This window comes from Rhizobium sp. 1399 (assembly GCF_031455475.1).
Taxonomy (GTDB): domain Bacteria; phylum Pseudomonadota; class Alphaproteobacteria; order Rhizobiales; family Rhizobiaceae; genus Rhizobium.
In genome coordinates, this window is sequence record NZ_JAVDSU010000002.1 from 1,037,158 (window position 1) to 1,094,828 (window position 57,671).

At 60.4% G+C, this 57,671-nt stretch carries 44 protein-coding genes (2 of these 44 only partly in view); 30 read left to right on the plus strand and 14 right to left on the minus strand.

Annotation, left to right across the window (positions count from 1 at the left end; translation table 11 throughout):
- Window positions 1-122, plus strand: partial view of an IclR family transcriptional regulator gene (locus tag J2X71_RS10850; RefSeq protein ID WP_310382070.1) — the end only. It extends 691 nt beyond the left edge of the window; only the last 122 of its 813 coding nucleotides appear in the window; its start codon lies off the left edge, out of view; its stop codon occupies window positions 120-122.
- 60 nt (window positions 123-182) lie between these two features.
- Here the strand turns inward: J2X71_RS10850 and J2X71_RS10855 are convergent, their stop codons facing one another.
- A complete protein-coding gene (locus J2X71_RS10855; protein ID WP_310382071.1) occupies window positions 183-2,372 on the minus strand; it encodes a beta-galactosidase in 2,190 nt (729 codons plus the stop codon).
- 311 nt (window positions 2,373-2,683) lie between these two features.
- Here J2X71_RS10855 and J2X71_RS10860 point away from each other — a divergent pair, with 311 nt between their 5' ends.
- The 7 genes from J2X71_RS10860 to J2X71_RS10890 all read left to right on the plus strand — a co-directional run bounded on the left by J2X71_RS10860 (window position 2,684) and on the right by J2X71_RS10890 (window position 12,307).
- Window positions 2,684-3,778, plus strand: a complete 1,095-nt coding sequence (locus J2X71_RS10860; RefSeq protein WP_310382072.1) for a LacI family DNA-binding transcriptional regulator — start codon at window positions 2,684-2,686, stop codon at window positions 3,776-3,778.
- Between the two features lie 221 nt (window positions 3,779-3,999).
- On the plus strand, window positions 4,000-5,619 hold the full coding sequence (locus J2X71_RS10865; RefSeq protein ID WP_310382073.1) for an ABC transporter substrate-binding protein: 1,620 nt from the start codon (window positions 4,000-4,002) through the stop codon (window positions 5,617-5,619).
- A 205-nt stretch (window positions 5,620-5,824) separates the two neighbouring features.
- Window positions 5,825-8,386, plus strand: a complete 2,562-nt coding sequence (locus J2X71_RS10870; RefSeq protein WP_310382074.1) for a hypothetical protein — start codon at window positions 5,825-5,827, stop codon at window positions 8,384-8,386.
- A 93-nt stretch (window positions 8,387-8,479) separates the two neighbouring features.
- Complete coding sequence (locus J2X71_RS10875) at window positions 8,480-9,415, plus strand: ABC transporter permease (protein WP_113320409.1); 936 nt, start codon at window positions 8,480-8,482, stop codon at window positions 9,413-9,415.
- Window positions 9,415-10,296 carry an ABC transporter permease gene (locus J2X71_RS10880; protein WP_113320408.1) on the plus strand — a complete coding sequence of 294 codons (882 nt, stop codon included), beginning with the start codon at window positions 9,415-9,417 and terminating at the stop codon, window positions 10,294-10,296. The genes J2X71_RS10875 and J2X71_RS10880 overlap by 1 nt, the downstream gene beginning before the upstream one ends.
- On the plus strand, window positions 10,293-11,300 hold the full coding sequence (locus tag J2X71_RS10885; protein ID WP_310382075.1) for an ABC transporter ATP-binding protein: 1,008 nt from the start codon (window positions 10,293-10,295) through the stop codon (window positions 11,298-11,300). Before J2X71_RS10880 ends, J2X71_RS10885 begins: the two co-directional genes overlap by 4 nt.
- The gene (locus tag J2X71_RS10890) at window positions 11,297-12,307 is read left to right on the plus strand and encodes a dipeptide ABC transporter ATP-binding protein (protein WP_310382076.1); all 1,011 of its coding nucleotides are present in this window, start codon (window positions 11,297-11,299) and stop codon (window positions 12,305-12,307) included. Before J2X71_RS10885 ends, J2X71_RS10890 begins: the two co-directional genes overlap by 4 nt.
- On the opposite strand, the gene J2X71_RS10895 is transcribed toward J2X71_RS10890, so the two are convergent.
- Window positions 12,304-15,585 (minus strand): GH36-type glycosyl hydrolase domain-containing protein, encoded by a 3,282-nt coding sequence (locus J2X71_RS10895; protein WP_310382077.1) that lies wholly within the window; start codon window positions 15,583-15,585, stop codon window positions 12,304-12,306. The genes J2X71_RS10890 and J2X71_RS10895 overlap by 4 nt on opposite strands.
- A 1,441-nt stretch (window positions 15,586-17,026) precedes the next feature.
- Between J2X71_RS10895 and J2X71_RS10900 the strand changes: the two genes are divergently transcribed.
- Together J2X71_RS10900 and J2X71_RS10905 are read left to right on the plus strand one after the other, a co-directional pair.
- Window positions 17,027-18,037, plus strand: coding sequence for a 2-dehydropantoate 2-reductase (locus tag J2X71_RS10900; protein ID WP_310382078.1), 1,011 nt, complete (start codon window positions 17,027-17,029; stop codon window positions 18,035-18,037).
- A 122-nt stretch (window positions 18,038-18,159) separates the two neighbouring features.
- Window positions 18,160-18,501 carry a hypothetical protein gene (locus J2X71_RS10905; protein ID WP_310382079.1) on the plus strand — a complete coding sequence of 114 codons (342 nt, stop codon included), beginning with the start codon at window positions 18,160-18,162 and terminating at the stop codon, window positions 18,499-18,501.
- A 219-nt stretch (window positions 18,502-18,720) separates the two neighbouring features.
- Here the strand turns inward: J2X71_RS10905 and cysG are convergent, their stop codons facing one another.
- From cysG to J2X71_RS10950, 9 genes are all read right to left on the minus strand, one after another.
- Window positions 18,721-20,196, minus strand: a complete 1,476-nt coding sequence (gene cysG / locus J2X71_RS10910) for a siroheme synthase CysG (protein ID WP_310382080.1) — start codon at window positions 20,194-20,196, stop codon at window positions 18,721-18,723.
- On the minus strand, window positions 20,168-22,822 hold the full coding sequence (locus tag J2X71_RS10915) for a nitrate reductase (protein ID WP_310382189.1): 2,655 nt from the start codon (window positions 22,820-22,822) through the stop codon (window positions 20,168-20,170). Before J2X71_RS10915 ends, cysG begins: the two co-directional genes overlap by 29 nt.
- Window positions 22,822-23,151: a nitrite reductase small subunit NirD gene (gene nirD / locus J2X71_RS10920; RefSeq protein ID WP_007816845.1), complete on the minus strand. Its 330-nt coding sequence runs from the start codon at window positions 23,149-23,151 to the stop codon at window positions 22,822-22,824. Before nirD ends, J2X71_RS10915 begins: the two co-directional genes overlap by 1 nt.
- A gap of 11 nt (window positions 23,152-23,162) precedes the next feature.
- Window positions 23,163-25,613 (minus strand): nitrite reductase large subunit NirB, encoded by a 2,451-nt coding sequence (gene nirB, locus J2X71_RS10925; protein ID WP_310382081.1) that lies wholly within the window; start codon window positions 25,611-25,613, stop codon window positions 23,163-23,165.
- A 3-nt stretch (window positions 25,614-25,616) separates the two neighbouring features.
- A complete protein-coding gene (locus J2X71_RS10930) occupies window positions 25,617-26,414 on the minus strand; it encodes an ABC transporter ATP-binding protein (RefSeq protein WP_007816841.1) in 798 nt (265 codons plus the stop codon).
- Window positions 26,415-26,434: 20 nt separating this feature from the next.
- Window positions 26,435-27,316, minus strand: a complete 882-nt coding sequence (gene ntrB, locus J2X71_RS10935; RefSeq protein WP_310382082.1) for a nitrate ABC transporter permease — start codon at window positions 27,314-27,316, stop codon at window positions 26,435-26,437.
- A 59-nt stretch (window positions 27,317-27,375) separates the two neighbouring features.
- Window positions 27,376-28,674, minus strand: coding sequence for a CmpA/NrtA family ABC transporter substrate-binding protein (locus tag J2X71_RS10940; protein ID WP_310382083.1), 1,299 nt, complete (start codon window positions 28,672-28,674; stop codon window positions 27,376-27,378).
- A gap of 360 nt (window positions 28,675-29,034) precedes the next feature.
- Window positions 29,035-30,312, minus strand: a complete 1,278-nt coding sequence (locus J2X71_RS10945; RefSeq protein ID WP_405049697.1) for a CmpA/NrtA family ABC transporter substrate-binding protein — start codon at window positions 30,310-30,312, stop codon at window positions 29,035-29,037.
- A 43-nt stretch (window positions 30,313-30,355) separates the two neighbouring features.
- A complete protein-coding gene (locus J2X71_RS10950) occupies window positions 30,356-30,943 on the minus strand; it encodes an ANTAR domain-containing response regulator (RefSeq protein WP_310382085.1) in 588 nt (195 codons plus the stop codon).
- A 250-nt stretch (window positions 30,944-31,193) separates the two neighbouring features.
- On the opposite strand from J2X71_RS10950, the gene J2X71_RS10955 reads away from it, so the two are divergent.
- Window positions 31,194-33,497 (plus strand): FdhF/YdeP family oxidoreductase, encoded by a 2,304-nt coding sequence (locus J2X71_RS10955; protein ID WP_310382086.1) that lies wholly within the window; start codon window positions 31,194-31,196, stop codon window positions 33,495-33,497.
- On the opposite strand, the gene J2X71_RS10960 is transcribed toward J2X71_RS10955, so the two are convergent.
- Window positions 33,469-34,503 (minus strand): LacI family DNA-binding transcriptional regulator, encoded by a 1,035-nt coding sequence (locus tag J2X71_RS10960; RefSeq protein ID WP_310382087.1) that lies wholly within the window; start codon window positions 34,501-34,503, stop codon window positions 33,469-33,471. The genes J2X71_RS10955 and J2X71_RS10960 overlap by 29 nt on opposite strands.
- A gap of 235 nt (window positions 34,504-34,738) precedes the next feature.
- On the opposite strand from J2X71_RS10960, the gene J2X71_RS10965 reads away from it, so the two are divergent.
- The 12 genes from J2X71_RS10965 to dhaL (J2X71_RS11020) all read left to right on the plus strand — a co-directional run bounded on the left by J2X71_RS10965 (window position 34,739) and on the right by dhaL (J2X71_RS11020) (window position 49,075).
- A complete protein-coding gene (locus tag J2X71_RS10965; protein WP_310382088.1) occupies window positions 34,739-35,878 on the plus strand; it encodes a sugar ABC transporter substrate-binding protein in 1,140 nt (379 codons plus the stop codon).
- A 78-nt stretch (window positions 35,879-35,956) separates the two neighbouring features.
- Window positions 35,957-37,495, plus strand: coding sequence for a sugar ABC transporter ATP-binding protein (locus tag J2X71_RS10970; RefSeq protein WP_310382089.1), 1,539 nt, complete (start codon window positions 35,957-35,959; stop codon window positions 37,493-37,495).
- Complete coding sequence (locus tag J2X71_RS10975) at window positions 37,492-38,487, plus strand: ABC transporter permease (RefSeq protein ID WP_310382090.1); 996 nt, start codon at window positions 37,492-37,494, stop codon at window positions 38,485-38,487. Before J2X71_RS10970 ends, J2X71_RS10975 begins: the two co-directional genes overlap by 4 nt.
- Window positions 38,484-39,467, plus strand: coding sequence for an ABC transporter permease (locus tag J2X71_RS10980; RefSeq protein WP_113296602.1), 984 nt, complete (start codon window positions 38,484-38,486; stop codon window positions 39,465-39,467). The genes J2X71_RS10975 and J2X71_RS10980 overlap by 4 nt, the downstream gene beginning before the upstream one ends.
- A gap of 533 nt (window positions 39,468-40,000) precedes the next feature.
- Window positions 40,001-41,479, plus strand: coding sequence for a sugar ABC transporter ATP-binding protein (locus J2X71_RS10985; protein ID WP_310382091.1), 1,479 nt, complete (start codon window positions 40,001-40,003; stop codon window positions 41,477-41,479).
- On the plus strand, window positions 41,448-42,524 hold the full coding sequence (locus tag J2X71_RS10990) for an ABC transporter permease (RefSeq protein ID WP_405049698.1): 1,077 nt from the start codon (window positions 41,448-41,450) through the stop codon (window positions 42,522-42,524). Before J2X71_RS10985 ends, J2X71_RS10990 begins: the two co-directional genes overlap by 32 nt.
- A 94-nt stretch (window positions 42,525-42,618) precedes the next feature.
- Window positions 42,619-43,605, plus strand: coding sequence for a substrate-binding domain-containing protein (locus J2X71_RS10995; protein WP_113320389.1), 987 nt, complete (start codon window positions 42,619-42,621; stop codon window positions 43,603-43,605).
- 59 nt (window positions 43,606-43,664) lie between these two features.
- Window positions 43,665-44,435 carry an SDR family oxidoreductase gene (locus J2X71_RS11000; protein ID WP_007816802.1) on the plus strand — a complete coding sequence of 257 codons (771 nt, stop codon included), beginning with the start codon at window positions 43,665-43,667 and terminating at the stop codon, window positions 44,433-44,435.
- A gap of 22 nt (window positions 44,436-44,457) precedes the next feature.
- Window positions 44,458-45,453 carry a dihydroxyacetone kinase subunit DhaK gene (locus J2X71_RS11005; protein WP_310382092.1) on the plus strand — a complete coding sequence of 332 codons (996 nt, stop codon included), beginning with the start codon at window positions 44,458-44,460 and terminating at the stop codon, window positions 45,451-45,453.
- 14 nt (window positions 45,454-45,467) lie between these two features.
- The gene (gene dhaL / locus J2X71_RS11010; RefSeq protein WP_310382093.1) at window positions 45,468-46,115 is read left to right on the plus strand and encodes a dihydroxyacetone kinase subunit DhaL; all 648 of its coding nucleotides are present in this window, start codon (window positions 45,468-45,470) and stop codon (window positions 46,113-46,115) included.
- 152 nt (window positions 46,116-46,267) lie between these two features.
- Window positions 46,268-48,358, plus strand: coding sequence for a bifunctional sugar-binding transcriptional regulator/dihydroxyacetone kinase subunit DhaK (locus J2X71_RS11015; protein ID WP_310382094.1), 2,091 nt, complete (start codon window positions 46,268-46,270; stop codon window positions 48,356-48,358).
- Window positions 48,359-48,418: 60 nt separating this feature from the next.
- Window positions 48,419-49,075 (plus strand): dihydroxyacetone kinase subunit DhaL, encoded by a 657-nt coding sequence (dhaL, locus tag J2X71_RS11020; RefSeq protein ID WP_113320385.1) that lies wholly within the window; start codon window positions 48,419-48,421, stop codon window positions 49,073-49,075.
- Window positions 49,076-49,107: 32 nt separating this feature from the next.
- On the opposite strand, the gene J2X71_RS11025 is transcribed toward dhaL (J2X71_RS11020), so the two are convergent.
- Both J2X71_RS11025 and J2X71_RS11030 read right to left on the minus strand, forming a co-directional pair.
- A complete protein-coding gene (locus J2X71_RS11025) occupies window positions 49,108-49,866 on the minus strand; it encodes an alpha/beta hydrolase (protein ID WP_310382095.1) in 759 nt (252 codons plus the stop codon).
- Window positions 49,867-49,909: 43 nt separating this feature from the next.
- Entirely contained in the window at window positions 49,910-51,685 is a 1,776-nt protein-coding gene (locus J2X71_RS11030; protein WP_310382190.1) for a cytochrome c biogenesis protein DipZ, read from the minus strand.
- A gap of 230 nt (window positions 51,686-51,915) precedes the next feature.
- Between J2X71_RS11030 and J2X71_RS11035 the strand changes: the two genes are divergently transcribed.
- From J2X71_RS11035 to J2X71_RS11065, 7 genes are all read left to right on the plus strand, one after another.
- On the plus strand, window positions 51,916-52,287 hold the full coding sequence (locus J2X71_RS11035) for a DUF488 family protein (RefSeq protein ID WP_310382096.1): 372 nt from the start codon (window positions 51,916-51,918) through the stop codon (window positions 52,285-52,287).
- A gap of 137 nt (window positions 52,288-52,424) precedes the next feature.
- Window positions 52,425-53,465 (plus strand): alpha/beta hydrolase, encoded by a 1,041-nt coding sequence (locus tag J2X71_RS11040; RefSeq protein WP_310382097.1) that lies wholly within the window; start codon window positions 52,425-52,427, stop codon window positions 53,463-53,465.
- A gap of 132 nt (window positions 53,466-53,597) precedes the next feature.
- A complete protein-coding gene (locus J2X71_RS11045; protein ID WP_007826946.1) occupies window positions 53,598-54,338 on the plus strand; it encodes a response regulator in 741 nt (246 codons plus the stop codon).
- On the plus strand, window positions 54,335-55,660 hold the full coding sequence (locus tag J2X71_RS11050; protein ID WP_310382098.1) for an ATP-binding protein: 1,326 nt from the start codon (window positions 54,335-54,337) through the stop codon (window positions 55,658-55,660). The genes J2X71_RS11045 and J2X71_RS11050 overlap by 4 nt, the downstream gene beginning before the upstream one ends.
- A gap of 159 nt (window positions 55,661-55,819) precedes the next feature.
- A complete protein-coding gene (locus tag J2X71_RS11055; protein WP_310382099.1) occupies window positions 55,820-56,236 on the plus strand; it encodes an organic hydroperoxide resistance protein in 417 nt (138 codons plus the stop codon).
- A 343-nt stretch (window positions 56,237-56,579) separates the two neighbouring features.
- Entirely contained in the window at window positions 56,580-57,179 is a 600-nt protein-coding gene (locus J2X71_RS11060; RefSeq protein WP_310382100.1) for a TetR family transcriptional regulator C-terminal domain-containing protein, read from the plus strand.
- Window positions 57,169-57,671: the 5' portion of a haloalkane dehalogenase gene (locus tag J2X71_RS11065; RefSeq protein ID WP_310382101.1), read on the plus strand. Its footprint extends 391 nt past the window's final position; the window shows 503 of its 894 coding nt (coding positions 1-503); the start codon lies at window positions 57,169-57,171; the stop codon falls past the right edge of the window. Before J2X71_RS11060 ends, J2X71_RS11065 begins: the two co-directional genes overlap by 11 nt.

Consider the following 57,671-nt stretch of genomic DNA (forward strand, 5'->3'; position numbering starts at 1 on the left):
TCGCATCGCGGATAACGCCGCAGCGGATTCCGGTGCTCGGGCGCCTGCTCGCTGAGACTTCTGCGCAGTTGACGGCGGCTCTCAGCGGGGAGATGCCGCCTGTCAACGCCATTGCGAGCTGACGCGAAACACCCTGCTCGAATGGACCGCCGGCTCTTTCGAACCGGCGGTTTTTTATCCGATCAGGACCAGTCGACGATGATCACCTCGTGGTCGAGGATTGCGCCGGCATCGATGGCGATTTCGCTGCCCTCGTCGATGATCTTCACTGTCTTTCCCGCAACTCTGAGGCTCGCGTCGCAAGCAGTCTTGCCGGCCGGCTTGCGCAGACGCAACGTCACCGGACCGATCGGTAGGAGTTCGTTCTGGCGGCCCGGCACGCGGGAGATCAGAACGCGGTTGTTGAGGTGAACAATCTGCCGTTTATCCTGCTGATAGAGCGCAGCGGTGATGAGGCCATGCGTGCCTTCCAGCCTGAGCAGCGAGTGATCGCCAAGCATCCAGCGCGCGGCATTGGTAATCAGGCGTGCGTGCTCGAACTGGTCGTCACGGGCATAACAACGGTCGAGATCGGCGGCGAACCAGACGAATTTCCCCTTGCCGTTCTCGCGGACAGTGATGGCCGGCACATCCGAATAGGGCTGCCGCATCCAGGAGGTTTCCGGCGGATAAATCGGAAAATCTGGAATGAAGGTCGCCAGCACCTTGACGTCGTCATCGACGCTAACGACCGGCAGGTAGCCGCCGAAGGGTAGGGTGTCGGTCCCCTCCAGACCGGCCAGCACTGGATGGCGGCTTCCGTCAGCTTTCGGCGCCGTCTTGTCGGAGGGGCCGTGCACACCGGCGCGCAGCTCCGGCAAGAGGCGCAAATAGGTGTGGCGCGCGCTGGTTTCGATGTCGGGATTAGCGGCCTCGAAGTCGCCATGCGTTCCGTTCCTGCGATGGACACCGAAGAGCTTGCCAAGAGCGAAGTCCGTCCGGCGGTCGCCATGCCGGCTGTAGAGGCTCGCTTCTGAAGAAGCGATCACCGAACCGCCGTGGGCCGCGAAGGCCTCGATGGCGGCTACCTGCTCGTCCGACATGGCGGCGAGGTTCGGAAGGATGAGCACGCTGAAGCGTCCCGCCGCCTTCTCGATATCGTCGGCATTGACGGGCAGATAGGTGATGCCGGCGCGGTCGAGCGCCCGCACTGTGCCCCGATAGGGGTTCATCGTGCGGTCGTTTGCCTTGTCGCGGCCGTGATAGTCGTGGTTGTTTTGCGACCAGACGACGCCGACATCGGCCTGCGGCTGCCGGTTGATCAGAATATCCTGGTTCGCCTCATGCCATTTGAAGATCGGCTCAGCCGTCTTGTATTGACGACGGTCCTCATGCAGTGAGCCGATATGGTGCCACCAGGGCTGGATGCCGCCGGCAAAGCCGGAGGAGGACCAGAGGCGCACTTCGGCGGGCGGCATGCTGGCGAGGCGGAAAGCCGGCGAGCCAAGCTGGTATTGCGGCGTGCTCTCAGGAATGAGCTTGTCCCAGCCGCCCACCTCATGCAGACGTTTGCCGGTTTCGGTATTGTCTTCGAAACCGTCGATCAGGTTGCGGCGCTGGTGGTCGAGCATGACGATCGGGCTGCGGGCAAGGATTTCCTTGAGATCGATGAAGCGGTTGCCGTTGTTCAGGATGTCGCCGCTGATCATGCCCATCCAGCAGCAGTCCTTGCCGCCGACCCGGGTCGTGACCTTGTTGTTGAATTCCCAGAGATCGGTGCGGCGTTTATAGTTCCACTGGATCCAGCGGCGATAGTTCTCGTCGGCCCAGTCATGGCGGCGGGGCAGGTCTACGCCCGACCATGCGAAGAACTGCTCGGTGCAGTGCCGGCAATAGCAGATGTTCTTGCGCGGCATGCCGGCCCAGCTGTTGTCGGCAAAACCGTCTGGCATGGTACGCTCGATGATCTCGTGCATGATGTCAGGCAGATATTCGCTGTAATAGGGCGAGTTGATGCAGGTCACATATTTGTCCGCCTGCTGGTAGGGCTTGCCGTCGATATCGAGGCAGATCCAGTCCGGATGAGCGCGGTAGGAATCCTCTGCGACACGGTTTGAATCCATGCGCGCGATGACCTTTAATCCTTCTTCGCGCGCAGCCTTGACGATCTCGCCATAGAGGTCGCGGTCGCCGAGCGTTACGGCCTTGTGATGCAGTGGGAACTTCGTCGGATAATAGCTGACGATGCCACCGGCATTGATGATGACGCCTTGGACGCGGGTCTTCCGCCAGTGCTCTCGCCACCACGTGTCGTCGTAACGCGCTGGGTCGATCTCGACCAGATTGGTTTGTCCCCATCGCAACGCTGTGCGGTACCAAGGCTCCGATCCCATGACTATTTCCACCCTCGTTCAGTTGGTTTGCATCGCCAAACTAAATGAAAGCGTCGCTTAGTCGCCGACTTTTCCCGGAAATTCCACGATGCGGAAAACTCCGGCAAAGTGTGCGATGGCCGCTGCGGAAGATGTTCGGTTGTATTATCGTGGCTGTGCCGCTCAAACGTCGCCACAATGCGCTGAGCTATTACGCCCGCGTTGACTCCGATCTTGCTTTTTGGAATTGAAATATTCGTTTTGCGTAATGCCTGAGAAACCCTCCAAGGGAGGGGCAGCGCTGTTCCGAAATGCCGCGAGGGGAGAAAAGATTGCGAAGCCGACGGACCGATGGTCGTCCCACGATTGCCGATGTTGCGCGTCTCGCCGGGGTCGGGGCGATTACGGTGTCGCGGGCGCTGCGTGATCCGAGCCAGGTTTCCGCCACCCTGCGCGCCAATATCGACAAGGCGGTGAGGGAACTGAACTATGTTCCCAATCTCAGCGCCCGGGCGCTCGCCTCCGTCAGGGCCGATGTCATCGGTGTGCTCGTTCCTTCGCTGACCCAGAATATTTTCTCCGACGTTCTGCGCGGCGTCTATGACGGTGTCGAAGGCACTGAGCTGCAGATCCAGATGGGCAATACCCGCTACCAGCCGGAAGAGGAGGAGCGACTGATCGCACAGATGCTGCGCCAGAAGCCGGCGGGCATGATCGTCTCCGGCACCGAACAGAGCGATCGCGCGCGCGAAATGCTGGAAGATGCTCGTTGCCCAGTCATCCAGATCATGGACCTGACGGACAAACCGATCGATACGATCATCGGCTTTTCGCACTATGAGGCCGGCCGGGCGATAACCCGTCACCTGATCGAGGCCGGCTACCGGCATATCGGCTTTCTGAGCGGCTGGCTGAATGGCCGTTCCTTCGGCCGTTATTCCGGTCTGAAGGACACGCTGACGGAAGCCGGCATCTATAATCCGAGCTATATTTCGCCGATCGACAGGAGCGACCATATTCCCGAAGGTGTGGGCTGGGAAACGCCACGCTTTGCAACGCCCTCGACGGGCCGCAAGCTGATGGCCGATCTTCTGGACGCCAATCCGGATATGGACGCTGTCTTCTGTAACAATGACGTCATGGCGCTTGGTGCGCTGTTCGAATGCATGGAGCGCGGCATCCGCGTGCCCGAGGATTTCGGCATCGCCGGCTTCAACGATTTCGACATTATGGAAGCGGCCTATCCTTCGATCACTAGTGTGCGCAGCCCCCGCTGGGAATCCGGTTACAATGCCGTTATGGCGCTCCGTCGGCGCTTGAGCGGAGACGACAGCGGAGACCGGATTGTCGACTTGGGCTTCAAAATCAAGAAACGCGTCAGCACCGACCGCAGCGGGGAACTGCGGCGCCGGCTGGCGGGCGACTGACGCCAAGACCGCCGATCTTTCGCTTGCGGCATATGTCGCAATTTGAATAAGAGCTTTTCCAAAACGCCCATAAATCCGCGGTCGAACAAACTTGACGCCTGTATCTGGTAGCGCTACCGTCCCCTTGCGTTGCTCGTCGACCCAGAAGACGCTTCATAACAAAAACACCGGGAATTAAGCGTCAACCGGGATGCAGCGTCTCGATAAGGGAGGATCTGAGCATGGCGATTACTCGACGTAAATTCATGGAAAATTCTGCGGCTGCCGTTGTCGGCGCCGGTATTGTGGCAAGCTTCGGCCCGGCCGCGTTTGCGCAAGCCACCGATACATTGAAAATTGCTTTTGCTGCCCGCGGCCTCAGGACCATCGACCCTGCGAAGTCGATCCAGGGTGTCGACAATTGGGCGATTATCCACGTCTATGACAAGCTCGTCGACCTGCCGCTCTGGAAGTTCCCGGCAACGATAGACGAGCTCGTACCGCGCCTTGCAACGAGCTGGAGCTCGACGCCGGATTCGAAGTCCTGGACGCTGAAGCTCCGTCAGGGTGTCAAGTTCCACAAGGGCTATGGCGAGATGACGTCCGCGGACGTCAAGTTCACCTTCGACCGCATTCGCGATGCCGTCCGCGTCGGTGGCGTGCGTCCGAAATTCACCAATATCAGCGAGGTCGTGGCCGACGATCCCTACACGGTCACCTTCAAGCTGGCGCAGCCGGATCCGCTCTTCCTGCTCGGCGTTCTCAGCGACTACGACGCCTCCGTCATGAGCAAGAAGGCAGTCGAGGCGAAGGGCGAGGAGCCGATCGGCCGCGATCCGATCGGAACCGGCCCCTATGTGCTGGAAACTGTCTATCCGGATCCGTCGCAGGGCGTCATGCTGGTTGCCAATACAGAACACTGGGACGTCCAGCCGGCGACACCCAAGCTGCAATGCCTCTATATCGCCGATACGACGGCGCGTACGTTGGCGCTGCTGTCAGGCGACGTGCATCTGATTGAGGGCGTTCGTGCCCCCGGCTGGGCGGCTTCCATGTCGCAGCGCGATCCGAACCTGATCTTCGACGTCGTCAGCCCCGGCAGCTTCTTCACCATGCAGGTCAACGTGACGAAGAAGCCGTTCGACGATGTGCGTGTGCGTCAGGCGCTCTTCTATGCGATCGACCGCGACGAGATCACCACAGCGATCGCGCCGATCAGCAAGCGCACTTACGGGCTCAATCCACCCTCCTATCCCGGTGGCTTCACCGCGGAAAACATCCCGGCCGATGTTGCCTACAAGTATGATCCTGAAAAAGCCAAGTCGCTGCTTGCCGAAGCCGGGTTCCCTGATGGCTTCAGCTTCAAGAACGATACGTCGCAGCGCGAGGATTTTTCGGCCATCATGCTGATGATCCAGGCGCAACTGCGCAAGATTGGCATCAATATGGACCTGAACATCAAGGATCATACAGCCTTCCATGCCGACCAGAACATTGGCACCAACACGCTGTCGCAGCAGTCGTCTGCGCTGCCGCCGGTGCCGACGCAGGTGATCGTCACCTATCTGTCGAAGGGCGCTGAAGTTCGCTCGGATGGCAATGGCGGGGCGAATATGAGCCATTATGGCGCTGCCGTTCCAGGCATCGACGACCTCCTGGGCAAGGCGCTTGCCGAGCCGGATCTCAACAAGCGCTTGGAGATCGTCAAGGAAATCGAGATCAAGGCCCTCAAGGATGCGGTCATTCTGCCCGTTTCCAACAACGGTTTCATGATCGTCCGTTCTGAAAAGGTCGATCTCGGCTACGATGTGGTTTCCGGCTATGTGAATTGGCCGCTGACCAAGGCCAAGATCAAGGCCTAACTTCCTTAGAACGGCGGACAAAAACCGAATCGCGTCCGCCGCTCCAGGTCTTTGTTAAAGCATCGGATTGTTCGAAAACCGCCTCATATTTTCGGTCCGATGCTCCAGTCGCGAACACGTTCCGACATCATGATCGTTCCCAGCGTTGAGCGGGGAGCGTTGCGCCCTGCGCGCTGATATTGGTCTTATTCCTGCGAGGTCAGACATGGCGCAAACCGACACCGTATCCTTCAGCCTGCCATCCACACCGCTTTCGGACAGTGTCGCATGGGCAATCGACGAATTGCGCAGCCGCCTGAAGCGGCGGGGTGCGAAGTCCTCCGATAAGGCGTCGGGGCAGGGTATCTCGATCGTGGTGGCCGAGGTTGGATCGCCACAGGCGCCGGCGGCGATGGCGCGGAGCGAGGAAGCGTTTGCTCTCATCCGCGACGACAACACGATTACCGTGTGGGCGCATGACGAAAGGGGGATGGTCTATGCTTTGACCGAGCTCGCCGATCGCGTGCGCTATAGCGATGGCGAAGACCTGTTTGCAGGCAGGTTTCCTCTTGCCGAAAAACCGTCAGCTCGCATCCGCAGCATGGCGCGGCTTTTCTGCAGCGAGGAGGAAGACAAGGTCTGGTTCCACGACAAGCAGCAATGGCGCGATTATCTGACCATGCTGGCATCGAACCGGTTCAACCGTTTCGCGCTGACGCTTGGCATGGGCTACAACTATCCCTACCACAATCCGTGGATCACCGACGTCTATTTCTATTTCCCTTATCCGTTCCTGCTGAAGCTGCCAGGTTATGACGTCGAAGTGACCGAGCTCTCCGACGAGGAGCGCGAAACCAATCTGGACATGCTGAAATTCATTGGTCGTGAGGCCGCCAAGCGCGGGCTGGAATTCCAGCTGGCGCTCTGGACGCAGCGCTACGATTTCGACGACGTGCCACGTGCCAACTACACGGTCACGGGTGTCACTGATGATAATCTCGCACCTTACTGTCGCGATGCGATCACCGAATTGCTGCGGCAAGTCCCTGAGATAACCGGCCTGACATTCCGCGTCCATGTCGAGGGCGGCATTGCGGAAGGCGAGTACGGGTTCTGGAAAGAGGCTTTCGCGGGTGTTGCTGCCGCCGGCCGTCCTGTCGAGATCGACATGCATGGCAAGGGTCTCGATCACACCATGTTGCAGATCGCCCGCGAGTCCGGCATGCCCTTTGCCGCCTCGCCGAAATATCTCGCCGAACATATGGGGCCGCCCTATCACCAGTCCGCTATCCGCAACAAGGAGTACCCGCCAGAGGTGGCGCGCAGCGAGCGCGAGCAGCTCAGCGAAGGTTCCCGCAAGTTCTTGCGCTACAGCTACGGTGACCTCCTGACCAAGGACAAGGACTACAAGGTCATCTACCGCATCTGGGCGGGGACGCAGCGGGTGCTGCTCTGGGGCGATCCGGAATTTGCCGCCGGTTATGGCCGCAGCTCCATGTTTGCCGGCTCCGACGGCGTTGAATGGTGCGAGCCGCAGAGCTTCAAGGGCCGTATGGGTACCGGCATTCCCGGTGGTCGCTTCAACTACCAGAAGCACGGCCTGCCGACGCGCTACGACTGGCAGAAATATGAGTATCAATACCGCGTCTGGGGGCGACTGCTCTTTTATCCGGAAGCACCGCGCGAAAGCTGGATGCGCTATCTCGAACATGAATGCGGCGATGCCGCCGCCGACTGCGAGAAGGGGCTCTCCTGGGCAAGCCGCGTGCTGCCGCTGATCACCCTGGCACACGGCCCTTCAGCTTCCAACAATCACTATTGGCCGGAAGTCTACACCAACCTTGCACTCGTCGAAGGCTCGGGCCGTCGCGCCTATGGCTTCGACATGGAAGGGCCGGTCCGTTTCGGAAATGCACCAACCTTCGATTCATCGCTCTTTGCCAATGCGCGCGAATATGCCGAACTGCTTCTCGCCGGCAAGCCCTCGCATCGCTACACACCACTTGATGTGGCCGACTGGCTGGAGGAGATGGCGGAAGGCTGTGAGGCGGCGCTGACAAGGGCGAAGGTGACCGGAAGCTTCGGCTCCGCCGCCGTCCAGCGCATCATGATCGACATACAGATCTCGGCCGGCATTGCCCGCTTCTTCGCGGAGCGCTTCCGGGCTGCATGCTGGGCGGAGCTTTTCATCGCCACCAAGGTCACGACGCTGATCGAGCCCGTTATTGATCACGCGAAGCGTTCCGTCATGGCTTGGCAGGCGGCGGCCGATGTCTCCCGCGATATCTATCACGACGACTTGACCTACGGCCCGCAATCCTGGCTGCGCGGCTCGTGGCAATCGCGCCTGCCCGAGATGGCAGCCGAAGTTCTCGATCTGGAGTCGCTGCGCGGCGCCGGCAAGTTTGAATCGATGCAGCCGGACGAGCAGGTGCTTGCAGCGCTCAAGGCGCTCAAGGCCCGCCAGCCGGTGATCTCCAGCACTGCGGGTATCGCAGCACCTGCAACATTCAAAGCTGGCGAGGCGCTTACGGTGCATGTCGATGAGACGGTAGACGAGGAACCGGTGCTGCACTATCGTCATGTCAATCAGGCCGAGCGCTGGAATTCGGCGAAGATGACACGGAATGGCGATGGCTTCGCCGCGACCATTTCCGGCGACTACACCGATTCCAAGTTTCACCTGCAGTTTTTCGTCAGCTCGAGGAGGGGCGGGCGAAACGTGCTGTCACCAGGTCTTGAGGACAACCTGTCCAACGAGCCTTACTACACGGCGCTGCAGGACTGAACCGTGCATACCATCATGGGCGTCTGCCGACGGGAACGCCGGCCGCGTCGAAGGAGGAGACCGCTCTGGCGGTGACAGGGAGGAGACGGATCTGTGACCCGGTATCTCTTGCTCAGGTTGGCGGACGCTATTCCGACCATCCTGCTGGTTTTGACACTTGTCTTCATTGCCATGCGCATTCTGCCGGGCGATCCGGCAATTGCGGCGCTGGGCGACAATGCCACGGCCGAACAGCTCCAGCTCTTTCGCGAGCGGATGGGGCTGAACGCTCCTCTATGGCAGCAATATATCAACTTCGTTATCGGCACGCTCAGCCTTGATTTCGGTCGTTCCGCCATGACCGACCAGCCGGTCCTCGGACTGATCGTCTATAATCTTCCCTACACGATCGAGCTGACGATCGTTGCGATGATCATGGGCGTTGTCGTCGGTGTACCCTTTGGCGTCTGGGCAGCCACGCATCGCAACGGCCTGCCGGATTCGGCCATGCGCGGCTTTTCGCTGTTCGGCTATGCCATTCCCGATTTTTACCTCGGCGCGCTGCTGCTCATTACCTTCGCGCTCAATCTCGGCTGGTTCCCGATCAATGGTGGCGGCACCGGTTTCATTGACCGCATGCACCATGTCTTCCTACCCGCGCTTACATTGGCACTGGTCAAGGCGGCCTTCATTGGACGCCTCACCCGCACCTCGCTGCTGGAGGTGATGGGCCGCGATTATGTGCGCACCGCTCGCGCCAAGGGCGCGCGCGAAACGCGCGTCATTTATCGCCACGGGTTGCGCAATGCACTTCTGCCGCTGACGACCGGGCTCGGCCTCAGCATGCTGGCGACGCTGTCAGGTTCCGTGGCGATCGAACTCGTCTTCAACCGCCCCGGCATCGGCAAGCTGCTGATCAGCGCCATCTCCGAGCGTGACTATGGTGTCATTCAAGGGGGCGTCGTGGTCTTTGCGATGTTCGTGGTGCTGATCAATCTGGCGATGGATCTCGTCTACATCGTCGTCGATCCAAGAATCCGGGTGAAGTGATGGCCGCAACCGAACAGGCACCCCAGGTCATTGCTGACGATCACCGGCTGGCGGATGCGTTCCGCCACATCCTCTATGGGCGAATATCCACCAGTTTTGCGCTGCTGGTGGTCGCGATCTTCATCTTCGTCGCCGCCTTTGCGCCATGGCTTGCACCCTATGATCCGCTCGCCCAGAGCATTCTGACGATCAACCAGAACCCGTCAGCCGGCCATTGGCTCGGCACCGATCAGTTTGGCCGCGATGTGCTGTCGCGGATGATCTATGGCTCGCGCAACTCGCTGATTTTCGGCTTCATATCGCCGGTTCTGGCTGCGATTTTCGGCACCCTGCTCGGCGTCACCGCCGGCTATTTCGGCGGCATCACCGACCGCCTCATCTCGCGCGTCATCGACCTGTTGCTCGCCTTTCCGGAATTGTTGCTGGCGATCATCATCGCCGCCGTGCTCGGTGGCGGCTTCTGGAATATTATCGCCGTCATAACGGTCGCCTTCATCCCCGGCTTTGCCCGTGTGGCCCGCGCCTCGACGCTGGCGGTCAAGCAGGAGCCCTATGTTGAAGCGGCGGTCGCGGTTGGTGTGCGCACGCCGACGATTATTTTACGCCACATCATTCCGAACATTGCAGCCCCCATCGTCGTGTTGATGACGCTTTGGGTCGCTTCCGCCATCCGCCTGGAGGCTTCGCTCAGCTTCCTCGGCATCGGTACGCAACCGCCCAATCCAAGCTGGGGCAATATCATCCGTGACGGTCTCAACAACCTCTTCGGTTCACCCTGGCCGATCATCGGCGCCGGTATTGCGATTACGTTCGTGGTTCTCTCCTTCAACCTGATCGGCGACGCCGTGCGCGACGTGCTCGATCCGGAGACGAGCCAATGAAGCAGCCCTTGCTGAGTGTCGAGCATCTGCGGGTGGAATTCGGAACACCGGCAAACCCGATCGTTGTCGTCGATGATGTCAGCTTCGAAATCGAAGCTGGCGGAGCGGTCGGTATCGTCGGCGAATCCGGTTCCGGCAAGTCCGTCACCTCGCTTGCAATCATGCGGCTGGTGCCGGAACTCTGTCGGATTTCCGGCGGCAAGATCAGTTTCGAGGGCAATGATTTGCTGAAACTGCCGGCAAGCGCCATGCCCGAGATCCGCGGCCGGGACATCGCGATGATCTTTCAGGAGCCGATGAGCTCGCTGAACCCGGTCATGACGATCGGCGACCAGATCGGCGAGGCGATCAAGCTGCATGAGAAGATGAACCGCGGAGAGCGCCGCGCCCGCATCATCGAACTCCTGAAGCTTGTCGGCATCCCCAATCCGGAGGGGCGGCTCGATGCCTATCCGCACCAGTTTTCTGGAGGCATGCGTCAGCGCGTGATGATCGCGATGGCAGTTGCCTGCAATCCGAAACTTTTGATCGCGGATGAGCCGACGACGGCACTTGATGTGACCATCCAGGCCCAGGTGCTCGACCTGATGGCGAAGGTGCGCAAGACGCTGAACACGGCCGTGCTGCTGATCTCGCACGATCTCGGCGTCATCGCCGAGGTCTGCGATCGTGTCATCGTCATGTATGCCGGCCACGTGGTCGAGGATGCCGATGTCCGCTCGATCTTCAGCGATCCAAGCCATCCCTATACGCGCGGCCTGCTGCAATCGATCCCAAGGCTCGATGATGAGCGCTCGCGCCTATATCAGATCCCGGGTTCCGTACCGACCGCGGGCTCGGTGAAGGAGGGCTGTCCCTTCTACGCCCGCTGTCCTTTGCATATCGACAAGTGCCGCAGCGAAATGCCGCCGATGTTTGCCTTTGGTCCGAAGCACAAGGCGGCCTGCTGGGTTACAGCCGAAAACAAAGTATCCCTCCCATCGATCGAGGAGCATATGCGATGAACGCAATCCTGCGGGCCGAAGGGTTGAGCAAGGTGTTTTCCGATGGCGGCATGCTGTCCTTCAAGCAGGAGAGTAGCGGCGTGCGCGCCGTCGATGATCTGAGCTTCGAGATCCTGCGTGGCGAAACGCTGGCGCTCGTGGGAGAATCCGGCTGCGGCAAGTCCACACTCGGACGCCTGCTGTTGCGGCTGATCGAGCCGACTGATGGCCGTGTTTTCTTCGAGGGCACCGAGCTGACGGCGTTGTCGCACGAGAAGATGCGCAGCATGCGGCGCAATGTGCAGATGATCTTTCAGGATCCCTATGGATCGCTGAGCCCGCGGCGCTCCATCGCCGAAATCATCGGCGAGCCGCTGGATGCCTTCGGCCTCATCCGCTCGAAGCGCGAACGGCGCGAGAGGGTCGCCGATCTCCTGACGCAGGTCGGCCTGCCGACGAGCTCCATGGACCGTTATCCCCGGCAGTTTTCCGGGGGCCAGCGGCAGCGCATCGGTATTGCCCGGGCGATCTCCCTCAATCCCGGCTTTATCGTCGCCGATGAGCCGGTCTCCGCACTCGACGTTTCCGTGCAGGCGCAGATCATCAACCTGATGCAAGACCTTCAGGAGAAGAAGGGCTTTTCCTTCCTCTTCATCGCCCATGACCTCGCCGTCGTCCGCCATATCGCTGACCGTGTGGCAGTGATGTATCTCGGCAGAATCGTGGAGATAGGTGACAAGCGGATGGTCTATTCGGCCCCGCAGCATCCCTATACGCAGGCGCTGTTGTCAGCGGCACCCGAGCCCGATCCGGACCGGAAAAGCCGCCGCATCGTGCTTGAAGGCGACGTGCCGAGCCCGTCGCGCATCCCTCACGGCTGCAGCTTTCACACTCGCTGTCCGATCGCGCAGGACATCTGTAAAGTCGAACGGCCCGCTTTGAGAGAGGTAGCGAGCGGTCAGATGGCCGCCTGCCATTTCGCCGCTCCCAATCCGATCCCGCCTCGGGTACGCGAAGTTGCCGCTTAACCCTTTCGCTTTGGCCCCTTTAGCCGGCGCCAGGGTGCATGATCCGTCTTGATCGTGATCGAGGCGGAAGACGGCAGCAGCGGTTCGCGCTTGCGTCGTCCGAAGCGGCGTTTGAAGCCAAGGATGTTCTCGATGAAGCTGCGGGCATAGAGGCCGGGCCCGCTGGAATAGATGCGCCAGCCGCCGTCGACGTCGATCTCGCCCTCCTTGACCTGGTCCCAGTCGCTCATCGCCTGATAGCGGTCAGGGAAGGCGGCATCGCTGCTGCTGAAATAGGTGTTGCGCTGGCGCAGTGACGCGTGTGGCAAGGCGTCGGTCACGGCGATCGGATTGACGAGACCGATCGTCTTCCAGAGCGCCTTTGCATCCTCAGCAATTGCCAGGGTCTCGCAATAGCGCAGATGCGCATGCACATACATGAGGCCAATCTCGCGGCCGAAGAAGGATGAGGATTCCGCGCGCCGGAACAGCGTTTCCGGGCCGCCGGCATAGGTCGCGGGCTTCTCCATCAGGCGTACGCCATCAGGGAAGAGCAGGTGCTTTTCGATCAGCTTCATGTGCGCCCGCCGCTGTTCCGGCGTGAAGAGCTTGCCGAGCATCGCCTGCGTCATCGAAATCAACGAATAGTGCAGCCCGGTACGCTGGTCGTCGGGATGCAGCAGCAGCTCGACGCCGTCATGGGTGGGATCGAAGATGCCGTAACCGGCGACCACACCATTGCGGATCAGGTGTTTGTTGAAGTCGCGCCGCATGGCGGTGGCGATCTTGCGCAGTTCCGTGGCGTCAGCAGCCTGGCCGATGCGACGCAGGATAGCGGAATAACGCACGATCTGTTCATAGAGCAGCGAAACGGTCCAGCTGCTCACCATCCAGTCGCGCAGATGCGGATCGGCCGGCTGCAGGGAATCGTTCCAGTCGCCTTCGCCGTAGCGGATTAGATGCGTGCCGGGAATGAAGCGCTCGCGCACGGTAGCGAGAAGCTTGTCGACATGGACGGTGATCGTATCGGCCGGTGCACTGCCCATGGTCTTGTCGTCGCGCCAGACCACCTTTTCATCGAGGACGGCGAGATCGCCAGTTGCCTCGATATAGTCGCAGAGCGCCTTCAGCGGCCAGACGACGATATCACCGTGGCTGTCGCCGGAGCGGATGTTGGCATAGGGTTCCAGCATGAACCATTGCGGCCAATCGCCCTTTTCCAGGTACTGCTCGCTGAAGACAGTCTTGACCACTTCCTTGGCTTCGCGGTCATGCTCGTAGGCGAGCAGGAATTCCACCGGCCCCTGGCAGGCATCGCGCGTGCCCCAGGCAGCGCCCGTATATTGCTCCAGCCCGTGCGGGACGCTGAGATGCACGATTGCATCATGTGCGAGCCAGGGCAGGATCGCGGCATGCGCCACCGCATCGGCTTTGGGCTTGTCGAGTGTCAGGCCGCGAATGGCGTGCTGCCAGAAACGCGAAGCTGGATCGAGCATCGCCTCCTGCGTGATACCACCTGCGTAGCGATCGGCCAGACGCTCGGCCTCTGCCATGTCCGTCATCGAGCCGACGACGGCGAAAGCGAGCGATTGTGTCTCGTGGGAGCGCAGGGCAATGTAGGCGCCGTTGCGGGCCACGCCGTCTTCATAAAGAAACTCGTCGCCGCCAACCGCCTCGACTGCGCCAGGCGTGGAGCTCACCAGCCAGTAGCTGGCATCGGGAAAACGCTCGCCCCAGAGCCAATGCGGGTCTGGGCGGAAGCGGATGCGTTTGGCTTCTGCGTCGAATTCGGCATAACCGCTTGTGTCATATTCCCGCTCGCCGAGAACGAGATGGCCGAAGACCAGGAAGCGGCAGGGCTTACCCTCGACAGAGACGGCACATTGCATGGCGGGATCTTCGCCTGACGCTGTCGCCGTGACGGTGATGGTGCGATCGCCAAGGCGATAGATCCAGCGGCAATCGCTGAGGCCCATGTCGAAGGCTGAAGGCACGCCGAGAAGCTGCCAGCCCTGACCGATATCAGCCAGGATGCGCAGCCCGCTGGCCCGAGTCAGATTGTAGGGATCGCGGGAGACCGAAAACAGTTTGTGGAAGGACGTATTGCCGATCGTCAGCTGCGCGGCAAATATGCCCTGCATCCAGCAGGTCGATGCCAATGTGACATCGTCGAGCAGCATATTCTGGCCACTGCGAACGATTGCTCCATGGCGCCGCGCGATCTGCGTTTCCTTCTCCCGCAGAACCACGTGGCGATTGAGGGCGCCCTCGGGCACGAAGAAGGACAGCAGCTTCCCGTCTACGCGTTCTTCGAGCATACGATCGGGATAGAGGCGGGCGAGCGCCTTGTTGTCGAGCGTTTCGACCGTCAGCAGCCCGGCACCCTGCAGGATGCTGCGCGGCGGCACCTGCTCTGCCGGACCAGCAGCCGTCTTTTCGACGGCTTTCAGATGATCGAGGCGGGACAGATCGCTATTGTCGGATGCCGCCTGATGATCGTTGAGGAACAGGCCAAAGAAACTCGAGGTCACGCCTTCGGCCGAAATGGAGAGCGGTTTCGACTGAAGGGCCGGGCAGGCCATTTCATGCTGCCGGCGTTGGCTCGGCAGGTTGCTGCCGAAGGGACCAACCAGAAGGTCATCCTTGCCGGCGGCCGATTTGACCAACTGGATCGCATCGGTAGCGTAGGCGGCAACACCTTCCAGGCAACCCTGCGCGAGCCACGGATTGCGTCCGCCGCCCTGCTTGAGGTTCTGCCGGTTCATCACGACGGCCCCGAAGACGGGATGCTCGGCGATATGATGGTCAACATATTGCGAGGCATAGGCTTCGCTGTTCATCAGGAAACCGTGATCGCCGAGGCCGATATCCTGAACCAGCACGAGATCGGCCGGCAGTTTTTCCGTACCGGAATGCTTCAGCGTGACATGCCAGAACCATGTCGTTTCGGAGGGGGCAAGCACGAGGCTCACCTGATAGTGGATGTCTTCGACTTCGCCACTCCAGGAGAAGCCTGCCTCACTGTGGCCAAAGCGACCCTGCGCCCGAGGTCCGACGATCTCTGCAACGGCAGGCTTCTTGCCGCCGACCCGCAGATAGAGGCGCCCGACGCTGCCGGACAGCGGCGATCCCTGGATCTGGTTGATCTGCACCGATCCGAGGCTGTCGACATAATCGATGGAGAAGAGCGTGCCGTTCGGCAGCGCCGATATGGAGAGGCCGGAACCATTGGCGATCGTCAAAAGGCCGAGGTCGTCGCGGCGGGGCATCTGCAGTTTGCGATTCAGTCTCGAGGGCATATGAGATCTCGTGTCGCCTAAAAGGGAATCGGAGAATGATGCAAAATGTTTGAGCGAAATACTACCTAATGTCACTGGTTAGATCGTGGCGCACAGATGACGAATGCACCTGAGCGAGGCGGTGAAGGGCCATCAGGGATGCTGCCGTCGACGCCCAGGAAAATCATCGCGCCTGTCAGCAGGTTGCCGTACAGCAAATGCTGAGGACGACTCCACCGAGAGCCATCGTCGCGAAAACGGGGGAGTTTGGGGGAAATTAGCTACCAGCGACACCCGCGGTTCGAACCTCTATTCGCGTTCTGACGGTGACTGCGCTCAATCCGTGCACCGAACCAAGACTGTAAAGATACACGGGAACTGGCCTGGCGACCTTTACTGGCACCGAAGACGCAGCGCGGGGGCTTTCATCCGTCTCGCTTGAGGCAACGCTAAGCTCGAGCGAGGCCCATACCGCGAGGCAACAGGCGAAAGCGATAAAACACACGATGCCTGTCTCCAGAATGAAACATCTTGGCGTGCCTGCTCTTTTATCCGGGTCTTGGGGCATGATTGGTGCAGTTCCATTGAATTGCGGTAACGATTTGGTCGTCAGCATCCGGACAGCGGCCAGGTCGGCCGCTTTTCTAAGAAGCCCTGCGGAATTTCCACGGTTTCCGCCTCCAAGGCCGACGCGGCGAAAGAGCCGGGTCTTGACTGGTTGCATATGAGGCAAACCAATCGCATTGCTGCTTCTGACAGAGGCATTTCCTTAGGCCGTTACGCAGTTGTTAGGATACCCCTGATCAATGACCGCATGCATCTATACCGAGGTGTAGCGATGCGGGGACAAAGAGGTAGGTCGACCGGCGCTGTATTCAAAAACGCGCTGGAGCTGTCCTCGCACTATCCGGTGCAGATGTGTGTCGATGGGCAGGCGCCAACGTCGAAAGCTGGTAACCTGCTGGTTGCCAATTTTCCGCTCGGTTTGGCAGATGGGCAGCCGAATGAGTGGACGAAACGACCCGTTATCTCCTCGTTGGGAGGATCCGAAGGAGCTGATAGGGCTAGCTCGCGGTTTTGGCTATACACCAATTGTAGGCGCTGGCTAGACCTCCGTATAGATGCGTAGACGACAGCGAAGTCATAACTTCTTCGTATCGGAATTGATCGGAACAAAGCATCTGGATCGAGGCCGACACGCAACGTTGTCGGAACCGTTGTCACCTCTCCCGACTGCTACTAACGCGGATCAGATAGCTGTCCAATCCGTAGGTAGGAGTCTGCATGTTCAACTCTTAGCCACGGAGCCGGCAGTAACATCCTTTCGGCACTGTTCGCGGCCTAACATCTCACCATCAGCGTCCAGGAAGTCGCCAAATTCCGGCTAACCCGCGAAAAACCATGCCTAAAGGTTGACGCTGTCATTCTCGCGGCGTCACCGAAGTTCAGCAGGAGACACTATATGTCGCAACTTCTCGAAGAGAACGATCAGGTTCCATCGATTTGTGTAGCAGGCGCGGGCGCTATCGGCATCGCGATTGCCGCAAGATTTTCGATCGCCGGTTTCCGCGTCAGGTTGATCGCTCGAGGCGGAAGCCTGGCCTCGATAAGGGAGAACGGGATACGGCTGCTGGACAAGGAAGGGGATCACCGCTCACAAGTGGAGGTTGGCCGGGCGGCAGACTTTGGCCCGCAACATATCTTATTCCTGTGCGCAAAATCTTACGACCTGCCGGAATTGGCCGCGTCCTTGCAGCCGCTCATTACCAGTGAAACGACGATCATCCCGGTCGTCAATGGTATCCCGTGGTGGTACTTCGACGGCGAAGGTGGGCTGTGGGACGGTCCAGTTGTTCGGTCTGTCGACCCAAAGGGCAACCTGAAGAAATTGATGCCATCGCGGCAAATCATAGGCACGACCACTGTCATAACGGCCGAGCGTTTGGGTTGGGGGACCGCGCAAACCTTCAATCCGTTGCAGATGACGATCGGGGAGCTTGATGACCGACTGTCTACACGTGTCGGCGAATTGGCAGCGATTCTAAATACCGCAGGAATCGACGTCCGTGTCGCCACGCGCATTCGCGATGCCGTTTGGACGAAGGTCGTACGCAACCTTATCTCCAATCCGGTGACCGCAATAACGGGTGCGACGCTTCGTGAGAATTTCGGCAATCACTATCTCTCTGACGTCAGCCGACAGATGCTTCGGGAGGTCATTCCTGTCATCGAGGCCTATGGTGGCAAACTTGAGGTCGATCCCGATGCGATCATTGAATCCGGTCGAATTCTCGGAGATGTAAAGACTTCGATGCTCCAGGATTTCGAGAAAGGAAATCGGCTTGAGCTTGCCTCGATTTGCGATGCCGTCATCGAAATGGCGGAGCGGCAAGGAATAACAATGCCGGTTACGGAAGCCGTTACAGGTATCGCTCATTTCAGAAGCCAGGGCGAGCCGGCTAATGCAGCCTAGGGGACATTGCACGTAGTCCGCACATAGCTCCCGAATGTTCCGAGCTACCAACAGTGTTGCACAACGACGCTGCTGCGGTGGCGCTACGGAACCCGCCGCGAGAGTTCACTGGAGACGTTAAGATGAAAAGCGAACAACCCCCGAGCATCACTATGCTCATCATAATACCCTTAGGCCTTTCGGCTGTCTTCTTACTGGACATCTTGGGACCGTACGACCCGGTCGTGGGCGTACTGTATCTTCCGTTGATATTGTTCTCGACCAGGGTGTTGTCCGGATTTGCAGTGGCCTATGTCGGGCTTGCTGCTGGCGTATTGACCTGCGCCAGTTTCGTGCTTGCGAACAACGAGGGCTTTGACAAAATAACCTACGACCAATGGGGAGCGATTTTGGCGGCAATCGCGGTAACGACTACATTTGCGGTTGTCTTATCCCGCCGCCGACAGGGATCACAAGCACGGTGATATGACGTGTTTGGGGTTTTCGGCGTGGCCCGGTCACCCTTCATCGCCATTTTCTGTCGCAGCCCTTGTGGCAAAGCTTTGGGCTCCCGTCTCGACCCCTGGAGTCGGGGAGAGTGTGGTCCGCGTGGAAGTTGAAGCCGCAGCAAGCCGAGCTCCAGTTACGTGTATACATCCGACTTGAGACCCGATTTGCAGCGAGTTCTCCGACCCGGCCGGTCGTCAAGCCTGGGCCGCAACGGGGAGACCGGTTTCAGCCGTCAGACCGCAGGCGGCAAAAACCTCCCCGACGCCGATGAGTACGGGCCGGTCGAGGCCGATTCCGGCCATGGCCGAAGAAAGATGATCGAGCCTGCCGGTCCAGCGCCGCTCGTCGGCAGTGGCAACCGAACTGACGATCACGACGGGTGTTTTTGCATCGAGGCCAGCCTTGATCAACCTGTTCTGGATCGCTCCGGCGGTGCGTCCGCCCATGTAGAAGATCGTCGTTTTTCTTGAGTCTGCGATCGCCTGCCAGTCGATCGTGTCAGGCAGGATGCCATAGCGCGAATGTCCGGTGACGAACTGAACGCTCTGCGCATGATCACGATGCGTCAGGGACACGCCGAGCCGCGAGGCCATGGCGCTGGCCGCCGTGATGCCGGGGATGACCTCGACCGGAATATTGTTCTGCCTCAGATAGGCAATCTCCTCTCCGGCGCGGCCGAAGATCATCGGGTCGCCGGATTTCAGCCGGGCAACGTTTTTGCCGGCCTTGGCGAAAGTCAGCATCATCTCGTTGATATCTTCCTGGCGGCAGCTCGTGCGCCCGCCACGTTTGCCGACGAGCAGGCGTTTTGCCTCGCGCCGCGCCAGTTCCAGAACCTCGTCCGACACCAGATCATCGAACAGGATGACATCGGCGGCCTGCAATGCCCGCACGGCCTTTAGCGTCAGATATTCCGCATCGCCCGGACCGGCGCCGACAAGCGTCACCCGCCCGACGGGGCGTGTCTGAGCGGGCCTTTCCATATCAGCAAGCATGTCGCGGGCGCTTGCTTCCGTCGGTTCGGCTCCGAAAGCGCGATCGACAAAACGCTCCCAGAAGGCGCGGCGCTCTGCGCCGTGTTTAAGACGAAGAGCAATCTCCTCGCGCAGTGACTGGGCAAGGACCGCCCAGGATTTCAGGGATGTCGGCAGCAGCGTTTCGATGCGGCGGCGAATGGCCTGGGCGAGGATCGGTGCCGCTCCATCCGTCGAGATCGACACCACGACAGGCGAGCGGTTGACGATGGAGCCGAACTGGAACTGGCAGAAAGCCGGCTTGTCGATGATGTTGACGGGAACGCCGGCTCGCCGCGCCGCTTCGAAAAACGTTCGAGCCTCGGCCTCATCCTCGCAGTCCGCTATGGCAAGGGCCGCACCTGCAAAAATATCTTCGCGCCACGCCATTGGACGGTGGATGAGCGCGCCTTCAGGATGTGGCGCGCCGCGCTCGATGAGAGTGGCGCAGGCTTCGCCGAGGTGCTCCGCATGGATCTCGACCTTCGCACCGCAGGCAGCCAGCAGTTCCGCCTTCCAGGCACAGGCATCCGAGCCGCCAGCGATGATCACCCGTTGTCCGGCAAGCGACCAGAAGACCGGCAGCTTGGCAAGCGGCGCCATGCGGGCGGGCGCCCGGTCGGCAACATCATTCGGCAGCGTCTGCAACACAGGCATTGATGATCCCCCTGATTTCGGCGCGGCAAGAACCGCAATTGGTGCCTGCCTTGAGTTCGTTACCGATCGCTTCGACGCTGCGGCAGCCGGACTGGACAGCGGCGACGATCTGGTTGACGCCGACGCTGAAGCAGGAACAGACCGTCGCACCCGGATCGGGCCTGTCGGCGCCCGGCCGGCCGGCGATGATGGCAAAGCGGCGACGCAGATCGCTGTGATCGGCAGTCAGCTGCGATACCGCCCAGTTGCGCGCGACGGCAACCGGCTCTCTTGCAAGAAAGAGCGCGGCAAGCAGCCTCTCTCCGTCGAAGAAGGCAATCCGCCGGTCGCCGGATTGTTGGTCGGCATAACCCAAGGGCTCGATATGGTCGGCAATGCCGAAGCTTTTTCGGCACCAGGCCGTCCAGTCTTCGATACCGTCATGGAACGCAAGCTCCAGCCGCCATCCGCCATCGGCCTTGGCGAGTGCCCAATAGTCCGCGTCCGCCACATCAGGCTTTGCCATGCTGACGGCGAAGCCATAAGTGGAAGCGCGATAGCGGCTGACGGCAACGGCGACATTCTTCGAGGCAGGCTGACTCGAAACGGGGTCCGTTGTGGGTTTGACGACGGCGCCGATCCGCGCCTCAGCCGAATTCTGGTCACTCCAGTGCATCGGCACGAAAACGCTGCCGCGCGCCTGCCGGTCGGTCACCAGCGCGCGGATGATCGCCTTGCCATAGCTGCTTTCGATCTGCACGAGGGCGGCGTCGGCCACGCCAAGTTCCATCGCGTCGCGCGGATGGATTTCCGCAAAAGGCTCGGCGATATGGGATGATAGTCGCGCGCTCTTTCCCGTCCGTGTCATGGTGTGCCACTGGTCGCGGATGCGGCCCGTATTCAGCGTGAAGGGATAGGTTGAATCTGTTCTGTCGGTTGCCGGCGCTTCGATAGCGACGAAACGCGCCTTGCGATCGGGATGGAAGAAACCGCCCTCGGCGAAGAACCGGGTTTCCTTTTTCTCTTTTCCAAAAGGCTGCGGCCACTGGAATGGTTTCAGCGCGTCATAGGCTGGCGCTGCCGTCTCGGCGTAGGCGCCGATATCGAAGTCGCGGCTGCCGTCATTCTCGAAGGCGGAGAGTGCCGCGTGCTCGGCGAAAATATCGGCCGGAGACGTGTAGTCAAATGCGGCAAAGCCCATCCGGCGGCCGACTTCTGCCATCTGCCACCAGTCGGCGCGCGCCTCTCCCGGCAGAGCGAGAAAGGGGCGTTGCCTCGATATGCGGCGTTCCGAATTGGTGACCGTTCCGTCCTTCTCGCCCCAGCCGAGGGAGGGCAGCAGCACATGCGCGTGCCGCGTCGTATCGGTCTCGCACAACATGTCGGAAACGACCACGAAGGGGCAGGCGGCAATCGCCGCCTCGACGCGGCGGGCATCGGGCATTGAAACGACCGGATTGGTCGCCATGATCCAGAGCGCCTTGACGCGACCCTCCTCGACGGCCCGAAACAGATCGACGGCCTTCAGGCCAGGCTTGCCGGCAATGTCAGGCGCATTCCAGAAGCGTTGCACCCGATCGCGATCCCCTGCGTTTTCGATCGCCATATGGGCGGCTAGCATGTTGGCAAGGCCACCGACCTCGCGGCCACCCATGGCATTCGGCTGTCCCGTCAGCGAAAACGGCCCCATGCCGGGTCGGCCGATGCGCCCCGTCGCCAGATGGCAATTGATGATGGCGTTGACCTTGTCGGTGCCGGAAGCGGACTGGTTGACGCCCTGGCTGTAGCAGGTGACGACCTTCTCAGTCGTCTCGAACAGGCGAAAGAATTCTCTCACCTGCATGGCCGGCAGGCCGGTACGGTCAAGCAGGCCGTCTACCGTTAGCGCGGCGGCAGCGGCGAAGGCCGCTCCAAAACCCTCCGTGTGGGCACCGATATAGTTCTGGTCGATGGCGGGGCTTGCCGCGAGATGGGCGAGCAGCCCCATGAAGAGCGCCACATCGCCATCCGGGCGAATGGCCAGATGCAGATCGGCAATATCACAGGTCATTGTCCGGCGCGGATCGATGACGACGATTTTCAGGCCCGGCCGTGCCGCCTTGGCGGCAGCCAGCCGCTGGTAGATGACTGGATGGCACCAGGCGAGGTTCGAGCCCGTCAACACGACGAGGTCGGCAAGTTCCAGATCCTCGTAGAGACCGGGAACCGTATCCGAGCCGAAAGCGCGGCGATGGCCGGCGACCGAGGAAGACATGCAGAGGCGGGAATTGGTGTCGATATTGGCGGAGCCGATGAAGCCCTTCATCAGCTTGTTGGCGACATAATAATCCTCGGTCAGAAGCTGACCCGAGACATAAAAGGCGACGGCATCAGGGCCATGTTGGGCGATGGTCTCGGAAAATCTGTTGGCGACGAGAGCGAGAGCTTCATCCCAGCCTGCCTGTCTGCCATCGATTTCGGGATGGAGCAGCCGACCGTCGAGATCGATGGTTTCGGCAAGCGCCGAACCTTTGGAACAGAGCCGCCCGAAATTGGCCGGGTGCTCCGGGTCGCCGTTCACGGTCACGGTGCCGGCCTCGTCCACCCGGGCGATCACGCCGCAGCCGACACCGCAATAGGGGCAGGTGGTCCTGACCTCCGTTCCCATCATTCGGCCGCCATAACGAGGCTTTCGAGCGCGATATAGAGCCTGCCGCCCTCGTTCCTCAGCGGGATGGTACGCACCGCGCCGTCATCGGCGCCGAGTGCCTTGCCAGTCTCCAGCGAAATCACCCAGTTGTGTAGTGGGCAGGTGACGGCATTTCCATGCACGATGCCCTCGGAAAGCGGCCCGCCCTTGTGCGGGCAGCGGTTTTCGATCGCATAGACCTCGTCCTCGCCCGTGCGGAAGACGGCGATATTCATATGCGGGGTCTTCACGCAGCGTGAGCCACGCAAAGGAATATCGGAGATCTCGCCGATCGGGTGCCAGTTCATGGTTGATCTCCTCACTCTGCCGCCTGATTGAAGCCGATGGTCGCCATCGGCCGGAATTCGTGCTTGTCCTTGCCGGAGACGCGCTCCGACCAGGGGTCGACCTGGGCGAACTTCTGGGAAAAGACGAAGCGCTCGTAATAGGCCTTGCGCTTGTCGTGATCCTCCATGATCTGCCGGCGGATCTCATCGAGGCCGATGCGCTTGGCCCATTTGTAGATGCGCTCGAGATAGCGGCCCTGTTCGCGATACATCTGGGTCAGCGCCACGATATGTTCGAGCGCTTCGTCCTCGGTCTTCACCAGGCCGAGCACTTCCGTGCCCTTGATGTCGAGACCTGCAGCCCCGGCGAAATGGATCTCGAAGCCGGAATCCACGCAGATCACGCCGATATCCTTGCAGGTAGCCTCGGCGCAGTTTCGCGGACATCCGGACACTGCCATCTTCAATTTGGCCGGTGTCCAGGAGCCCCACATGAATTTCTCGATGCGGATGCCGAGGCCGGTGGAATCCTGCGTGCCGAAGCGGCACCAGTCGGAACCGACGCAGGTCTTCACCGTGCGCAGGCCCTTGGCATAGGCCTGGCCGGAAATGAAGCCGGCCTTGCCGAGATCTGCCCAGACGGCCGGCAGGTCTTCCTTCTCGACGCCGAGCAGGTCGATGCGCTGGCCGCCGGTCACTTTGACCATCGGGATCGCGAACTTGTCGACCACATCGGCGATGGCACGCAGCTCGCCGGAATTGGTCACTCCGCCCCACATGCGTGGCACGACGGAATAGGTGCCGTCCTTCTGGATATTGGCATGGACGCGTTCGTTGATGAAGCGCGACTGATAGTCGTCGGCATATTCATCCGGCCAGTCACAGACGAGATAGTAGTTGAGTGCCGGGCGACATTTGGCGCAGCCGCCGGATGTCTTCCATTCCAGCTCCTGCATGATGGCAGGTATGGTCTTCAGCTTCTTCGCCTTGATCAGGCGGCGCACATCATCATGGCCGAGTTCCGTGCAAGTGCACATAGGCTGCACAGCTTTCGGATTATAGGCATCACCCAACGTCAAGGACATGAGTTGCTCGACGAGGCCGGTGCAGGAGCCACAGGAGGCCGAAGCCTTGGTATGGGCGCGCACATCATCGAGCGATGTCAGCCCCTTGGCCGCGATCGTTGAAGTGATTTTGCCCTTGCAGACGCCGTTGCAGCCGCAGATTTCCGCATCATCCGGCAAGGCTGCAACGGCCGCCATAGGGTCCAGCGGGGACCCTCCCTGATAGGCCTGGCCGAAGATCAGAGTGTCGCGCATCTCGGAGATGTCGACCGCCTTTTTCTTGAGATCGTTGAACCAGGCGCCGTCGGAGGTTTCGCCATAAAGCACCGTGCCGATAATGCGGTTGTCCTTCAGCACCAAGCGCTTGTAGACGCCCGCGGTTGCATCGCGCAGCACGATTTCCTGCCGGTCCTCACCGTCGGTGAAATCACCCAGAGAATAGAGCTCGATGCCGGTAACCTTGAGCTTGGTCGGCGTATCGGAATGCACGAAGCCCGGCTTGGTATCGCCCGCAAGATGGGAGGCTGCCACACGGGCCATCTCGTAGAGCGGTGCGACAAGGCCATAGACCATGCCGCCGACTTCGGCGCATTCGCCGAGCGAGTAGATGTCGCCATCGGAGGTCTGCATGCCGGCATCGACGACGATGCCACGATTGACGGCAAGCCCGGCGTCCTTGGCAAGATTGACGTTCGGGCGAATGCCCACCGCCATGACGACGAGCGTAGCCGGAATGATCGTGCCGTTGTCGAGCTCGACGCCTTCCACCTTGCCGTTGCCGATGATCTGCTTGGTATTGGCCTTGCAGATGACTTTGATGCCGCGTTCCTCAACGGCCTTCTGCAAGAGGTAGCCGGCGGCGGGATCAAGCTGGCGCTCCATCAGCGTCGGCATGACGTGCAATACGGTGACATCCATGCCCCGCTGGGCAAGCCCGGCGGCCGCTTCGAGCCCAAGCAAGCCGCCGCCGATGACGATCGCCTTTTGCCGCGACTGGGCGGCGAGCAGCATGGCCTGCACGTCATCGAGGTCGCGGTAGGTGATGACGCCGGGCAGATCCTTGCCGGGAACGGGAATGATGAAGGGCACAGAGCCCGTGGCGATGACGAGCTTGTCATAGCTCTCGGTCACACCATGATCCGACGTGACTGTCTTCCTGTCGCGGTCGATCGAGACGATCTTGTGGCCCTTATAGAGGGTGATGCCGTGGTCGATGTACCAGCCGTCGCCATGGATGACGATCTGCTCGTAGGTCTTTTCGCCCGAGAGGACCGGCGAGAGCATGATGCGATCGTAATTGACGCGCGGCTCGGCGTTGAAGATCGTAACCTGATAACGGCCAGGCGCCTGTTCGAAGAGGTGTTCCAGCATGCGCCCAGGCGCCATGCCGTTACCGATGATGACGAGTTTTTCGGTCATGGTTTACTCCGCGGCTTCGACGAAGCGGTGACGTTCGTAGAGGAACTTCAGCACGGCTTCGCGGCATTTGAGGTAGGTTCGGTCGGAGGCGAGTTCGATACGGTTGCGCGGTCGGGCGATCGGCACGTCGAGCACTTCGCCGATGCGGGCGGCGGGGCCGTTGGTCATCATCACGATGCGGTCGGAAAGCAGTACGGCCTCGTCGACATCATGGGTGATCATGACCATCGTATTGCCGAGGCGGGCGTGGATTTCCATCACGGCGTCCTGCAGATGCGCACGGGTCAATGCGTCGAGAGCGCCGAAGGGCTCGTCGAGCAGAAGGATCTTCGGCTCCATCGAGAGTGCCCGGGCAATGCCGACGCGCTGCTTCATGCCGCCCGATATTTCGGAGGGGCGTCTGTCTTTCGCATGAGCCATCTGCACGAGATCGAGATTGGCCATGACCCAGTCGTGGCGCTCGGCCTTGCTCTTCTTATTGCTGAAGACCTTCGAGACGGCGAGATTGACGTTTTCATAGACAGTCAGCCAGGGCAGCAGCGAATGGTTCTGGAAGACTACGGCGCGTTCGGGGCCGGGTTCATTGACCTCGCGGTTTTCGAGCAGCACGGCTCCCTTTGACACAGGCGTCAGGCCGGCGATCAGGTTGAGCAGCGTGGACTTGCCGCAGCCGGAATGGCCGATGATCGAGACGAATTCGCCCTTGTCGATGACGAGGTTGATGTCCTTCAGCACCTCGGTGCGGGCGCCCGCGCGGTCGAAATGCTTGTCGATATGGTCGAGTTTCAGATAGGCGTTCATGGTCGATCCCCTCAATTGGCCTAGGCGCCGCGCGTGACAAGTTTGCCGATGGCGGACACGAGCTTGTCGAGGGCGAAGCCGACGACGCCGATATAGGCAAGGGCCACGATGATGTCGGGCAGGCGGGAGGAGTTCCACGCATCCCAGATGAAGAAGCCGATGCCGACGCCGCCGGTCAGCATTTCGGCTGCGACGATCGCCAGCCATGACAGGCCGATGCCGATGCGCAGACCGGTGAAGATGTAGGGGGCTGCCGAGGGCAGCATGATCTTGAAGAAGAACTCGAACTGGTTGAGCCGCAGCACTTCGGCGACATTGCGGTAATCCTGAGGGATATTACGCACGCCGACGGCGGTATTGATGATAACCGGCCAGATCGAGGTGATGAAGATCACGAAGATCGCCGAGGGATTGCTGTCCTGGAAGGCCGCGAGCGACAGCGGCAGCCAGGCAAGCGGCGGCACGGTGCGCAGCACCTGGAAGATCGGATCGAGGCCACGCATCGCCCAGATCGACTGGCCGATAACCGCACCGATGACGATGCCGGCTATGGCTGCAAGGCCGAAGCCATAGGCAACCCGCTGCAGCGAAACCAGTACGCGCCAGCCGAGACCGATATCCTGAGATCCGTTGTTGAAGAAAGGATAAGCGATCAGATCATAGCTTTCCTGCCAGACCTGATGCGGCGATGGCAGCGAGGCGTTCGGCGAGGAACAGAGGATCTGCCAGAGGCCGAGAATGATCGCGAGAACGATCAGCGGCGGCACGATATTGCGGGCGGCAGCGACCGAAAGGAGCTGCAAATCGATCTTGCGCGCCGGCTTCTTTGCGAGATGGACGACATTGGCCGTCTTTGGCGCAACAGCCGCCTTGATGGTTTCATTCTTTGCAAGCGCTGACATGCGTTCGCTCCTTCATGGAATAAAAGGCCGGCGCGCGCCTCACGCGCCGGAGGTGGGGATTACGAAGCGGCCTTGATGGAGAGGCTGTCGAGATAAGCAGAGGGGTTCTCCGGATCGAAGACCTTGCCGTCGAAGAAGGTTTCCTTGCCGCGCGACGTCGTGGCCGGAATGTCGGCCGCCGCAACACCGAGGTCCTTTGCGGCCTCGCGCCAAATGTCCTCACGGTTGACCTTGTCGACCAGCGCCTTGATATCCGTATTCGGCGCGAGTTTGCCCCAGCGGATATTCTCCGCCATGAACCAGGTATCGTGGCTCTTGAAGGGGTAGGAGACGCCGCCGGCCCAGAACTTCATGTAGAGATCGGTGCCATGCGCGACGCGGCCATTGCCGTAGTTGATGTCGCCCTTCAGGCGGCCGAGCACATCCTTCGGCGGCACATTGAACCATTGCCGCTTGCCGAGGATGGTCGCCATCTCCTCCTTGTTGTCCATGCTGTCGCACCATTGCTGGGCTTCCATGATGGCCATCAGCAGGGCCTTGGCGGCATTCGGGTTCTTCTCCACCCAGTCGGCGCGCATGCCGAGGGCCTTTTCCGGATGGCCTTTCCAGAGCTCGCCGGTCGTTGCCGCGGTGAAGCCGATGCCCTGGTTGACGAGCTGTTCGTTCCAAGGCTCGCCGACACAGAAGACATCCATGTTGCCGACCTTCATGTTCGCCACCATCTGCGGCGGCGGCACCACGATGGTGGAGACGTCCTTGTCCGGATCGATGCCGCCGGCGGCGAGCCAGTAGCGGATCCACAGGTCATGCGTACCGCCGGGGAAGGTCATGGCGGCTTTCACTTCCTTCCCCTCGGCCTTCTTCTTCTCGAAAGCGGCTTTCAGCTTGGAGGAGTCGAGCTCGACACCGGTATCGGCATATTCCTTGGCGACCGAGATGCCCTGGCTGTCGTAGTTCAGACGTGCCAGCAGTGCCATCGGCACCGGCTGGTTGTTCTGGGTCACCTTGCCGGTGTGCATGAGATAGGGGAGCGGCGAGAGGATATGCGCGCCATCGATGCCATTGGCCGCACCGCCGAGAACCAAATTGTCACGCGTTGCCCCCCAGGAGGCCTGCTTCGCCACATCGACTTCAGGAAGGCCGTGCTTTTCGAACAGACCCTTTTCCTTGGCGACGATGAGAGGCGCCGCATCCGTCAGGGCGATGAAGCCAAGCTTGACGCCGGTCACCTCAGGTTTGGCCGCAGCAGCGAAAGCGCCTGAAGGAAATGCCGTCCGAACGGCGCTCACGAGGGCGGCGGCGGCGGTGGTCTTCAGCATGCTGCGACGGCTGATCGCGGTCGTGAAAATCTTGGTCATGCGCGGGCTCCTCTGGGTGGCTGCCGGATTTTTCGGAATAAAAAAACGCCGCTCGGAGATTGCGTCCTCGGGAAGGGAGAAGTCCCGGACAGCAAAAACCTTGCGACGTCGATGTCTGTTGTAAGCGCTTATTCCGCGCTCATCCTGCACCTGGTCGCCGTTGACCGGTGCGGTTTTAGCCTTGCAAGCGGCGTGCCAATTTGTTTTGGTTGTTGCAAACTATTGAAATAAAAGGAAATTTCTTCTGTTTGCGCCAGTTGCTGTTTTTCAAAGCACGAAATCGCTCTGCAAAACTTTTGTGCGATTGCTCAGTCGCGGGTCGAAAATGCTGCAAGTGATTTATGCAATGCAGCAACCTTTTCAGGTTTCATCAGGATGCGGAATGAAGGGCAGGGCGCTCTTCACCGCAAAACCCGCAATATAGTCAGGCAGTTTCGATGGATCGAAAACATGGCCGTCCATAAAGCGGTCGGTTTCGTCGGCGCCTTCGATGCGCACGTCAGCATCGATAGGTGCGCTGCCCTCGCCTAGGGCCGTGCGATAAAGGTCCGGGCGATAGGCGGAAGCGGCTGCGCGTGCGGGGTTGAGTCCGAGTTCGGCCTGGCCCCAGCGGATCATCTGGCTGTAGATCCAGAGCGCCTGGCTCGTGCGCGGATAATTGGCAAAGCCCGAATGGAACATGAAGTAATTGTCGATGATGCGCCGGTTCCCCTTTGCATCGAGGCTGAACTCGCCGGCCAGCACATGACGGATGATGTGGACAGGTGCTGCGATGTAGCGGGCATCCGCCAGGGCCTCGGCAAGCGCATCGTGGTTTTCCGGCCGGTCGCACCAGCGTGCCGCTGCGTCGAGAGCGACAATCAGCCGGGAGACCGTTTCCGGATGGCTGTCCGCCCATTCCGGGCGCATGCCGACCACCTTTTCCGGTGCGGATGGCCAGATATCCTGTTTGGTAGCGACGATACGCCCGACACCGCGCTCGGACGCCACCATGTTCCAGGGCGCGCCGACGCAAAAGCCGTCGATCGCGCCGGCGGCCAATGCATCCGAGGTCAGCGGCGGCGGCACGACGACGAGTTTGACGTCCTTGTCCGGATCGATGCCGCCGGCGGCGAGCCAGTAGCGGAATTCGTAATTATGCGAGGAAAAAGGATAGGTGACGCCGAAGGTTGGCAGCGACTCGCCATTTGCCTTCATTTCCGCCAGGACCGTTGAGAGCGCCTTGGCGTTTTCGAGTGCGCTGGCAGTTTCGGAAAGCCCAGTCGCATTCCGCATCCTATCGAACAGGCGGATCGAGAGCGTGATCGCATTGCCGCCGCGCCCGAGAGAGAAGGGCGTAATCGTCGGCGACGGATTGGAGCCGAGGCCGAGCATGGAGGCAACGGGCATCGGCGAGAGCATGTGGGCGATATCGAATTGCCGGAAAGCGAGGCGGTCGCGAACGTTCGCCCAGGAGACGTCCTTGACGAGATCGAGCGTCAGGCCTTCCCGCTCAGCAAAGCCGAATTCCGCTGCGGCGATGAGCACGGAAGCATCGACGAGCGGAATGAAGCCGGCCCTCAGCGTTCTGGAGCCTTCGCCGTTGGCGCGGGCGGGCGCGGGCAGGCCGGCATCGGGATCGAGGCTTTTCGTCATCATGTTCACTCCGGCTTCCTCCGGACAGTCGCAACCAGACCGGCCATCACATTAAAAGTCCTGCCGCGGTCACGACGCTCTGGGCGATGTCGGACATTTTCTTCTTCTCGTTCATTGCCGTCTGACGAAGCAATGCAAACGCTTCATCCTCCGACAGGCCGCGCATCTTCATCAATATGCCCTTGGCGCGTTCGACGACCTTGCGCTCCTCCAGGGCCGACTTGGCATCGGCAAGTTCGCGCTGCAACCGGCTAAAGGCATTGAAACGGCTGACTGCCATGTCAAGAATGGGTTTGACGCGCTCCTTCTTCAACCCGTCGACAATGTAAGCTGATACGCCGGCATCCACCGCGGCCTCGATGGAGGCCGTGTCGGAGCGGTCGACGAACATGGCAATCGGCCTGCCGACTGTACGGGTCAACTGGAACAGATGCTCCATCATGTCGCGATTGGGGTTCTCGATATCGATGATGATGACGTCTGGCCGCAGCGTATCGATGATGCGCGCCACGCCTTGGACCTCATGGATGACCGTCACACGCGCATGCCCCGCCTCTCGCAGCCCCTCTTCGATGATGGAGGCGCGAATGGTGTTTTCATCGATCACAAGGATGGTCAGATCGAGCCGGCTCATGCATCATTTATGACGCAATGCAGCAAAGCGGACAAGCTAAAAAGGCAATTTATTAGGCATTTGGTAAAAATGATGAAATAATGAGCCATTTGCTTGGTATATGTGCAGTGCCTCTTCTGCGTTGGGAGTTTCGAAAAAAGATTGCGACATCCATGCCGTTGTCGGCGGCTGCGCTACCTATGCCTCAGTATAATGCACCGCCCGGACACTCGCTGTTATCGTCGGGCCATCTTGAAGACGGAGAGCGAAGATGAGCGACAAGCGTCCGGAAGGCGTTGAGACATACAGTCACCCCGCAGGCGGATGGGATGCGCTGAAGGCGGTGGCGAAAACGCTTAAGCATCAGCAGATCGTTGCGCAGGGAAGTACGACCCTGCTCAAGGCAAACCAGCCCGAAGGCTTCGACTGTCCCGGCTGTGCCTGGCCCGATCCCAAACACACGTCTTCCTTCGAGTTCTGCGAAAACGGCGCAAAGGCAATCACCTGGGAATCGACCGCACGCCGTGTCGCGCCGGAATTCTTTGCCGAACACACGGTCTCTGAGCTTTGGGGATGGATCGATCACAAGCTCGAAGACCAGGGCCGGCTGACGCATCCGCTGAAATACAATAGCGCCACGGATAAATATGAAGCGATCGATTGGGATGATGCCTTCAGCCTGATCGGTGCGGAACTCAACAAACTCGCAAGTCCGGACGAAGCCGAGTTCTACACGTCCGGGCGCGCGTCCAACGAGGCGGCTTTCCTTTATCAGCTTTTCGTGCGGGCCTATGGCACGAATAATTTTCCCGATTGTTCGAACATGTGCCATGAGGCGACGAGTGTCGGCCTGCCGCTGTCGCTCGGTGTCGGCAAGGGTACGGTGACGCTCGAGGATTTCGATCATGCCGATGCAATTTTCAGCTTCGGCCACAATCCCGGAACCAATCATCCCCGCATGATGACGACCTTGCATGAGGCGTCCCGTCGCGGTGTTCCCATCATCGTCTTCAACCCGCTGAAGGAGCGGGCGCTCGAGCGTTTCGCCGCGCCGCAAAACCCGGTGGAAATGGTGACCCTATCCTCGACACGCATTGCATCGGCCTACCATCAGCTTCGCACAGGCGGCGACCTCGCTGCCCTCAAAGGGCTGATGAAGCTGATCTTCGAGCGCGACGAGGCCGATGTCGCAGCCGGCGGCGAAGGCGTTCTCGATCGGGCCTTCATTACCGAACACACTGTCGGCATCGATGCCCTGAAGGAGGATCTCGCCAATGCCGGCTGGGCCGATATCCTCAGCGTGTCCGGCCTTACCATGGAGGCGCTGAACAGCGCTGTCGATGTCTATCTCAATGCCCGCAATGTTATTCTCTGCTACGGCATGGGGATCACGCAACATGCCAATGGAACGGCGAATGTCCAGCAGCTTGCCAATTTCCTGATGCTGCGCGGCAATATCGGCCGCCAGGGCGCAGGGCTCTGCCCGCTGCGTGGCCACTCCAACGTGCAGGGGGACAGGACTGTCGGCATTACCGAAATCCCGAACAAGGCGCTGCTCGACGGTATGGAACGCGCCTTCGGTTTTCGGCCTTCTGCAGAGAAGGGCCATGATGCGGTCGAGTCCATTGAGGCAATTGCGGCCGGCAAGTCCAAGGCGCTGATCTGCCTCGGCGGCAATCTGGCTGTCGCCATGTCCGATCCTGACGTCACCTTCGAAGCGATGCGCAAGCTCGATCTTGCCGTCCATATCGCCACTAAGCTCAACCGCTCGCATCTCCTGACGGCAAAGACCTCGATCATCCTTCCCTGCCTCGGGCGGACCGACCTCGACACGCAGGCATCAGGCCCGCAGTCGGTGACGGTGGAAGATTCCATGTCGATGGTGCATGCCTCGCGCGGCTTCCTCAAGCCGCCGAGCGAGTTTCTGAAATCCGAACCCGCCATAATCGCCGGCATTGCGATGGCCACACTCGGTACAAAATATGGCATTGACTGGAACGGGCTGATCGCCAATTACGATCGAATCCGAGAAAAGATCGAAGTGGTCTTTCCGGATTTTCACGAGTTCAACAGTCGCGTCCGGGTCCGCGGCGGCTTCCGGCTCGATGTGCCGGCCTCCTATCGCGTCTGGAAGACGGCGAGCGGAAAGGCGAATTTCCTTATCGCCCCCGGTCTCGACGAAGATCCCCGCCTGAAGGACCCGACGACACTGGTGCTGACGACGCTGCGCAGCCACGACCAATACAACACGACCGTCTATGGCCTTGACGATCGATATCGCGGTATTTTCGGCCGCCGTGATGTCATCTTCATGAGCAGTCTGGATCTTGCTGAACGGGGCCTGCGTGACGGAGACCGGATCGATATCCGTTCAGCCACCGGAAACGGCGGCGGGAAAACCGTCATCGGTTTCACGGCTGTCGAGTATAATATCCCCGTCGGTTCGGTGGCCGGCTATTATCCGGAAATGAATGCGGTGATCGCGCTCGATCACTACGATCGCAAGTCGGGCACGCCGAGCTACAAGGGTGTTCCGGTCACGATCGCTAAGAGCGAGGCCCAAGCTGCTGCCTGATGGTCACGCCCGTACTTTCGCGGGCGATGACCTCGAAACCAAGATCGATCTGGCTCGGCGGCTGGCGGCTCGTCGAATTGAGAGCCGTCAGCACCTTTTCGGCGGCAAGCTTGCCCGTCTCGAAACGCCTCGTCACGATCGATGAGAGGGATGGTGACGCACAGGCAGAAAATTCCAGATCATGAAAACCGATGATGGCGATATCGTCAGGCACGCGGATGCCGCGCTTGCGGCACTCCTGCATGGCGCCGAGCGCCACGTTGTCGTCGGTGCAGAAGATCGCTTCCGGGCGGTCGCCACGTTCATGCATGAGGGCCAGGAGATCGGAGCCGAGCGCAACCGAGCTGTGCCGCGGCCGCTGGGTGACGATCTCAAGGTTCTCCAAGCCCGCTTCCTGCATTGCCAGGCGATAGCCGTCGAAGCGGGACTGGGAACGATGGTCGAGATTGCCTGCCAGAAAGGCAATACGCTTGAAGCCACGGTCGATGAGATGCTGCGTTGCTGCCTGCCCGGCGCGATCTTGCAGCATGCCAATATTGAGGTCGATCGGATCGGGCGATAACTCGAATGTCTCGACAACGGGCAAATGCGCCCGCATCAGAAGCTGATGGGCAAGCGGCGTATGATGAATGCCGGCGATGATGATCGCTTCGACCCGTTGGCCGAGCAGTACCTTGATGGCATTTTCCTCTTCCTGTTCGGAATACCGGCTATTGACGACGATGACCTGAAAGCCCGCCCCGACTAGCACGTCGTGCAGAGCGAAGAGATATTCGGCAAAGATGACGTTATAGAGGGTCGGCACGATGACGCCGATTGCATGCGTGCGCGACGAGGCAAGCCGGCTGGCCGCAATATTCGGCACATAACCGAGTTCCTGGACGGCGGCATTGACACGCAGCCGCAGCGCCTCCGAGACCGCATCGGGTTTGCGAAGTACGCGTGAAACTGTGATCGGGCTGACGCCGGCCAGAGTTGCCACGTCATCCAAAGTTATTCTTCGCATTGTCATCTCGCTTTATACAGAAAACTCATGCCGATCTGTAATGTATCTCGCAACTGCGAAATATTTCCTATCGATGATTACAGTTGACAGCGCTAGCAAATCCGATTTGACAGCGCTGTCAACTATGTTAGGCTCAAATTGCACCGGAAAGGGATGGGATGGAACCTTCCGGGATCAGCATGCCAATAAGATTTTGTGGAGGGGCGGCCTGGTCCGCCTGAGGAGGAGACATTCAATGCTTAAGGTGAAGAAAGCGAAGATGGCCCGTATCGCCGCGTTTTCCGCGTCGGCGTTTGCTCTGCTCTGCAGCACGGCCATGGCGGCGCCAAAGGTCGTGTCCGGCCCCGCCGCCGATCCGAACTGCATGGTGCCGTGGTCGGCCGAAACCCAATTCCTGCAATATCCGAAGAAGGATGGTCCTTACCGCATCGCGCTTGCCAACGGCTATATCGCCAATACCTGGCGCATCCAGATGGTGCAGACGGCAAAAGCCTACGCCGCTCAGCCGGATGTCGCCGCCAAGCTGAAAGAATTCAAGGTCGTGTCCACCGGCGAGGACGTTCCGGCCCAGATTTCGGCGATCAACAACTTCATTGATGCCGGCTATGATGCCGTCGTTGTCAACGCCCAGAACCCGACAGCCTTCGGTCCGGTCATCAAGCGCGCCAAGGAAGCCGGCGTCGTTCTTGTCGCCTTCGACAATATCCTCGACACCAAGGATGCGATCAACGTCAACGTCGACCAGAAGGGCCTTGGCGTCATCTGGGCCGATTGGCTGGTGAAGCACCTGCCGCAGGGCGGTAAGATCCTGGAAGTGCGCGGCGTTGCCGGCACCTCCGTCGATACGGATCGCCATAGCGGCATTCATGAAACACTGGACGCTTCCGGCAAGAAGTTCACCGTCACTGAAGTCGTCGGCAAGTGGGATGATGGCGTAGCGCAGAAGGCAACGGCCGATGCGATCGCCACCAATGGCCCGTTCGATGGCATCACCGCGCAGGGCGGTGACACCGGCGTCGTGCAGGCGATGATCGATGCGAAGCATCCCTTCGTGCCCTTCGGCGGTGAGACGGAAAATGGCTTCCGTAAATTCTGCGCGGCCCATGCGGTGGATGGCCTGAAATGCTCGTCGGCAGGCACCGGCCCAGCACAGGTCGCTGTTGCCATCAAGACGGCCATCGCAGCTCTTGAAGGCGAGGTCGTTCCGCAGGCCGTCAAGCTACCGACGGCCCTCGTTTCCGATCCCGATTTCAAGGAAGGGGAGGATTATTACCCCACCCAGTCCGACAACTTCTTCGTCGGCAACTCCTTCCCGACCTGCGGCATCAACTTCTCCGCACAGGAAATCATGGGGCAGACCAAGGAAAACCAGTAAGCACCACCATCCGGACCTGGCTACGGGCGCTCGCGCCCGCAGCCTCGATCTCGACAAGACCGAATGGAGGCTGGATGCATGACCCTTTCCGAACCGCTTCTGCGCCTGGAAGGCATATCGAAGCGCTATGGCGGCGCGATTGCGCTGAAGGAAGCTAATATCGCTGTTCGACCGGGCGCGATCCACGCCGTCCTCGGCGAAAACGGGGCCGGAAAATCGACCCTCATCAAGATCATGGCCGGTGTGGTGGCGCCGGATGAAGGGCGCATGCTGCTGGACGGAAATGAAGTCTCGTTCGCCTCGCCGGCCGCCGCCAATGCTGCCGGTATCGTCTGTGTGTTCCAGGAACTGTCGCTCATTCCCGATCTTTCGGTGGCCGACAACATCGTCATCAGCAATCCGCCGCTGCGTTTCGGCATGATCGACCGCAAGAGGCAGCGCCAGATTGCCGAGGAAGCACTTGCCCGCGCCGGCGCTGCCGATATCCATCCATCATCCCTTGTGAAGGATTTGCCGCTTTCTCGCCGGCAGATGGTAGAGATCGCCAAGGCGCTTGCCCGCAAACCGCGTCTGATGATCCTCGACGAGGCGACCTCGGCGCTGACCCAATCGGATGTCCAGAAGGTCTTTGATGTGCTGAAGCAACTCAGGGCCGAGGGCATGGCGCTGATCTATATTTCGCACCGCATGCATGAGATCACAGAGCTCGCCGATGACTGCACGGTCTTCAGAAACGGCCGCAGTATCGAATCCTATCCCGCCGGCACCAAGACCGACCAGCAGGTAGTGGAGCTGATGATCGGGCGCGAATATACCAACGTCTTTCCGCCCAAGCCGCTGCAATCGAGGGCGGACGCGCCGGTTCTGTCCTGCCGCGGCCTCTCCTGGGGAGATCGGCTCTCCGGCATCAATTTCGACGTGCGCCCTGGCGAGATTATCGGTTTCGGCGGCTTGGACGGGCAGGGGCAGCGCGAATTGCTGCTGGCGCTGTTCGGCGTGCTGCGGGACCTCAAGGGAGAGGTGACGGTCGATGGCAGACCGGTCAGATTGAAGAGCCCGGGCGCGGCGAAATCGGGCGAGATCTCCATGGCGCTGATCCCGGAGGACCGCAAGACCGAGGGGTTGATGCTGCCGATGACGGTGCGCGAAAACCTGTCGATCGCAGCGCTTGATCGTGTTTCGCGCAATGGCGTGATCGACCGCGCAGCCGAGCTTCGGGAGATCGACGAACTTCTGAAGCTGCTGGCGATCAAGGCCGCGACGATCGACATGCCCGTCGCCTCGCTGTCCGGCGGCAACCAGCAGAAAGTCGTGATCGCCAAATGGCTGATGAACCGGCCGCGCATCATTCTGCTCAACGATCCGACACGCGGCATCGATGTCGGCACCAAGCAGGAAATCTATGCCCTGCTGCGCAAGCTTGCCGATGCGGGTGCGGCCATCATCTTCTATTCCACCGACTATGACGAACTGGTCGGTTGCTGCGACCGCGTGCTCGTCATGTATGATGGGAGCATCATCCGCATTCTCGAGGGAGACGAGATCAACGAGCGCGAGCTAGTGAGTGCCGCCCTCAACATCGGCGCCGCTGAGGCGCAGCAAAGGATGGCCCAATGAGCAGACAGGCGACTGGTGAATGGCGCTACCGGTACGTTCAGCAGAAGGGCACGCTCTTTGCAGCGCTCCTCTTCATCCTGATGTTCATCATCTATGCTTCGAACCATCCCGCCGGCTTCACGCCCAATGTGGTGCAGACGGCCGCCAACAAGGCGACATTGCTCGCCTTCGTGGCCATGGCGCAGTGTTTCGTGGTCATAACGGCGGGCATCGACCTTTCGGTCGGCATGATCCTGATCCTGTGCAACTGTCTCGCCTCGTGGCTTGTCGTCGGCACGCCGCTGCAGACGGGGCTGGGTGTCGTGGCCGTACTTTTGACCGGTCTCGCCTGCGGCCTTCTCAATGGGCTCGTCATCATCTTCGGGCGGTTGCAGCCGATCGTCACCACGATTGCGACCAGTGCGGTCTTTTACGGACTGGCACTGCTGTTGCGGCCCACACCCGGCGGCTCGGTCAATGAAGATCTCGCCGATGCTTTTACCTCGAAACTTTTCGGCGTCATCCCGGCAAGCCTTGTCATACTCGCGCTTGTCGTCCTAGTGATCTGGGTGCCTTTCAGCCGTTCGGTGCTCGGCCGCACCGCCTATGCGGTCGGCTCGGCAGAAAATGCCGCCTATATGTCTGCCATGCCGGTGAAGCGGGCAAAGCTTGCTGCCTATGCACTGGCTGGTCTGCTGTCAGCGATTGGCGGGCTTTATCTGACGTTCTTTTCCTATACGGGTGAGGCTGCCTTTGCGAGCGGCAACGCCTATACGCTCTATTCGATCGCAGCAGTGGTGCTCGGCGGTGTTTCGCTTGCGGGTGGTAAGGGAAGCGCTGTCGGCGCCGTTTTCGGTGCGCTGGCCTTCCGCACCATCGGCGACCTGTTGTTCGTCTTCGATCTCGATCCGCTCTGGCAGCCGCTCTTCCAGGGCGTGGTGCTGATGCTGGCAGTCAGCATCGGCTGCATCGGCCTGTCGCGCGTTCGCAATCGTCTGGAGTGGTTCCAATGAGCGAGGATGCTTCCACCATGCGGCAAATTCCTGTGCCCGCCCGGCTGCGCGGCGTCGATCCGGCTGTGGCGATCGCCTTCGGCTGCATCATCCTGCTGCTTCTCGGCGGTTCGCTCTATTCCTCCAATTTCCTGTCGCCGGATTACCTGCTGCAGCAGTTGAAGGTGGCTTCCTTCCTCGGCGTCATCGCAACCGGCATGATGGCGGTCATCCTGCTTGGACAAATCGACCTGTCTGTGCCCTGGGTGGTGACGACAGGGGCGATGATGGCCTGTGCCGCCACTGCTTACGGAACGACGGGTGCGGTCCTCGCAATCCCCTTCGGTATTCTCTGCGGTGCCGCGATCGGCCTCGTCAACGGCATCGCAGTCGCCTATCTGCGCATTCCCTCGATGATCATCACGCTTGCGACCAATGCCGTCGCGCAAGGGTTGATGGTCGTTTACACAGGCGGTTTTTCACCACAGGATTCGGCCTCTGCCGCCATGCGCTTTCTGGCAACCGGCTATGCCATACCCGGGCTTCCGAATGGTGTTCTGGTGTGGTTGGCCGTCGGCCTGCTCGCCGTCTTCCTGCTGACGCGCACCACCTTCGGCCGGGCGCTCTATGCGATCGGTAATCGTGAGCGCGCCGCGTACATGTCCGGCATCAACACCCGTAGGATCACCCTGCTGGCCTTCATCATGTCAGGCGGGCTCAGCGCGCTCGGTGGCGTGCTTCTCGCCGGCTACGCCTCCAAGGCATCTCAATCCATGGGCGACGCCTATCTGCTGCCTTCGATCGCCGCCGTGGTGCTTGGCGGCACACATGTGCTCGGTGGCAAGGGTTCCTATCTCGGAACCGTTGCCGGCGTCATCCTGATTACCCTTCTCCAGTCGATCCTCTCGGTCATGCAGATCGAGGAGGCCGGCCGCCAGCTCATCTATGGCGCGGTCATCATCGGCATGCTGCTGCTTTACGGTCGGCAGAAGGTCTCGTGACGAAACTCAGTGTTTTGCCTAGTTCTGGCCGTCGATTGCCCTGACGTTTCGACCGATAGACCATTCGGGCCGAAGCTGGCGGGCGAGATAGGTATCGACGATCGCTTTGGCGAGTTCGGGCCGACCACGCATGCATCAACGGTGATGATGACTTGGTGGCGCGCTCGGCAGAATAGGCATCGTCAGTCAACGCCGCACGGATGCGTGTTGGCAGAAATCGACACGCCAGTGACCGTTGCTCAGAAGAGCTGGGCGCGATCATGCTCGCCGTCGATAATCTCTTTGCGCCACGTCGGCATGATGTTCCACACGCCCTCATTTCCGCCGCGCTGTCACTCATCACCCTGAAATTGCGGGATTTTTCGGCGCCGTTCCTGACTCCCGGATACCCTGACATTTACGTGATTATGCGTCGCTTGACATTTGTCGAATAGAAATCGAATATTGTCAGAATCGATATTCGGGCGGAGGTTTCCGGATGTCGAATGGCGCGCTGAACGTGCTCGCCAGACGCATGCGTGGAGGAGACGGACGTGGAATTTCTGCTGGAAGTGGAGGGGCTCAAGAAGGCCTTTGGCGGCGTCGCAGCCCTGCGCGACGGCCGCTTCCAACTTCGCGCTGGCTCGGTCCACGCGCTGTGTGGCGGTAATGGTGCGGGCAAGTCGACCTTCCTGAAAATTCTGATGGGCATTCACAAGCGCGATGCTGGCTCGATTCGTCGGCGGGGCCGCGGGGTGGATTTCTCCAGTCCGGCTGATGCGCTCGCATCCGGTATTGCCATCATCGAGCAGGAGCTGAGCCCGGTTCCGCACATGACGGTCGCCGAGAACATCTATCTTGGCCGTGAGCCGTCAGCCCGTTTCGGTGGCATCGATTTCCGCACCATGAACCGCGCGGCGCAAAAGCTTCTGGATGGACTGGAATTCGATATCCGCGCAAACCAGTACATGATGAGCCTCTCGGTCGCGCAAATGCAGCTTGTGGAGATCGCCAAGGCGCTGAGCCACGATGCTGAAGTCATCTTCATGGACGAGCCGACATCGGCGATCGGCGAGCGTGAGGCCCAGCAGCTCTTTGCGGCGATCCGCCGCCTGCAGGCGCAGGCGCGCGGTATCGTCTACGTCTCGCACCGCCTGTCGGAAATCTTCCAGATCGCTGATTCCTACACGGTCTTCCGCGACGGTTCCTTCGTCGGTGCCGGCGCCTTGTCGGAGATCGACCGGCCGAGCCTGATCCGCATGATCGTCGGACGGGAACTGTCGGAAGAATACGTCAAGACCAATACGCCGACACCTCAGATCGGTCTGGAGGTCAGTGCGCTCTCCTGCCCGAACAAGATCGAGGACATTTCCTTTGCTGCCCATAAGGGCGAGATCTTCGGCATATACGGGCTTATGGGCTCCGGTCGCACGGAAATCTTCAACTGCCTCTTTGGCCTCGATAAACCATCGAAGGGACACATTGCAGTGGACGGTGCGCCGATCTCGGTCGCGAAGCCCTCGGACGCGATGGCTCATGGACTGGCGCTGGTAACCGAGGATCGAAAGCAGACGGGGCTCAATCTCTCCGATTCCGTTCGCGCCAATATCTGCATGGCAAGCTTGCCGGAGTTGAGCCCCGCCTTTGCGATGGACCATGCGAAGGAAGTGGATGCCAGCAGGCGGATGCGCGAGCAGTTTCAGATCAAGGCAGCGCGCGACACCATGCCGGTATCAGGCCTTTCCGGCGGCAACCAGCAGAAGGTCGTTCTCGGCAAATGGTTCCTGCGCAACCCCAAGGTCCTGCTGCTGGATGAGCCGACACGCGGCGTCGATGTCGGCGCGAAGCGCGAAATCTACCGCATCATCTGCGACTTCGCCGAAGGCGGCGGCACGGTGGTGATGATCTCATCGGAAATCGACGAAGTTCTCGGCATGTCGGACCGCATCATGGTGATGCGCGGCGGCAAGAGCGCCGGAATATACAGCCGGGAGGAGACGAATGCCCAATCACTCGTCCACTTATCAACCTGACCAGGGTCAGGGCGTTCGTCCGGCAGCAGAGGAGCAGGCAGTGTCAGTGAGTGAGAACAAGAGTGCGGGCGGCTGGTTCAAGACCGAACAGCGGCGTTTGATCGTGCAGGAATACGGCATCTTCCTCGCCTTCCTGCTTTTGGTCGTTATCCTGTCGTTCTCGAATGAGTTCTTCCTGACCGGCGGAAATATTTCCAACGTGTTGCTGCAGACGTCCATCAACGGCGTGCTGGCGATCGGCATGACCTTCGTGATCCTGACGCGCGGCATCGACCTGTCGGTCGGCTCTGTCGTAGCACTCGCCGGTATCGTCAGCGCCAGTTTTGCCACCACTTCGGAAACGGCCGGCGTCATCGGTTCGCCCTATCCGGTCGCTATCGGCCTCTTGGTCGGTGTCCTGGTCGGTATTGTCTGCGGCTCGATCTCCGGCGCGATCGTCTCGCGCTTCTCGGTGCCCGCCTTCGTCGCCACACTCGGCATGCTCTCGGCTGCCCGCGGCATGACGTTGATCTACGGTGGCGGTCGCCCGGTTCCGGCGCTGACACCCGCCTTTCGCTGGATCGGCACCGGTGATGTATTCGGTCTTCCCGCTCCCGTCATCGTGCTTGCGGTCGTCTTTGTGGCTTCCTGGTGGGTGCTCAACCGTACGCGGTTCGGCCGCTACATCTATGCCGTCGGCGGCAACCCGCATGCGGCCAAGACTTCGGGCATCAACACCGACCGAATCCGCTTCACCGTCTATGTTATCTCCGGTGGCCTGGCAGGGCTTGCAGGCATCCTGCTCAGCGCTCGCACCGGTTCGGGCCTGCCGCAGGCTGGCGTCGCATATGAACTGGATGCGATCGCGGCAGTCGTCATCGGCGGGACGAGCCTTTCCGGTGGCGTCGGCCGGGTGACGGGGACATTGATTGGCGCGCTCATCATCGGCGTGATGAACAATGGTCTCGATCTGATGGGTATCCAGTCCTACTACCAGCAGGTCCTGAAGGGCGCCCTCATCGTCGGCGCCGTCATGCTCGACCAGAAACGAAATTTCGGAGCCTGAGCTCAACAACAGAAATTCGGGGCAGGTGCTTCGGTCGCCCCGTCCGACAGGCAAGCCATGCTGGCAGCCTAAACCCAAGGTGGAGGAAAATGAAATGAAAAAGCTTCTGATTGCGCTTGCTTCGGCAACGGCACTGCTGGCTACGTCGGCCGCAGCCCAGGAGAAGATCAAGATTGGCGCAGCGCCCTACGGCCTGAATGCAGAATTCATGCAGATCTGGACTGCGGCCCTGCAGGACCACCCCGCCGTCAAGAGCGGCGAGGTCGAACTGACGGTTTTCGATGGCCGCTATGACGCATTGGTTCAGCAGGACCAGTTCAAGACGATGATCACGCAGAAGTACAACGCCATCATCTTCGCTCCGATCGACGTTGATGCAGGGGCATCTGCCGTTCAGTCCGCCGTCGACGCCGGCATTCCGGTCATCGGCTCCAACACCCGCGTCAATTCCGATCAACTGACCTCCTATGTCGGTTCCGATGACACGGTTTCCGGTTATCTCGAAGCCAAGAGTGTGCTGGACAAGATCGGCTGCAAGGGCAATGTCGTGATCATCGAGGGCCCGGTCGGCCAGTCGGCGCAGATCCAGCGGTTGCAGGGTAACAAGAAGGCGTTGGCCGAGTGCCCTAACGTCAAGGTTCTCGAAGACCAGACTGCAAATTGGTCGCGCGCCGAAGCCCAGACGCTGATGGAGAACTGGCTGACGTCGCACCCGAACCAGATCAACGGCATTATCGGCCAGAACGATGAAATGGCGCTCGGCGCCATCGAGGCGATCAAGGCTGCCGGGCTCGACGTCAAGAGCTTCGCCATCGCCGGTATCGACGGCGTCACCGATGCGCTGCGGGCCGCCAAGGCCGGTGAGATGACCTCGATCCTTCAGGATGCTCGCGCCCAGGCGCAGGGCGCTCTGGATCTTGCGATCTTCAATGCCAAGAAGGGCGACTATAAGCCGGAATCCGATATCTGGACCACCTACAAGGATATGCCGTGGAACGACGGCAAGGATAAGACCTATAATGTCCCGTGGACCCCGGTGACGGCTGAAAACGTCGATAAGCTGCTTTCCACTCGCAAGTGATCCTCCCTGGGGCGGGATGAAGATCCCGCCCCATATCCCGACAGGTTGAGAAGAAAGCCATGACTGATTCAAAACAGGTTGATTTGAACTTTTCCTTGAGCGGCAAGGTCGCTCTGATCACGGGTGGGGCCTCCGGCATCGGCAGCGCCATCGCATCCGCCATGGCCGCCAAAGGCGCGATCGTCGGCGTGGTGGACATCAATGGATCGGTCGCGAAGGCCAAGGCCGACGAACTCGGCAACGGCGCGAAATCATTCGTCTGCGATGTGTCGGACCCGCAATCGGTCGAAAAGGTGGTTTCCGACGTGGTGGCCGCATTCGGTCACATTGATATTGCCGTCAACAGCGCCGGTGTCGTCATGCTCGCGCCAGCAGAGGAACTCAGCCTCGATGCGTGGGACAAGACCATCGCGATCAATCTCAAAGGCACCTTCCTGGTGTCCCAGGCCGCCGGCCGCGCCATGATCAAGGCGGGCAGGGGCGGCAAGATCATCAACATGGCCTCACAGGCAGGCACGGTCGCCATCGACCAGCATGTTGCCTATTGTGCCTCGAAGTTCGGCGTCATCGGTCTTTCCAAGACGCTGGCTGCCGAATGGGGAAAGCACGGCATCAACGTCAACACGATCTCTCCGACCGTCGTCCTGACCGATCTCGGCAGGAAGGCATGGGACGGCCCACGCGGTGAGGCGCTGAAACAGCGCATTCCATCCGGCCGTTTTGCGTTTCCAGAGGAGATTGCGGCGGCGGCGGTGTTCCTGGCTTCCAACGGTGCCGATATGATCAATGGCGCGGACCTTCTGGTCGACGGCGGCTACACCATTATCTGACGCGCGGTAGATAGGAGTTATAATGCAGAGATTTATCAATAATCCGGACGAGGTCGTCGAGGATACAGTCAAGGGTTTCGTCAAGGCCCATGCCGACATCGTCAGGCTATCGGCACAAAATCCCCGTGTCATTGCTGCTCGTCACACACCGGTCGCCGGCAAGGTGGGCGTCATCACTGGTGGCGGTTCGGGCCATGAGCCGGCCTTCATTGGTTATACCGGCCGCAACATGCTGGATGCCGTGGCCGTCGGCGAACTTTTCTCTTCGCCAACCGCAAAGAGCTTCCTCGATGCCGCGCGCGAAGCCAATGGCGGCAATGGCGTCGTGTGCCTCTATGGCAACTATGCCGGCGACAACATGAATGTGAAGATGGCAATCAAGCTGGCGGCCAAAGAAGGCATCGAGATCGTCACCGTCGTTGCCAATGACGATGTATGTTCAGCAGGCCCTGAGGAGCGCGAAAAGCGTCGCGGCGTCGCCGGCGAGATATTCATGTGGAAGTGCGGCGCGGCGAAGGCTGCAGAGGGCGCGAGCCTCGAAGAGGTTCGTGCGACCGCTCAGAAAGCGATCGACAATTGCCGTTCGATCGGCGTCGGCCTCGGCCCCTGCACGCTGCCCTCCGTCGGCCATCCGAATTTCACCATCGAGCCCGGCACGATGGAGGTCGGCATCGGCCACCATGGCGAACCCGGCGTGCGCGTCGAGCCGCTGAAATCCGCCAAGGAAGTTGCCGAGGAGATGGCGAAGATCGTTCTCGACGATCACCAGCTTCCTGCTGGAGCCGAAGTCGCAGTTATCGTGTCAGGGCTTGGCGCAACGCCGCTCAACGAGCTCTATATTCTCCACGATACGATTGAATCCGAGATCACGGGACGCGGACTGAAGATCTATAAGGTCTATATCGGCAACTATTTCACATCGCTGGAAATGGTCGGCGCAACACTGACCGTCATGGCACTGGACGACGAGCTGAAGCGGCTGCTGAATGTTGATGTTCAGTGCCCTGCGATGCTATGAGGGGAGGCAGGCGAATGCAGCAATTTCGGAATGCCAAATCAGGCGATATCGTTCTCTCGCTTGCCGATCGGATCATCGAAAACCGCGCCTATCTGAGCGAAATTGACGGCAAGATCGGTGACGGTGACCATGGCGTCAACATGGCCAAGGGTTTTGGCATGGCGGCCGAACGCGTCAAGGGTGCAGATATGTCCTTGGCGGAAGCGCTCGACACGCTTGGCACCGTGCTGATGACGGAGATCGGCGGCTCCATGGGACCGCTCTATGGCGTCATGTTCACGCAGTTTGCCGAAACGATCGAGAAGTCTGATGCGATCGACGCCGCGACGTTTAGCACCATGCTCCACAATGGCCTCGATGGCATTCAGGCTATCGGCTCGGCCAAGGTGGGCGACAAGACGCTGCTCGACACGCTCGTGCCGGCGATCGGTGCGTTCGATACGGCGATCGGCAGCGGAAAGTCCTTTGGTGAGGCGCTTCAGGCTCTCGTCGCAGCTGCGGAGGCTGGACGGGACAGTACACGCGATCTCGTCGCCAAGATCGGTCGCGCCAGCCGCCTTGGCGAACGTTCGCTCGGCGTGCTCGACGCGGGCGCGACATCCTGCGCGTTGATCCTGAAGTCGCTGGCTGATGGCGTGGAAACGAGGCTCCAGCCCGCCTGACAAATCGGGCTTTGGTGAGAGCCCGTGATCCTCCCTTGTATCACCTTCCCGGCCGCTTCGGCGGCCGGGAACAATCGGCCGGAAGTACGTTGAAAACTGCAGCTTTTGCGCTCATCTTCGCCGTCGATTGCAGACGAGGGGAACCAGGCAGGATGACGGCTAAGACATCATCGGCACGAAAGAACACTACGGCTGATATCGCGGCTGAACCAATCCCGCTGCGCTACGGCGACGATCCCTATGTGTGGGCATGCTGGCTCTACTACGAAGATGGCATGACCCAAGGCGATATCGCCGAAACCATGGGCATTTCACGCGCAACGGTGAACAGCTACCTCGCCGATGCGCGCGCCCGCGGCATCGTCAATATTTCCATCGAACCCTCGCGCCTGAGCTCGCTCACCATCGCCCAGGAATTGAAGCGGCATTTCGGTCTGCATGACTGTCTTGTCGTGCCGAGCGACGACAATGCCCGGCCGCTGATCGAACGGCTTGGCTCAGCCGGCGCGCAGGCACTGCAGAAACTGTTGAAATCCGGGGATACAATGGCGGTCGTCTGGGGCCGCACCATCATGGCGGTTGGCCAGCAGGCCGCCATTTCGGGACTGCAGGATATGACCATCGTACAGGCGACAGGTGGGACGAGCGCAACCTTCGCCTACACGCCGGAACTTTGTGCCGCCGCCTTTGCCGACGCGGTCGATGGCCGGCTCATCAACATTTCGGCGCCTGCCATCGTTTCCAGCGCCGAATTGCGTAACATGCTGATGCGCGAACCTTTGATCGATCAGCAGTTTGAGGCGCTTTCGCGGGCAAACAGGGTGATTTTCGGCATCGCCTCCATGCGGCCGAATTCCACCATCCACACCAGCGGCTTTTTTGAGTCGGTATCGCTACAGGACTATCTGGCGAAGGACGCGACCGGTGTCGTTGCCGGACGCTTCATCGACGGCCACGGACGGCCCGTCGCCGGTCCGCTGGACGACCGGACCGTCGGCGTTTCGCTCGACCTCCTGAAGAAGATCAACATGCGCATTGCTGTTGCCGGTGGCTTCGACAAGGTGCCGGCGATCCTCGCCGCGCTTCGCGGCGGCTATGTCAATGTCCTGATCACCGATGCAGCCACCGGTCGCGGCATCCTGAATGCCGACGGCGTCACCGAGATCGCGCAAAAGCTGTCCCAGCGTCCGCGCGTGGAAAGCGATATGCCGGCGCCACTGAACAGCGCTCGCACCCACATCAAGAAGTTCCTGAACAATCCTGATGATGTCGTCGAGGAAATGCTCGAGGGTGTCGTCAAAGCGCATGTGAATTACCTCCGCCCGGTCGACGGCTCCAACCGCGCTCTCGTTGCCCGCGCGGGCCCGCGGGCTGGCAAGGTTGGACTGGTCGTCGGCGGCGGCACCGGCCATGAGCCGGCGTTCCTCGGTTATGTCGGCAAAGGGCTCGCTGACGCTGTCGCGGTCGGGAATATCTTTTCCTCGCCGCCTCCGGGGCCGATCCTGCAATGCGCCAAGGCAGCGTCGGGCGGGGAGGGCGTGCTCTTCGTCTACGGCAATTACGCCGGCGACGTCATGAATTTCGAGATGGCTGCCGAAATGGCGGCAGAGGACAATATCGAAGTCCGCACCGTGGTGACGACCGACGATATCTCCTCCTCGCCTTTGGAGGATCGGGATGGACGCCGCGGTGTTGCCGGCAATTTCTTCATTTTCAAGATTGCCGGTGCGGCCTGCGATCGCGGCCTGTCGCTGAATGCTTGCGAGGCAGCAACGCGAAAAGCTAATGACCGTACGTTCACGATGGGTGTTGCGCTGGAGCCCTGTTCGTTGCCGCAGACGCGTCGCCACAATTTCGAGATCGGTCCCGACGATATGGAAATCGGCATGGGCATTCACGGCGAACCGGGCGTGATGCGCGAAAAGATGATGAGCGCCGACGGCGTGGTCGATGTCGTCATGGATCGCATATTTTCGGAGATGAAACCGGTGGCGGGGGACCGCGTCGCCGTTCTCGTCAACTCGTTCGGCGGCACGCCGCTGATGGAACTCTATATTCTCTACCGAAGGGTGGAGCAGCGCCTGAGCGCGAAGGGGATCAAGATCGAAGCGAACTGGGTGGGGCATTATTGCACATCGCTCGATATGGTCGGCGCATCCATATCGATCCTGCATCTCGACCAGGAATTGACGGATCTGCTGCATCACCCCTGCGATACGGCGTTTCTGAGGGTCGTAAACTGAAAAGCATAAAAGTATAAAAGCATCCCAGGGGGCTGGGCTGCATGAATTGGGAGGATACGCATGTCGGCAAACGCGGCCCGCCGCCTCAGCAGGATGTTTCACCGGATATCCGTGGCGATTTCGGCTGAGAAGGATCATCTCTCCGATCTGGATGGCGCGATCGGCGATGCCGACCACGGCATTACCATGTCGCTCGGCTTCCAGGCGGTGAATGGCGAACTGGCGAAACACGATCTCGATAAAATATTGCCATCAGAGGTCTTTTCGCTTGCCGCATCCGCCTTTCTCGATGCCGTTGGCGCATCGACCGGCCCGCTCTATGCCACGGCCTTCCGCAAGGCGGCGCAGGCTCTGAAGCGGGACGAGACGCTTTCGATCGCCGCTCAGGCTGCAATTGTCGAGGCTATGACATCGGGTATCCGGGACCGCGGCAAGGGGCAGCGCGGTGACAAGACGATGCTGGATGCCTGGATCCCGGCAACAGAGGCGGCTGCTGCTGCCCGCGACAGACAGGCGAGCGTCTCGGACATGTGGAACGGCATTCTTGAAGCCGCAGACGCCGGCGCACGCTCGACCCGTTCGATGGTTGCCACGCGCGGCCGTGCCGCCCGCCTCGGCGAACGATCCCTTGGCCACATCGATCCGGGCGCGGCATCGGCCGTCGTCATCATCAAGGCGATGAAGGAAACGTTCACGGAAAATGAGCCGGCGGAGTGATCCACCGGCTCCGGTCACCGCTTTTGATCTGCTTACTTGCCGGCTGCCTCGGCAGCCTTCGCGATCACATCGGCAACCTTCTCCGGTTGAGACGCGAAGACGGCGTGGCTTGCCTTGATCTCCGCCACCGTGCTGCCGGCCCGCTTTGCCATGTCACGTTCGAGGTCGGGATTGATCGAACGGTCTTCGGTGGCGACGATCGTCCAGCTCTTTTTAGTCTTCCAGGCGGGATCCCCGACCTTGGCCGAGAAGGCCTCCTTGGAGGCGAAGACCTGCGATTTCGCTAGGAACGCGGCCTCGTCCTTCGGCAGGTCGGCGGCGAAGTCGTTCGCGAAGGCGGCCGGATCGAGATAGAGGTATTTTCCGTCCTTCGTCTCACGAATATTCATGCCGCCAGCCGGCTTGGAACTCGCCAGGCTGATGAGGCTTTCACCCTTGTCCGGCTGGAAGGCCGCGACATAGACCAGGCCCGCGACATTGGGACTGTTGCCGGCTTCGGTGATCACCATGCCGCCATAGCTGTGCCCGATGAGCAGGGTCGGGCCGTCCTGCAAGTCCAGCACCCGGTTGGTGGCGGCGACGTCATCGGCAAGCGAGGTGATCGGCTCCTGGACGATGGTGACGTTGAAGCCGCGGTGCTCGAGGATTTCGGTTGCCTGGCGCCAGCCGGAGCCGTCGGCGAGTGCGCCGTGGACGATGACGATGTTTTTCACCTCGGCCGCCTGGGCAGCAAAAGCGATGACGCTGGTGGCGAAGGCAAGGGCGAGGGTGGAAAAATACTTGCGTTTCATGGTGATTGCTCCTGTTGTTCAAGTTAAATGAGAGAAGGAATGTTCAGCCGAATGTGAAGGCGTAGGCCTGGACGCCGGGATCGAGGAAATGGATCGCGAAGTTGCGTGCTTCCACCGCGCCGGACTGGCGCACGAGCTGGTAGAGTTTGGTCGAGGTCACCGTGCCGTTTCCATCGGCGTCGATATCGCTGCCATGGTCGGCACCTGGCGCCTTGCCGTCGACCGTCACCTGGAAGCGGATCGGTTTGCCGTCAGCACTTGGGCCAAGAACGAGATGTAGGTCGCGGGCGCTGAAGCGGTAGGCGATGCCGCCGCCTGCCTGATCCAGCGTCGCCTCTTCGGCACCGACAGTCCATTTGCCCGAAAGACCCCACTGGTTGAGACCCGGCTGCTTCACCGAATAGTCCCCGGTGGCATCGGCACGCATGCTCTCATTGGACGCAAAGCCGGTGGCCTGCTTGTAGCCGATATAGGTCTCGCCGGAGCCGATGTCCTTCAGGTCCGGGCTCACTTCGGCGCCTTTCGCATCCGGCACGACCGGTGCGCTTGTTGCCGTCTCGCTGCCGGCTTCGCGCAACAGGTCCTGGATCGCCTGCTCGGTCTGTCGATAGTTGCCTTCGCCGAAGTGATGTTCGCGGATCTGGCCCTTGGCATCGATCAGATAATGGGCCGGCCAGTAGCTGTTATCGAAGGCGCGCCAGATCTTGTAGTCGTTGTCGATTGCGACCGGATATCCGATGTTGAAGTCGCCAATGGCCTTTTTGACATTGTCGATCTTCTTTTCGAAGGCAAATTCCGGGGCATGCACGCCGACCACGACCAGGCCCTGGTCTTTGTATTTTTCAGCCCAGGCGCGGACATAGGGGATAGTGCGGATGCAGTTGATGCAGGAATAGGTCCAGAAATCGACAAGCACGACCTTGCCACGAAGCTGTTCAGTCGTCAGCGGCGGCGAGTTCAGCCATTCGACGGCCCCGTCCAGTGATGGCGCACGGCCTTCGACCGGCAGATCGCTGTGGAAAGGTTTCTTCGCATCGGCAAGACCGATCGTCTTGTCGTTGCTCGCGACTTCGGACGATCCTCCATCTGTTGGCTTCACATTCACCCTGTCGAGAACGGCCTGCTCGAAGGATGCGGTGCTGGCATAGGAGAGCTGCGAAAGCAGGCCGGTGTCGAGACCGAGTGCGATAACGATGACACCTGCAAGCACGGCAGCGCCGAGGCCCTGACGAATGCGCTCGCTGACGCCGAGCGACTTCTTCATGCCGGCAAAGATCTTGCCGCCGACGGAAAGCGCGATGGCGAGTGAGGTGGCCGCGCCCGCCGCATAGGCGAGCAGCAGGAACGTCGTCTGCAGATTCGCTCCCTGGAGTGCGGCTCCGGTCAGTACGAGACCGAGGATCGGCCCGGCGCAGGGCGCCCAGAGCAGACCGGTTGCGACGCCGAGAACGAGCGCGCTTGCCGTTGTCGGCGCAGAGCCGGTCTTGCCGGAAGCGTTCAGCAGGCGATTGCCGAAATCGACGACCGGCTGGGTGATGAAGCTTGCGACACGCGGCGACAGAAGGCCGACGCCGAAGACAGCAAGCAAGGTCAGCGCGGCAAGGCGGCCATATTCATTGGCGTTGATCGCCCAGCTGCCGCCAACGGCGGCAAGTGTGGCTACCAACGCGAAGGTGGCGGCCATCCCGATCAGCATGGGCAGCGTGCTGCGCACGAATGGCTGTCCGGCGCGGGCGAAGACGAAGGGCAGGATGGGAAGGATGCAGGGGCTGAATATGGTCAGCGCCCCTCCGAGATAGGCAATGATAAGAAGCGTCATCATCGTTTCCTTTGGAACCGGGTGATCGGGCTCTGGACGGCGATGCAGCCCGACCAGCAACGCGGCTATCTGGTCGAGGCGATGTATCTCGGATGTGTCTGGTTTCCCGGCAATATGTACCGAAGTGTAGGAAGCGCTCCGATGAGGGCTGCGCTATCTTCCATGCATCAGCGCTTCGCCTAGCCCGGACCCCGCAAGAAGAGGGATGATCGCTGAATGAGGAGGATCAAATGACAGCCAGAGCTGAGACGGTAAAGCTCAAGCGGGTCTATGCGGCCAAGGTGGATGCGGATGGCGCCCGACTGCTGGTCGATCGCATCTGGCCCCGCGGTCTCAGCAAGGAGCGTGCTGCACTGACTGCCTGGCTAAAGGATGTCGCGCCAAGCACCGAGCTGCGCCACTGGTTCAATCATGAGCCTGATCGCTGGGAGGAGTTCCGTCGGCGCTACACCGCAGAGCTTGAGCACAAGGAGGAAGAGCTGAAGCTCGTGACCGATTTCGTAAAGAAGGGCACGGTCACGCTGCTTTATGCCACCAGCGATGACGAGCACAACAATGCCGTGGCGCTCCGTGATTTCCTCATCCGACGGATTTTCGATTGAGAAGGCAGCCAATTGTATCAGAACGTATCCGGAAGGCCGGATGCTACATCCGCATGCAATTGAAGCGGATACCCGAAACATCGGGGATACATGCGCGCTGTTTTCTCCCTGCCATCAACTTGAAACGGAGAGAGCCAATGTCCAGCGAAATTAATCTTCAGCGTCGTCGTTTTTTCGGTGTTGCGGCCATGACCATGGCGGCGGTCGAATTTGGCCTGACCAGTGCCGCTGGTGCCCAGTCGCAGGTTACCGCGCCCGCCGTGACGGCAGGCTCGCATACGTCCTTTGCACCGCTGAAGCAGGTCAAGGCTGGCGTACTTAATGTTGGCTACGCTGAAGCCGGTCCCGCAAATGGCCCGGTTGTGCTCCTTCTTCATGGCTGGCCCTACGACATCTACAGCTTCGTCGATGTAGCGCCTGCGCTCGCCGATGCCGGCTACCGGGTACTGATCCCCTATCTGCGCGGCTACGGCACAACCGAATTCCTCTCCGCAAAGACACCGCGCAACGGTCAGCAGGCTGCCATCGCCACCGATATCATCGCCTTCATGGATGCGCTTGACATCGAGCGCGCCGTGATCGGCGGTTATGACTGGGGCGGCCGCACCGCGGACATCCTGGCCGCTGTCTGGCCGGAACGCTGCAAGGGCTTGGTCTCGGTCAGCGGCTATCTGATCGGCAGTCAGGAGGCGAACAAGAAGCCGCTTCCGCCGCAGGCCGAGCTGTCCTGGTGGTATCAATTCTACTTCGCCACTGAACGCGGCCGCGAGGGATATGAGGCCAACCGGCATGATTTCGCAAAGCTGATTTGGAAGCTTGCTTCGCCGCAGTGGAAATTTGATGACGTGACTTTCGACCGCTCTGCCAAAGCCTTCGAAAACCCCGACCATGTCGCGATCACCATCCACAACTACCGCTGGCGGCTTGGCCTCGCCAATGGCGAAAAGAAATATGACGCGTTGGAAAAGAAGCTCGCTGCTTTTCCTGTTATCACCGTACCGACCATCACCATGGAAGGCGACGCCAATGGCGCGCCGCATCCGGAGCCTTCGGCCTACGCCAAGAAGTTCACCGGCAGGTATGAGCATCGCAACATCACTGGCGGCATCGGCCATAACCTGCCGCAAGAAGCACCGGAGGCCTTTGCCCAGGCCATTCTGGATGTCGATCGCTTCTAAAGCCTGCCTCGGCTGCCGCGAACGGAATTCCCTGTTTCGCGGCAGCCAATTCAGAGTCAAAACAGTAAGCAGCGAGCCTGCAGATAACAGTTCTGCTGCACGCCAACAGATAGAGGATCCGAAAGTCCCGACATGGAGCACGTCGACCACATCCTGATCGTCGATGACGATCGTGAAATCCGCGAACTGGTTTCGAGCTATCTGAAGAAGAATGGGCTTCGGACGTCAGTCGCCGCCGATGGCCGCCAGATGCGCAGCTTTCTCGAAGGCAATACGGTCGATCTCATCGTGCTCGATGTCATGATGCCGGGCGATGACGGGCTGGTGCTCTGTCGTGAGCTGCGTGCGGGTAAGCATAAGGCAACGCCTATCCTGATGCTGACAGCCCGCAGCGACGAGATGGATCGCATCATCGGGCTGGAGATGGGCGCCGACGACTATCTGCCGAAACCCTTTGCCGCGCGCGAATTGCTGGCACGCATCAAGGCCGTCTTACGCCGCACCCGCGCGCTGCCGCCGAACCTGCAGATTTCGGAGGCGGGACAATGGCTTCGCTTCGGCGACTGGCGCTTGGATACGGTCGGCCGGCATCTTCTCGACAGGCAAGGAACCGAGATTGCGCTGAGCGGCGCCGAATATCGGCTGCTGCGCGTCTTCATCGACCATCCGCAGCGGGTGCTCAACCGTGACCAACTGCTGAACCTCACGCAGGGCCGCGATGCGGAACTCTTCGACCGCTCCATCGACCTGCTGGTCAGCCGCGTTCGGCAGCGACTGGGGGATGATGCCCGCGAGCCGACCTATATCAAGACGGTGCGCAGCGAAGGTTACGTCTTTTCCGTTCCGGTGGAGATTGAAGAGGCCAGGTCATGAGCGTGGGGACTGCTCTTCGCTCCGGGTTTTGGCCGAGCACGCTGCGGGCTCGGCTTTTCTTCATTCTGCTGGCGGGCCTGGCGATTGCCTATGGCCTGTCCTTCACAGTCCTCTTCGTTGAGCGTTCCATGTCGGCCAAGGCCGTCATGCTCGGCACGTTGGAAAGTGATGTGGCGACCTCGATCGCCGTTCTCGACCGCCTGCCGGCGGATCAGCGCAGCGACCTGCTCGATCGTCTCAGCCGCGGCAACTATCGTTTCGAACTTGGGCCGGGTCTGCCCGGTTTGCCCGACAATTCCAGCAAGGGCAGGGAAATCGGCGGCAGGATCGAAGAGGCGGTCGGCGGCACCTATCCGATCCGCATGGAATTCATTCCGGGCGATATCAGCCGGCTGCAGGCGCATCTGACGCTGAGTGACGGAAGTCCGCTGACGATCGACATCACGCCGCGGCCTCCGATGCCGATTGCGGCATGGTTGCCCTATGTGCTTGCTATCCAGATGGTGCTGCTGGTGCTTTGCACCTGGTTTGCCGTGCGCCAGGCAATCCGGCCGCTCGGGGCTCTTGCGGCTGCGGCCGACGCACTCGATCCCAACAAGAAAGGTCCGCCGCTCAGCGAGCGTGGCCCGAGCGAAGTTGCGCATGCGGCGCGCGCCTTTAATGCCATGCGCGAAAGGATCGCGCATTATCTCGAAGAGCGGGTGCAGATCCTGGCTGCGATCTCGCACGACCTGCAGACGCCGATCACCCGTATGCGGCTGCGCGCCGATATGACCGATGATTCCCCCGAGAAGGACAAGCTGGTGCGCGATCTCGGTGAGATCGAACGTCTCGTGCAGGATGGGATCGCTTATGCCCGCAGCGCCCATGGCAATGGCGAGAAGTTTTCCCGTATCGACCTCTCGTCCTTCATCGACAGCATCGCCTATGACTATCAGGACATGGACAAGGCCGTCAGCGTCGTCGGCCTCGTGCAGGGCATTGCATCGACGAAACCGCATGCGCTTCGTCGCATTCTCACGAACTTCGTCGACAATGCGCTGAAATTCGCAGGTGCAGTCGAAATCAGCGTTGAGCGGAAAGGCGAGGAGGCGATCGCCATCACCGTGATGGACCGCGGCCCTGGCATTCCGGACGCCATGCTCGAAGCCGCCATGCAACCCTTCTTCCGGCTGGAACAGTCGCGCAACCGCGAGACTGGCGGCACAGGCCTTGGCCTTGCCATTGCCCAGCAATTGGCAGCCGCGATCGGCGGCTCGGTGCGGCTCTATAACCGCGAGGGCGGTGGTCTCGCGGCCGAAGTGACGATCCGCGCCAATTGAATTTTTCGCTGCATTTGTATGCGAAAATGTCCAGATAGACCGGCGCTACGCTTTGATACAGTTCGGCCGATTTTGGAAACATACGGGATACGTCAGACCGTCAAAACCACTCCGTCACCAGATGTCGCAGGTCGCGACGCGAAACCAAGGAGTGCTCTCATGACGACGATTGAAAAAGTTCTCTACACCGGCAAGACCCACACCACCGGCGGCCGCGACGGCTCCGCCCGCAGCAGTGACGCGCAGCTCGAGGTGAAGCTTTCGCCTCCCGGCAGCGCCCATGCCGGCACCAATCCTGAACAGCTGTTTGCCGCCGGTTGGTCGGCCTGCTTCATCGGGGCGATGGGCCTTGCTGCTGGCAAGCGCAAGCTGAGGCTTCCCGCTGATACCGCTGTTGACGCTGAAGTTGATCTCGGCATGACCGGCGATGCCTATTTCCTGCAGGCCCGGCTGAACATCAGCCTGCCGGGCCTGGAGCCTGAAGTCGCCCGCACGCTGATCGAGGAAGCCCACCAGACCTGCCCTTACTCGAAGGCGACGCGCGGCAACATCAATGTCGAGCTCAATCTCGTCTAAACATCCCGGCGCAATTTGGGTGCAGCTGGCTGCATCCACGGAGGCTTCGATGAAAAGGATCATTATCTTCATTCTGGGAGCCGCGGTTTTTGCAGCACCCTGTGTCTATGACGTGTTCTCTGACGAGCCGTCGCCACTGCTTGGTCTGCTTGTCGCGGCCTCGGGGGCACCCGGGTCCCTGTAAGGTGATTGCAATCTGATATCGCTGGGGAGCGATGAGTAAGGCACCCGCCGCTTGGCGGGTGCCTTTGTTTTTTAAAGTGTTTCTGCTTGCCTGGCTCCGATGGCGTCGCAAAACGACTTCAGCCTTGACAATAATACGGTCGTACGTATTGTAATGTGCATGGCAAAACATTCACATCGAAACTCAATTCTCGAAGCCGGCCGAAAGGTCATGTTCCGCAAGGGTTACATTGGCGCGGGGGTCCGCGACATCGTCGCCGAAGCGGGCGTGCCACAGGGTTCGTTCACGAACCACTTCCGTTCCAAAGAGGAATTCACGAAGGAGGTGCTGGATCTCTACTTTCAGGATCTTCAGTGCGCCATCGAGACGGCGCTGGGGGATGCGGGGCTGAGGCCACGCCAGCGCATCGAGAAATATCTCGATATCATCACCGGCCGTCTGGCTGCCGATGGTTTCAGCCGCGGCTGCCTCATCGGCGATCTCAGCCTGGAGGCGGCCCCGCAGAGCGAGACGCTGCGCACGCGGCTATCGGAAATTTTTGGCGAATGGAGCGCGCCATTTACGGCTTGCATTGCCGAAGGACAGGCCTCCGGGGAGATCGATGATGCGATCAGTCCGGAAGATCTGGCCGAATTCCTCCTTGCTTCATGGGAAGGCGCGATCCTGCGCATGAAAGTATCGCGGGATGCCCAGCCCCTGGAGCGGTTCAAGAAGATCGTCTTTGCCACCGTGTTCAAGGATCACAGCCATGAGACATGATATCAGTCTGCCGCGCGTGCCGGTGCTCGATTCCGAAATGGCATATCGCGAGGCCGGCAGAACGGACGGCCCTGTCGCCCTCCTTCTGCATGGCAATCCCACTTCGTCCTATATCTGGCGCAACATCATTCCGCATGTCGCAGATGCCGCCCATTGTATCGCTCCGGACCTGATCGGCTTCGGCCAATCGGGCAAGCCGGACATCGCATACCGCTTCGAAGACCATGTGCGCTACCTCGACGCCTTCATAGCGAAGATGGGCGTCAAATCGGCCTATCTCGTCGCCCAGGATTGGGGAAGCGGGCTGGCGCTCCATCTCGCCGCCCGTCGTCCCGATTTCGTCCGAGGCTTGGCCTTCATGGAGTTCATCAGACCGATCCCGACCTGGGACGAATTTCTGCAGAACAGCGCCGAGCGTGAGATTTTTCGCAAATTCCGAACGCCGGGAGAGGGTGAGGCGCTCGTTCTCCAGGACAATATCTTCGTTGAAGA

Excerpts from the sequence above, each read along its gene's own strand:
- J2X71_RS10855 (WP_310382071.1), bottom strand. The coding sequence starts at position 2,372 with ATGGGATCGGAGCCTTGGTACCGCACAGCGTTGCGATGGGGACAAACC.
- J2X71_RS10865 (WP_310382073.1), top strand. The coding sequence starts at position 4,000 with ATGGCGATTACTCGACGTAAATTCATGGAAAATTCTGCGGCTGCCGTT.
- J2X71_RS10870 (WP_310382074.1), top strand. The coding sequence starts at position 5,825 with ATGGCGCAAACCGACACCGTATCCTTCAGCCTGCCATCCACACCGCTT.
- J2X71_RS10880 (WP_113320408.1), top strand. The coding sequence starts at position 9,415 with ATGGCCGCAACCGAACAGGCACCCCAGGTCATTGCTGACGATCACCGG.
- J2X71_RS10885 (WP_310382075.1), top strand. The coding sequence starts at position 10,293 with ATGAAGCAGCCCTTGCTGAGTGTCGAGCATCTGCGGGTGGAATTCGGA.
- J2X71_RS10890 (WP_310382076.1), top strand. The coding sequence starts at position 11,297 with ATGAACGCAATCCTGCGGGCCGAAGGGTTGAGCAAGGTGTTTTCCGAT.
- J2X71_RS10895 (WP_310382077.1), bottom strand. The coding sequence starts at position 15,585 with ATGCCCTCGAGACTGAATCGCAAACTGCAGATGCCCCGCCGCGACGAC.
- J2X71_RS10900 (WP_310382078.1), top strand. The coding sequence starts at position 17,027 with ATGTCGCAACTTCTCGAAGAGAACGATCAGGTTCCATCGATTTGTGTA.
- J2X71_RS10905 (WP_310382079.1), top strand. The coding sequence starts at position 18,160 with ATGAAAAGCGAACAACCCCCGAGCATCACTATGCTCATCATAATACCC.
- cysG (WP_310382080.1), bottom strand. The coding sequence starts at position 20,196 with ATGCCTGTGTTGCAGACGCTGCCGAATGATGTTGCCGACCGGGCGCCC.
- J2X71_RS10915 (WP_310382189.1), bottom strand. The coding sequence starts at position 22,822 with ATGGGAACGGAGGTCAGGACCACCTGCCCCTATTGCGGTGTCGGCTGC.
- nirD (WP_007816845.1), bottom strand. The coding sequence starts at position 23,151 with ATGAACTGGCACCCGATCGGCGAGATCTCCGATATTCCTTTGCGTGGC.
- nirB (WP_310382081.1), bottom strand. The coding sequence starts at position 25,613 with ATGACCGAAAAACTCGTCATCATCGGTAACGGCATGGCGCCTGGGCGC.
- J2X71_RS10930 (WP_007816841.1), bottom strand. The coding sequence starts at position 26,414 with ATGAACGCCTATCTGAAACTCGACCATATCGACAAGCATTTCGACCGC.
- ntrB (WP_310382082.1), bottom strand. The coding sequence starts at position 27,316 with ATGTCAGCGCTTGCAAAGAATGAAACCATCAAGGCGGCTGTTGCGCCA.
- J2X71_RS10940 (WP_310382083.1), bottom strand. The coding sequence starts at position 28,674 with ATGACCAAGATTTTCACGACCGCGATCAGCCGTCGCAGCATGCTGAAG.
- J2X71_RS10945 (WP_405049697.1), bottom strand. The coding sequence starts at position 30,312 with ATGATGACGAAAAGCCTCGATCCCGATGCCGGCCTGCCCGCGCCCGCC.
- J2X71_RS10950 (WP_310382085.1), bottom strand. The coding sequence starts at position 30,943 with ATGAGCCGGCTCGATCTGACCATCCTTGTGATCGATGAAAACACCATT.
- J2X71_RS10955 (WP_310382086.1), top strand. The coding sequence starts at position 31,194 with ATGAGCGACAAGCGTCCGGAAGGCGTTGAGACATACAGTCACCCCGCA.
- J2X71_RS10960 (WP_310382087.1), bottom strand. The coding sequence starts at position 34,503 with ATGCGAAGAATAACTTTGGATGACGTGGCAACTCTGGCCGGCGTCAGC.
- J2X71_RS10965 (WP_310382088.1), top strand. The coding sequence starts at position 34,739 with ATGCTTAAGGTGAAGAAAGCGAAGATGGCCCGTATCGCCGCGTTTTCC.
- J2X71_RS10970 (WP_310382089.1), top strand. The coding sequence starts at position 35,957 with ATGACCCTTTCCGAACCGCTTCTGCGCCTGGAAGGCATATCGAAGCGC.
- J2X71_RS10975 (WP_310382090.1), top strand. The coding sequence starts at position 37,492 with ATGAGCAGACAGGCGACTGGTGAATGGCGCTACCGGTACGTTCAGCAG.
- J2X71_RS10980 (WP_113296602.1), top strand. The coding sequence starts at position 38,484 with ATGAGCGAGGATGCTTCCACCATGCGGCAAATTCCTGTGCCCGCCCGG.
- J2X71_RS10990 (WP_405049698.1), top strand. The coding sequence starts at position 41,448 with ATGCCCAATCACTCGTCCACTTATCAACCTGACCAGGGTCAGGGCGTT.
- J2X71_RS10995 (WP_113320389.1), top strand. The coding sequence starts at position 42,619 with ATGAAAAAGCTTCTGATTGCGCTTGCTTCGGCAACGGCACTGCTGGCT.
- J2X71_RS11000 (WP_007816802.1), top strand. The coding sequence starts at position 43,665 with ATGACTGATTCAAAACAGGTTGATTTGAACTTTTCCTTGAGCGGCAAG.
- J2X71_RS11005 (WP_310382092.1), top strand. The coding sequence starts at position 44,458 with ATGCAGAGATTTATCAATAATCCGGACGAGGTCGTCGAGGATACAGTC.
- dhaL (WP_310382093.1), top strand. The coding sequence starts at position 45,468 with ATGCAGCAATTTCGGAATGCCAAATCAGGCGATATCGTTCTCTCGCTT.
- J2X71_RS11015 (WP_310382094.1), top strand. The coding sequence starts at position 46,268 with ATGACGGCTAAGACATCATCGGCACGAAAGAACACTACGGCTGATATC.
- dhaL (WP_113320385.1), top strand. The coding sequence starts at position 48,419 with ATGTCGGCAAACGCGGCCCGCCGCCTCAGCAGGATGTTTCACCGGATA.
- J2X71_RS11025 (WP_310382095.1), bottom strand. The coding sequence starts at position 49,866 with ATGAAACGCAAGTATTTTTCCACCCTCGCCCTTGCCTTCGCCACCAGC.
- J2X71_RS11030 (WP_310382190.1), bottom strand. The coding sequence starts at position 51,685 with ATGACGCTTCTTATCATTGCCTATCTCGGAGGGGCGCTGACCATATTC.
- J2X71_RS11035 (WP_310382096.1), top strand. The coding sequence starts at position 51,916 with ATGACAGCCAGAGCTGAGACGGTAAAGCTCAAGCGGGTCTATGCGGCC.
- J2X71_RS11040 (WP_310382097.1), top strand. The coding sequence starts at position 52,425 with ATGTCCAGCGAAATTAATCTTCAGCGTCGTCGTTTTTTCGGTGTTGCG.
- J2X71_RS11045 (WP_007826946.1), top strand. The coding sequence starts at position 53,598 with ATGGAGCACGTCGACCACATCCTGATCGTCGATGACGATCGTGAAATC.
- J2X71_RS11050 (WP_310382098.1), top strand. The coding sequence starts at position 54,335 with ATGAGCGTGGGGACTGCTCTTCGCTCCGGGTTTTGGCCGAGCACGCTG.
- J2X71_RS11055 (WP_310382099.1), top strand. The coding sequence starts at position 55,820 with ATGACGACGATTGAAAAAGTTCTCTACACCGGCAAGACCCACACCACC.
- J2X71_RS11060 (WP_310382100.1), top strand. The coding sequence starts at position 56,580 with ATGGCAAAACATTCACATCGAAACTCAATTCTCGAAGCCGGCCGAAAG.